The organism is Serratia sp. LACPHL-BACT-2024-00286 (assembly GCF_043109535.1).
GTDB lineage: Bacteria > Pseudomonadota > Gammaproteobacteria > Enterobacterales > Enterobacteriaceae > Serratia > Serratia sarumanii.
In genome coordinates this window covers 960,349-1,014,359 of the sequence record NZ_JBICNA010000001.1, presented here as the reverse complement: position 1 = coordinate 1,014,359, position 54,011 = coordinate 960,349, and the positions used below count along the sequence as shown (strand labels likewise).

The window sequence follows — 54,011 nt, the reverse complement described above, 5'->3', positions numbered from 1 at the left end:
CCGCTCAGCGAATTCAAAGCGGTAAAGCTGTAAGTGCATCGAGCCCCGGCGACAGCCGCCGGGGCTGAAACTTTACTTCAATCCTTCGGCGTTCAGCGCCGCATCTACCGCCGGGCGCGCCGCAACGCGATCGAACCAGGCCGCCAGATGGGCGTGCTTGCGCACGTCGAACTGCAGGGCGAACGCCCAACGCAACACGGTGAACAGGTAGGCGTCGGCTACGCTGAAACGGCTTCCCAACAGGAAGTGCTGCTTCGCCAGCACCGAATCCAGATAGCTGAACTGCTGCTCCAGCTTGGCGCGCGCGATGGTTTGGTATTCCTCGGGCGTTTTCGGGTTGAACAGCGGGCTGAACCCTTTGTGCAGTTCGGTGGCGATGTAGTTCAGCCATTCGATCGCGTGGTAGCGCGACAGGGTGCCCGCCGCCGGGATCAGGTTGCGATCGGGCACGCGGTCCGCCAGGTATTGCACGATCGCCACGCCTTCGGTCAGCAGGCTGCCGTCATCCAGCAGCAGCGCCGGTACCTGTCCCTTGGGGTTGATGGCGAGGTAATCGGCGCCGCTCTCGGTCTTCTTCTGCGCCAGATCGACCTTCTCCGCCGTAAAATCCAGCCCTGCCTCACGCAGCACGATATGCGGGGACAGCGAACAGGCGCCGGCTTTATAGAACAGTTTCATCGGAAGCTCCTTGTTGATGACGAATGACGGGCATGCTTAACCTCTCATCGTAGTCCCATAGCGCCAAAATTACAGCGGCTTAGCTAACAAATTTAACCGGTGATCGCCTCGGCGGGCTGCAGCTGCGCCAGCGTAGCGGCGATCTGCTGTTGCAACGCCTGCGGCGCTACCTGCATCGGCGAGCGCAGCTCGTTGGCGATCAGCCCCTGCTGAGCCAGCACCGTCTTGACCGGCGCCGGATTCGGGAAGCTGAACATCTGGTGGATCATCGGCAGCAGCTCATAGAAGTTGCTGCGCGCCGCGGCCAAATCGCCGGCGGCGACCTGCTGCACCAGCTGCACGAAACGTTCCGGGTGAACATGCGCGGCGGCGGAGATGGCGCCGGTGCCGCCGAGGCACAGCGTGGTGAGGATCAGATTGTCTTCCCCGGTCATCACATCGATTTCGCCGTCGGCGATCAGCGCCATGGTGGCGTCAGGATTGCCGCCGCAGTCCTTGATGGCGGTGATGCGCGGATGGCGCGCGAGCCGGCGCAATGTGGCCAGCTCCATGGCGATGCCGGTGCGCTGCGGAATGTTGTACAGGATCACCGGCACGCTGGAGGCGTCGGCCAACTGGGTGAAATAATCGATCAGGCCGCATTGCGAAGGGCGGATGTAGTAAGGCGCCGGGATCAGCACGCCGGCGATGTCGCGCAGCTGAATGGCCTGCTGCATCTGCAGCGTGGCGGCCATGTTATTGCCGGAAAGGCCCATCACCACCTGGTGTGCGGGCGCCACTTCCAGCACGGCGTCGAGCACCGCCAGCTGTTCTTCTTTGCTCAGCGCGGCGGCTTCACCGGTGGAGCCGCAGACCACCAGGCCATCGATGCCGGCGTCGAGCAGGTGCCGCGCCAGGCGTTTCACCGCCGGCAAATCGACGGCATCGTGATTGAAAGGGGTAACCATCGCCACCCAAATACCCGAAAATGAGGCCATAAAATATTCCTTCTGTGTGACCGACAGAGAAGCCAGATGAGAAAATTGAAGGCGGGGCGTTGCGCGCCATCCAGTCAGCTCATCTGACGGGACAGCTCGCCCCGGTCAAATGAGCGTCTGTTTCTTCGATTTAACCGCCGCCAAATCGCCAACGGGCAACGCAGGTGTTATCAGAAAGTCGGCGTTGCGTGGGTAGGCCATGGCGGTCTCGTGAAAAGGGGAAGTGGGGTGATAATGAATATTCTTCATCAGGCTGTCAATTTACAACAGATTGATAACATTGTTATTCATGATTCGGTAGCGAGGATGAGTTTGGCTAATAAATAAAAATCCCCGCAGCGGCGGGGAGAGTTTGGCTGGTTCAGCGCGGCGGGCGGGAGCCGATGGTGGCGGACCAACTGAAGGTGTCGCCGCTCGGCCGATAGCGGTTGGCCTTGCGTTCTGCACGCTCCGCCTTGGCGAGCTTCGCTCTGGCGGCCATGATGCGCGCCACCACTTCATCCTTGACCTTGTGCTGTTCGGCGTTGGTCAGCGGCCTGCCGTGGCTCTTGCGCGCCTTGTCCAGTTCGGTTTTCACTTCCCGCTGTTCGCTTTCCGTCATCTCTTTCAACGTCAACTTTTTCATCTGTGCCGCCCGTTCGGTGAAGTTGACCTACAGTTTAGCGGCGTTATGTGACCGAAAATGTTATGGGCATAACGAAATGCGTGGTAAGCCGGCATTACACCTCTTCCAGCAGATCGTCGACAAAGCGCCGCATGCGTTCGGTGCGCTGCTCGGCCATGTGCCGCCCGGCGGCGGTTTGGAAGCAGTCTTGCAGTTTGAACAGCTTGGTTTCGAAGTGATCCAGGCTGAAACGCTTGTCGTCGTATTGACGATGTTCGGCCCGCGGGTCGGCGGCGTCGTACAGCGCGCTGCGCATGCGGCCGCCGATATAGAAGCAGCGCGCCACGCCGATCAGGCCGATGGCGTCGAGGCGATCGGCATCCTGCAGGATCTTCGCCTCCAGCGTTTGCGGGGGGATGCCGGCGGAAAAACTGTGCGCTTCGATGGCGTGAGCCACCGCCGCGATATCCGCCGGCGCCCATTCCAGCCGGGTCAGCGTCAGCGTGGCTTGCTCCGCCGCCATGCGTGAGGCCAGATGGCGCTGCGGCGAATTCTTTTCCACCGCGACGGCGTCGTGCAGCAGCACCGCCGCACAGAGAATGCGCCGGTCGCCGCCTTCCAGCTTGCTGATCCGGCGGCAGTTCTTCCAGACCCGGTGCAGATGCGCCACGTCATGCGAACCGTCGTCCGACTCGAGGGTGAGCGGCAGCAGCGTTTGCGCCAGCGCCTGGTAGGGGGAAAAAGGTTGTAACAGCTCTTGCGTCAGCGAGGGTAAAGACACGTTCAGCTCCTGTTGGGGGAAATCGGTCAATCAGCATAGCCGCGCCGGATGCCGGGAGAATGACAGAAAAACGGCTATTGTTTACTAAAGTGCAACCCACTATTGTCATAACTGCGGTTTTTGCAGCGAAACAAGCAACCTAGAATAGCCGCATTCCGCCGTCTCCGCTTGGTGAGAGCCTGTGTCCGCGGAGATGGCCGGAATATCCTCATCAGCCATGGGAGAAGAGATATGCCAACCCCTCTTGAAATAGTGCGCGCAACCTATGAAGGCAGCTCCGAAGAAAACGGCCGTAATCTGTTGGCGGCGCTGGCCCCCGATGCCGAGTGGACCGAAGCCGCCGGTTTCCCCTACGCCGGTACCTATATCGGCCCGGAAAATATCATCAAGAACGTGCATCAGCGCCTGGGCAGCGAATGGCAAGGTTACCGCGCCGACGTCGACCACTTTTACGACGCCGGCGACAACGTGATCGCGCAAGGTTTTTATCACGGTACCTACCGGGCCACCGGCAAATCTTTCAGCGCCTCCTTTGCGCATATTTATACGCTGCGCGGCGGCAAAATCGTGAAGTTCGTGCAGATCGTCGACAGCGCCAAAGTGCTGGAAGCGATGCAGCCTTAATCGCCGCTGCGCTTGCCGAATTTGCGGTCGAACTCGCGCCGGTAACCCCGGGCCTTGTTGCGATCGCGGATCCACAGATAGCCGCACACCAGCGCAACCGCTCCCGAGAAGGTGACGTTGCGCATATCCCGGTCATACCAAAACACCAGCAGCGCATCCAGCGCCGCAATCAGCGCGATCCATTTATACATATGGGATTGACGCCGCGTGGCGGCGTTGAGTCGCTTTAACTGTCTGGCTTCGTCCAACACCGGTTTTTGCTGCATAGCGTTTCGTTATCATCAGGCTGTTCACGCTAAATTAGCAGAATTTCCCTAACCGCCGCAAAGATTAACGCGCGGTGCCATGCGGTTTTCCCCGCCGCTGGCGCGGGGCAGAAAATTTATGCCGGACGCTTGAATTGTCCATCGAGCGTGGTAGGTTATTTATTCGCTATTTTTGGGTTTTTATTCAACATTCGCCGTGTCATCAAGCTGCAGCACCGGGCGGTTAACGTGATGGGTTCGATACATGCGGCGGTTAACTTCGGCAGGAGGATGTGATGAACGATAAAACGGCACGCCCGCAGGATGTGGTTCAGCAACAGCTTGACGCCTATAACGCCCGCGACATCGACGCCTTCATGGCCTGCTGGGCGGACGACGCGCAGTATTACGAGCATCCCGACACGCTGCTGGCCAGCGGCAAGGCGGCGATCCGCGAACGCCATCTGGTGCGTTTCCAGGAGCCGAGTCTGTACGGTGAACGGATAAAACGCATGGCGGTGGGGAACATGGTGGTCGATCAGGAAGTGGTGACGCGCAACTTCCCGCAGGGGCGCGGCAAAATGGATGTCATCGCCATTTACGAAGTGGAACAGGGGCGGATCGCCAAAGCCTGGTTCAAGATCGGCCCCTGCGTGCCGGATGAGGGCGCGCTCTAGCCGCGCATTATTGCAACGCCATCACCGCTTCTATCTCTACGCACACCTGCGGTGAAAACAACGCGCTGACTGCCATCAGTGAACAGGCCGGCAGCGCGCCATCGAAATAGTCAAACAGCACCGGGCGCACGCCCGCCAGATCGGCGATGTCGGTCAGGAACACGCTGATTTTAATCAACGCTTTAAGATTAACGCCTTCGCTGGCGGCGATAGTGGCTAACTGCTCGAGGATCTCCTGCGTTTGCTCCGGCGCGCTCAAGCCTTGCGCGTCGGTGGCGAAGGCCGTCAATCCCGACACGTACAGGCGATCGCCGTGGCGCACCGCATGCACATAGGGGCCGCCCGGCGTAGGCAACTGCGGATAATTCGTGCGTTTTAATGATGTCATGATCAAACCCCGCGCAAGACCGGTTAATAAAATCGACAAACTTGGTTAGGATACTGAGGAAACGGCGGCCAGACGCCGCGCACCGATGATATTTGAGAGTATCATCCCTCTTTATTTTATACGTCGTCTTTCACCTGAATGTGACAGTGCGGCGCAGATCGGCCACAAGGACGCATGAGACGATGAACCCGCTTTTTACTCCCTACCTGCAACGCTGGCAACTGGAACAGGACGGCAAAGCCTTCGAAACCCACAGCAGTCTGCTGATGCCGGTGCGTTACCGGGGCGAGGCGGCGATGCTGAAGATCGCCCGCGAGCAGGAGGAGCGCTTCGGTGGCCAGCTGATGTGCTGGTGGCGTGGGAAAGGCGCCGCGCAGGTGCTGGCGTGGCATGACGACGGCATTCTGCTGGAGCGCGCGCAGGGTGAAGGCTCGTTGGCGCAGCTGGTGCGTGACGGCGACGATGAGCAGGCCACGCAAATCCTGTGCCGGGCGATCGCCGCCTTGCATGCGCCGCGAGCGGAACCGTTGCCCGAGCTGATCCCGCTGCAGGAGTGGTTCAGCTCACTGTGGCCGGCGGCGCAGGCGCACGGCGGCATGCTGCGTCTCTGTGCCACGGCGGCGGCGGAATTGCTGAACAGCCCGCGAGAAGAGAGCGTGCTGCACGGCGATATTCACCATGACAACGTGCTGGACTTCGGCGAACGCGGCTGGCTGGCGATCGATCCCAAGCGTTTGTATGGCGAACGGGGCTTCGACTACGCCAATATCTTCTGCAATCCCAACTATGGCATCGCCACCGATCCGGCCATTTTCCAGCGCCGCGTGGAACAGGTCTGTCGCTTGGCCGGGCTGGATCGCCGGCGCTTGCTGCAATGGATCCTGGCCTGGTCGGGGCTCTCCGCCGCCTGGTTCATGGAAGACGGGCAGGCGGCGGACATTGACTTTCGCGTCGCCGAGCTGGCGGCGCGTGCGCTGGATCTCCCGCTGCCGGGCGGCGACTCAGGGTTCATCCTGCCAGTAATCGAGCGAGGTTGAAGGGCGCTGCAGGTAGCGCACCTGCTGGCCGTCTGCGCCGCGCGCCATCGCCTGGTATTTGCCGGAATCCGGGTACATCACCAGCTCCGGCTGCTCGCGCGTGCTGACGGACAGGTACTTCAGCGGCGCATCGGAGGTGTTGATGATCTGGTGCGGGTATTCCGGGCCCGGCGGAATGAAGATGATATCCCCGCTGACGATCGGCAGCATTTCTCCGGCCACCCGCAGCGTACCGCTGCCTTCCAGAATGATGAACATTTCCTCCTGAGCGTAGTGAAAATGGTAGGGGCAGGAGCGCATACCCGGCGCGACACAATCGAAAGAGGCGCCCAGCTTGTCGGCGGCGGTGCCGGTGCCGAGGCGAGCGCCGACGCTGTCATACAGCGGCGGCCGCCGATCGTGCCGCTTATCTACTCGTTCGACATTGCGTATCAGGCGCTGAGCTAACAGCGCAGCTTTCTCAGTCATAGGCTTCCTTGGTGACGGCGTCACTTATTTTGTGAATTGATCTCAAGACGACAGAGAAAGTGAAGGCGCCATGGCGGCACTTGTCAATGTAGACCGCCCGTTATGCTTGGCTTGTTCGCTGCGGCAGCGACAGCAGCAGATGGGCGATCGCGCCGCCGACGATGCCCCAGAAGGCCGAACCGATGCCCAGTAACGTGACGCCGGAGGCGGTGATGAGGAAGGCGATCAGCGCCGCGTCGCGCTGTTTCTCATCATGCAGCGCGCGCTGCAGGCTGCCGCCGATGGTGCCGAGCAGCGCCAGCCCGGCGATGGTGTGGATCAGGGCGAGGGGCAGCGCGCTGAACAGCAGGCCGATGGCGCCGCCGAACAGCCCGGCCAACAGGTAGAAGCCGCCGGCGGCCACCGCGCCCATATAGCGGCGCTGCGGATCGGGATGCACGTCCGGGCCCATGCAGATGGCGGCGGTGATCGCGGCGATGCACACCGAGAATCCGCCGAACGGCGCCAGCAGCAGCGCGGTGAGCGCCGTCCAGGCGATCAGCGGTGACGTAGGCACGCGGTAGCCCGCCGCCTGCAGCGTGGCGATGCCGGGCGCATTCTGCGAAGCCATGGTCACCACGAAGAACGGCACGCCGATGCCCAGCAGCGTCGGCCAACTGAAGTGCGGCGCGATAAATTCCGGCATGGCAAACGCCGGCGCGTGTTGCGCCGGCTGGATATCGCCCTGTAGCGCGGCGATCGCCAGCCCGGCCGCCAGCGTCAGCACGATGGCGTAGCGCGGCAGATAACGGCGGCTGAGCAGATAGGCCAGCCCCATGCCGGCGCTCAGAGGGAAATTGAGCTGCAGCGAAGCGAAGGCGTCCAGGCCGAAACGCAGCAGGATCCCCGCCAGCATCGCGGCGGAAATCGCCTGCGGAATGTAGTCCATCAGGCGGGCGAACAGCCCGGTGACGCCGCACAGCAGGATCAGGCCGGAAGCGAAGATAAACACCCCGATCGCCTCGTTGATCGGCGTGCCGGGCAGGCTGGTGACCAGCAGCGCCGCGCCGGGCGTCGACCAGGCGGTGAGGATCGGGGTACGGTAGTAAAGCGAGAGTCCCAGCGAGGTGACGCCCATCGCGATCCCCAGCGCGCTCAGCCAGCCGCCGATCTGCGCCGGCGTGGCGCCTGCAGCGGCGGCGGCCTGGAAAATGATCGCGGCAGAGCTGGTGTAACCCACTAGAACGGCGACAAAGCCGGCCATGACGGCGGGCAGGGTCAGGTGGCGCAGGGAGAGGGCTGGGCGCATGAGTGGCTCCAATCGGTGATTGTGCGTTATAACGCACGATGAGAAATCAGCATAGCACCGTGCGCTATAGCGCACAAGCGGGTATAATCGGGCTCGACACGCAGAGGAGAACTGGATGCAGGAACTTGCCGGCCATTTGGCACACACCCTTCGCACGCTGCGCGCACAGCGCGGTTGGAGCCTGACGCAGGCGGCGGAATACACCGGCGTCAGCAAGGCGATGCTCGGGCAGATCGAACGCGGCGAGTCCAGCCCGACGGTGGCGACGCTGTGGAAGATCGCCACCGGTTTCAACGTGGCGTTCTCCGCCTTTCTCGAGGCTTCTCCCGCGCAGCAGCAGGCGACGCTGCACCGCTACGGCGATCTGCCGGTCTACGATCAGGACAACGCCGACATGCGCGTAGTGCCGCTGTTTCCCTACGATCGCCAGCTGGGTTTCGATATGTTCGTCATCGATCTTGCGCCGGGCGCGCTCAGCGAATCGTCGCCCCATGAGCCGGGCGTGATCGAGCATGTGATCGTGATCAGTGGCCGGTTGGAGTTGGCGATAGAGGGCGAATGGCACAGCCTGGCCGCCGGCGAGGCGATGCGCTTTCAGGCCGATCGGCCGCACGCTTACCGCAACGCCAGTTCACAAACGGTGCGCATCCACGATCTGATCCACTATCCTCAATCCTGACTCAACGCAGCGGCCGTGGGCTTTGACTCCGCGCCGCCAAACGCCTACCTTGTTGAAAATGACTCTTATTTCACAGGCTGTCGCCCATGACGGGGCGGCGTTGCAGCCGACTCAAAAGGAGCTTGATTTTGCCGGTCACCAATCGACGTCAGTTTATTAAACTCAGTGCGCAAACCGCAGGAGCCGTATTCGCGATGACTTCATTACCCAACAGTATCCGCCTGGCGATGGCGGCGGAAGGCGGCGCGGCCGCCGGCGATGAATTCCTGTGGCTGGAAGAGCTGCAGGGTAAAAAAGCGCTGCAATGGGTGCAGCAGGAAAATCAGCGCACCGTGGCGCGTTTCGGCCAGGGCGAAGACTTTCAGCGCATTGAGCGCGAGGTGCTGGATATCCTCAATAAAGACACCCAAATCCCGTGGGTGAGCAAGCGCGGCGAGTACTATTACAACTTCTGGCAGGATCAGGCCAATCCGCGCGGCTTGCTGCGGCGCACCACGCTGGACGAGTACCGCAAGGCCAAACCGGCCTGGGAAACGGTGCTGGATATCGACGCGTTGGGCAAGGCGGAGGGCAAGGATTGGGTCTATCAGGGCTCACAACCGCTGGCGCCGGAATACCGCTATTGCCTGATGCAGCTGTCGCCGGACGGCGGTGACGCCACCGAAATCCGCGAATTCGATCTGGTGGCCAAACGCTTCGTCAAGGACGGCTTCAACGTGCCGGTGGCGAAAAGCCGGGTTTCCTGGGTCGATCGGGACACGCTGTTCATCGCCACCGATTTCGGCCCCGGCTCGATGACCCAGTCCGGTTACGCGCGCATCGCCAAACGCTGGCGGCGCGGCACGCCGCTGAGCGCCGCCGAAACGCTGTACGAAGCGCAGCCTGAGGACATGGCGGTCTTCGCCTATCACGATCGCACGCCGGGCTTTGAGCGCGATTTCGTCGGCCGCAGCCTGGATTTCTATCGCCGCGACTACTTCTTGCTGGCTCAGGACGGCCGGCAGATCAAAATCGACATCCCGGCCGACGCCGAGCTGGATACGCACCGTGAATGGCTGCTGATTAAACCGAGCAGCGACTGGGAGGTGGGCGGCAAGCGCTATCCGTCCGGCGCGCTGCTGGCGGCCAACTTCGATGACTATCTGGCGGGCAAGCGCGAGCTGCAGCCGCTGTTTACCCCAACGGCGGAGCAGGCGCTGAGCGGCTACAGCGGCACCCGCGATCATCTGATCCTCAGCATCATGGATAACGTGGTCAACCGGCTGGAAGTGCTGACGCCGAAGGGCGGCAGCTGGCAACGTCGCCCGCTGGGCAACCCCGGCGCCATCAGCACCATTTCCGCCGGCGGCATCGACGAAGAGAGCAACGCCTATTTCTTGACCGTCAGCGGGTTCCTGCAGCCGACCTCGCTGTACATGGGCAATCTCGACGGCGGTGAGGCGACGCTGCTGAAACAGGCGCCGCAGGATTTTGACGCGTCAGGCTACCAGGTGAGCCAGCATTTTGCGCGTTCCAAGGACGGTACCCGCGTGCCGTATTTCCAGATTGCCGCCAAAGATCTCAAATCGGACGGCAGCACGCCGACGCTGCTGTATGGCTACGGCGGGTTTGAAGTGCCGCTGCTGCCGGGCTATCTCGGCGGCAAGGCGCCGGCCTGGCTGGAGCGCGGCGGGGTGTACGTGGTGGCCAACATCCGCGGCGGCGGCGAATACGGCCCGGCCTGGCACCAGGCGGCGCTCAAGCAGAATCGCCATCGCGCCTACGAGGATTTCGCCGCCGTGGCCGAAGATCTTATCGCACGCAAGGTGACCTCGGCGCCGCATCTGGGCGCGCGCGGCGGCAGCAACGGCGGCCTGTTGGTGGGCAATATGCTGACGCAGTATCCGCAGCTGTTCGGCTGCATCGTCTGCGAAGTGCCTCTGCTGGACATGCAGCGCTATACGCAGCTTTCCGCCGGCGCGTCGTGGATCGCCGAATACGGTGACCCGAGCAAGCCGGAGCAGTGGGCTTATATCAAAACCTTCTCGCCGTACCACAACATTCAGGCGAAAACGGCCTATCCGCCGGTGCTGTTCTATACCGCGACCAGCGACGATCGGGTCAACCCGGCCCACGCCCGCAAAATGGCGGCGCGCATGCAGGCGATGGGGTATCAGCAGGCTTATTTCTACGAGAATACCGAAGGCGGGCACAGCGCCGCCGCCGACAAGCAACAGGCGGCGTTCCACAGCGCATTGGTGAGCGAGTTCATGTGGGCCAACCTGAGCGGCAAACCCAAGTCAGCGTAAGCCTTTTTCTTGCAGGCATAAAAAAACACCGGGGCGTTAACTCCGGTGTTTTTATTTACGTCTCAATCTGCCGGCGATCAGCGAGCCGCGGTGGCTTCCTGCGCTTTCTGATTGGCGTCTTCGGTGGTGTCCAGCGTCATGCGATACAGCTTCGGCGCGGTCAGCATCATCAGGATAGCGATGACGGCGGTGACGATACCGATCTGCATAAACACATGGCTGTAGATGGCCAGCGAAGCGTGCGCGTCGTTGATGTCGCTCGGGACGGCGGTCAGACCGGCAACCTTACCGGCGATCAGCGCGGCGGCGGCGGTAGTCAGGAACCAGGAGCCCATGATGAAGCCCATCAGACGCTGCGGCACCAGCTGCGCCACCATCGCCAGACCCAGGCCGGAAATCATCAGCTCGCCGATGCTCTGCAGCGCGTAGCTCAGGATCAGCCAGTTGACCGACACGATGCCCTGTTCGTTGGCGAAGCTGGCGCCCCACGGCAGCACCAGGAAGGCGCAGGAACAGAGGATCATGCCGAAAGCGAACTTGTGCGGCATCGGCAGGCGATCGCCCATTTTGTTATACATCGCGGCCAGAATCGGGCTGGCGAGCATGATCCAGAACGGGTTCAACGCCTGATACTGCTCCGGCTCGAAGGCGACGCCGAAGATGCTGTGTTCCACGTTGTGGATGGCGAAGAAGTTCAGCGAGGTTGGCATCTGGCTGTACAGCACGAAGAACACCACCGCTTCCAGCATCAGCAGGAAGGCGACGATCATCTTGCGGCGAGCGGCGCCGTGCAGGGCGAAGGTTTCCTTGGCGAACACCAGAACGATGCCGGCGGAAACCAGGGCCAGCGCCCAGCGCGCGATCACCTGGTTGTGCAGCAGCCAGCTGGACACGGCGATCAACGCCACGATGCCGACCAGCACCATCAGCAGTTTCGGCAGATGCAGCGGCTTGAAGTCAGGCTTGGAACCGTTTTCCTTCACCCACTTGCGGCACATCATAAAGTTGACCAGGGTGATCAGCATGCCGACCACGCTCAGCGAGAACGCCACGCTCCAGCCGTATTTCGCCGCCAGCCACGGAGTGGCCAGCATAGAGAAGAAGGAACCGATGTTCACCGACATGTAATACATGGTGAAGGCACCGTCGAGACGCGGATCGTCTTTCTCATAGCAGGTGGACAACAGGGAGGACGGGTTGGCCTTGAACAGACCGCTGCCCACGGCGATGGTCGCCATGCCCATGTAGACCCAGAAGATGTCGTGGCCGGAGTAAGCCACCATGGCGTAACCGGCGGCCAGCACCAGCGCGCCGAGCACGATCACGCGTTTGGCGCCCAGCACTTTGTCGCCCAGCCAGCCGCCGATGGCGACGAAACCGTATACCAGGGCGCTGAAGGAAGAGAACAGGGTGATGGAGTCGGCTTCGCTCATGCCGAGCATCTTGACCAGATAAACCGCCATGATGCCCTGCAGGCCGTAGTAGCCGAAACGCTCCCACAGTTCGATCGAGAAGATCAGATAGAACGCTTTCGGTTGTTTGAACGCGTTAAGGCTAACGCTCTCCGGATGTTGGTTGTTTGCTGTTGACACTGGTACCTCTGTTTTTTCGCAGCCCGTCTTTGGAGGACGGGAAAGTACAAAAGTTGATGCGGAACGGCATCCTTTTGCGTTGTTATAGGATGGGGACGGCGGTTAATGTTCACTATCTTTGTCAACGAGGCAAGCAGTTTGTCATATTCGGTTACATTTAACGCCCACAGGATTATGCCGCGATGTTGCAAATGTTATGCAGTATTAACTTTCGGGTTTTAATGGTTTGCCGATTTTTTGTTTTGATTAAAAGCTATACGAATTTTAAACAGGGATATATTCTGCTGAATTGCTATTTTTTAGCGCATCAGTGTAGGTGAGGTTATTAATCCGTTGGAATGTTGTGTACATGGCGCGTTTTGTAAAATTATAGAAATTTGGGAAAACGGTACTGGCATTTGTGAACGCCTTGTGATCCTGAAAGCGTGACGTTCACCGCAATTTTCGACTAATTTTTCGCTTGAAAATAACACGGCACTGAGTTTTTCACTGAAAACCTCGAAATTGCCGGGGTTACTGCTGCGCGATATCACATTTCCGATAAAAAAGAGGCGCTGGCGGGGGGAGAAGTGGCGACGGGTGCGGTTTGCCGCACCCAACAGACTCAGGATTCCGGATAAACCTTTTCTTTATACTCGCACAGGTCTTCGATAATGCAGGAGCCACAGCGCGGTTTGCGCGCGATGCAGGTATAGCGGCCGTGCAGGATCAGCCAGTGGTGGCAATCGACCTTGAATTCGGCGGGCACCACCTTCAACAGCTTCTCTTCCACCTGATCGACGTTCTTGCCTGGCGCGAAGTGAGTGCGGTTGCACACCCGGAAGATGTGGGTGTCCACGGCGATGGTCGCCCAGCCGAAGGCGGTATTGAGCACCACGTTGGCGGTCTTGCGGCCGACGCCTGGCAGCGCTTCCAGCGCGGCACGATCTTCCGGCACTTCGCCGCCGTGCAGCTCCAGCAGCATGCGGCAGGTTTTGATCACGTTTTCGGCCTTGCTGTTGAACAGACCAATGGTCTTGATGTACTCCTTGACGCCATCAACCCCCAGCGCCAGCATGGCGGCGGGGGTGTTGGCGACCGGATAAAGCTTGGCGGTCGCTTTGTTGACGCTGACGTCGGTGGCCTGTGCGGACAGCAATACCGCGATCAGCAGTTCAAACGGCGTGGTGTACACCAGTTCGGTGGTCGGATGCGGGTTGTTGTCGCGCAGCCGGGTCAGAATTTCCAGTCGCTTCTGCTTGTTCATCAGGCCTTCTCAGCACGTCCTTGTTCCAGCAGCGGTTCCACCGCCACGGCGCGGGCTTTGCGCGCCTTCATTTTTTCGTCGATCAGATATTTGACCGCCAGCAGCAGCCCCAGGCCGATAAAGGCGCCCGGCGGCAACATGGCCAGCAGGAAGGGGCTGTCGAAATGCACCACTTCGATGCGCAGCGACTTGGCCCAGCCGCCCAGCAGCTGGTCGGCGCCGTCGAACAGCGTGCCGTTGCCCAACAGTTCTCGCATCGAGCCCAGCGTCACCATCACGCCGGTGGCGCCGAGGCCGATGGCCAGACCGTCCAGCGCCGAGAGGCCGACCGGTTTTCGCGCCGCCACCGCTTCGGCACGGCCGACCACGATGCAGTTGGTCACGATCAACGGAATAAAGATCCCGAGCGACTGATACAAACCGAAGGCATAGGCGTTGATCAGCATCTGCACGATGCTCACCACCGCGGCGATGATCATCACGTAGATCGGAATACGCACTTCGCTCGGCACCCAGCGGCGCACCGCGGAAATCGAGGCGTTGGTCAAGACCAAAACCAGGGTGGTGGCCAACCCCAGGCCGAGCGCGTTGGTGACGGTGGAGGTCACCGCCAGCAGCGGGCACATGCCCAGCAGCTGCACCAGGGCGGAGTTGTTCTTCCACAACCCCTGGACGATCAATTCTTTGGCTTCACTCATTCGGCGGCTCCACACGCAGGTAAGCTTTCAAGTTTAGGCGGCAGCGTTTCCATATACAACGCCGTGCGGCGCACTGCATTGACCACCGCACGCGGGGTGATGGTAGCGCCGGTGAACTGATCGAACATACCGCCGTCTTTCTTCACCGCCCAGCGCTTATCGTCCGGGCCTTCGATTTTCTTGCCGCTGAAGAAGGAAATCCAGTCGGAAATGCGCAGTTCGATTTTGTCCCCCAGCCCCGGGGTTTCGTGGTGTTCAATCACGCGGGTGCCGAGCACCGTGCCGTTGAAATCGGCGCCGACCAGCAGCTTGATGGCGCCGGAGTAGCCGTCCGGCGCGGTGGTTTCCAGCGCGGCGGCGGTCGGTTGCCCGTTTTTGCGCGCCAGGTACAAGCGGTGCGGCGCGCCGTCGCCCAGCGCCGGATCGCTGACCAGGAGGCATTCGTTCTGCATAATGTTGTCGTAGTTTTCCGGCGGCACCACCTGATCGAGCAACGCTTTTTGCTGCAGCGCCGCCTGATGGGCGATGGTGCCTTTCGTCAAGGTATAGACCACGGCGGTCAGGCCGGTGGTGACCGCCGCGAACACCGCCAGCGTGGTGCCGTGCTTTCTCATGGAATTCAGCATGGCGGCTCCTCAGCGATGGCCGTACACGCGCGGCTGCGTGTAGTGGTCGATTAACGGGACGGTGATGTTGGCGAGCAGCACCGCGAAAGCCACGCCGTCGGGGTAGCCGCCATAGACGCGGATCAGCCAGGCCAGCACGCCGATCAGTGCGCCGTAGATCAGGCGGCCCTTCGGCGTGGTGGAGGCGCTGACCGGATCGGTGGCGATAAAGAACGCGCCCAGCATGCTGGCGCCGGAGAACAGGTGAATCAGCGGCGAAGCCTGATGCGCCGGATCTATCCACCAGGCAAGGCCAGAGCAGAAGGCGATGGCGGCCAACATGCTGAAAGGGATTTGCCAATGGATCAGGCGGCGCGCCAGCATAAACAGGCCGCCGGCCAGGAAGCCGAGGTTGACCCATTGCCAGCCGATGCCGGCCAGCGCGCCGCCGAACAGCGGCTGCTGCAACACCTGTTCCACGCTGTGGCCGCTGCGCAGGCCGGTTTTGAAGCCGTCGAGCGGCGTGGCCTGGCTGATGCCGTCCACGCCCATCTGCAGTTCGTGCAGCGTCGCGCCTTGCGAGGTATGGCCGCTGAAAATGGCCAGCAGCGTGTCGTGGAGCGACAGCGCGGTGGCGCGCAGCTCATCCGGCGGCAGCCAGCTGGTCATCTGTACCGGGAAGGAGATCAGCAGCACCACGTAACCGACCATCGCCGGGTTGAACGGGTTCTGCCCGAGGCCGCCGTACAGCTGCTTGGCGATGACGATGGCGAAGAAGGTACCGATAACGATCATCCACCACGGGGCCAGCGGCGGCAGGCTGATGCCGAGCAGCAGCGCGGTCAGCAGGGCGGAGTTATCCGCCAGCCGGCTGCGCACCGGCAGCTTGCGCAGCCTGAGGATCGCGCCTTCTGCGGCCAGCGCGACGATCGCCGCCAGCGCCACCTGAATCAATACGCCGTAGCCGAAGAACCAAATCTGCGCCGCGATGCCGGGAATGCACGCCAACATCACCCACAGCATGATGCGGCTGGTGCTTTGCTGGTTGTGGGTGAACGGCGAGCTGGCGATGTGTAAGCCTTTGGCGGCTGTGGGTGATACCGGCCTGAACTTCATAGAGTAACGATACCTTCTGCGCCGCGCCTGCGGCAGTTTCGATGCGCCGAATTGCGGGCGCGGCAAAAATAATAGCCGAGCATTCTACCTGATTCGATGCGAGGGTAATACGCCTTAATGATAGGGGTATTCGGCTTTCCGCGCATCTGGCGATCGGGACGGCGCGATTTGATTTTTTTTTGGCTGGAAAATGGGCTAACGTGAGGAATTGTCAGTGGAACTTGTGCCGCCATCGACCGCAATAAATGGGTTAACCGCATGAATGAAATATCATTTTTCACCAGATTTCCGCACAAAATAACAACTTTCACATAATCCGTGTAGGTTACTATCGCGAACATTATTGAGTCAGTGAACCCATAATAATGACAAATGAAGACATTTTTTTTATTGAAGAGCTAATTGAGTGGGTGGAGATACATCTGGAGAAACGGCCAAACCTGGATGAAGTCGCGCGTATTTCGGGCTATTCCAAGTGGCATCTGCAGCGTAAATTCAAGCGTATTACCGGCATTCAACTCGCCACCTACATCCGTTCGCGTATCCTGACGCGCGCCGCGGTGGCGCTGCGCATTACTCGTCGCTCGATCATCGACATTTCCGATGAGCTGGGCTTCGACTCGCAGCAGACCTTTACCCGCATGTTCAAGCAGCGCTTCGGCACCACGCCCAATCGCTACCGTTCGATGACGCACTGGGACGTGAAAAACCTGATGCCGCGCTTTAACTTCGAAGCCAGCTACGGCGCCGGTTATTACCCGGAAGTGAAGCGGCTGACGCTGCCCGAGATGCAGTTGGTCGGTTTCACGCGCCGGCTGGATTTCGCCTCCGAACAGGAGCTGGAGTACTCTTCCTGCATGGCGATGAAGGACGAGATTTTCAACGACTTCTTCAAGGGGCTGCACGTCGACTGTCGGCGGATTTACAGCATCTACTCCCCTCATGCCGGGGAGGGCGACGAGCTCTCATCCACGCTGGTGATGGCGGTCGATCCTGAACACAAAAAGGATATTCTTTCCAACTATCAAATCGACACTTTCCATCTGCCGAGCCGCGAGTTTATCTCCATCAACCATAAGGGTTCGGCGAAAGAGTGTTTGCAGTTTTTCGGCTACCTGATGTCGCATGTAATGCCGGGGCTGAAGGATGAAGTGCGCGGCAGTATGGAAATGGAGATCATTCAAACCAAAGAGTGGAATCCGGAATCCAAACTGCGCCAGATTGATGTGGATTACACCTACCTGATCTCTATCGATTAAACGGCGCCGACGTCAGCCAGGCGCCGCTGTCATCATTTGTCTTCCGTTTCCGCCGCCAGCGATTCCCTGGCGGCTTTTTTGGCTTTGGCGCGTGCGATAGCCGCCGCGACCGCCGCCTTGCGCGGATCTTCCTCGGCGGTTACCGGCGCCGTTTCCGCCGCTGCAGGGGCGTCCGCCTGCTGCGCCGCTTTCTTGGCTTTGGCTCGGGCGATAGCCGCCGCGACCGCCGCCTTGCGCGGGTCTTCTTCGGCGGCTGCCGGCGCCGTTTCCGCCGGTGCAGGGGCATCTGCCTGCTGCGCCGCTTTCTTGGCTTTGACACGCGCCAGAGCGGCAGCAACCGCCGCCTTGCGCGGATCTTCTTCGGCGCTTGCCGGAGCCGGTTCCGCTGCGGCTGGGGTATCTGCCTGCTGCTCTGCCTTTTTGGCTTTGACGCGCGCCAGGGCGGCAGCAACGGCCGCTTTACGCGGATCGTCCTCTGTTGCCGCCGGGGCGGCGTTGTCTGCGGCCGGCGCTTCCTTGCGCGCTTTCACGCGGGCCAGCGCCGCGGCCACGGCGGCTTTGCGCGCGTCGTCGCCGGAGGCCGCCGGTGGCGCCTCTTTTTCCGCCTCGGCCGCCAACTGGGCGCGGCGTTCACGCGCCTGCGCTTTACGCGCTTCGCGGGCGGCGATCATCTCGCTGTTATCCGGCTGCTGGCCGTCGACCGGCGTGACCGCCGCTTCGGCATTTTTGCTGCGCACGCGCGCCAACGCGGCCTGCACCGCACCCTGATCGTCGTCGGTCAGTTTGACGGCGGCTTTTTTGTGCCGCTCTTCGCGCGCCAGCTTCTCGCGCTCCAGGCGGGCCAGCTTGGCTTCGTAACGCGCCTTGGCCTCGGCGGCGCGCGCCGCTTCCAGATCGATAGCCTTGATCTCGGCCTTTTCCTGACGGTAGTACTGCACCAGCGGGATGTTGCTGGGGCAGACGAACGCGCAGGCGCCGCATTCAATGCAGTCGAACAGGTTATGGTTGCGCGCCTTGTCGTGCTCCTGCCCACGGCTGAACCAGTACAGCTGCTGCGGCAGCAGCCCGGCAGGGCAAGCGTCTACGCACAGGCCGCAGCGGATGCAGGACTGCTCCGGCTCCTGCGGTGTCATTTCATCGACCGTCGGCGCCAGAATGCAGTTGCTGATCTTAACGATCGGCACGTTCAGCGCAGGCAGGGTGAAGCCCATCAGCGGGCCGCCCATGACCACCATCTGCTGCGCCTGCGGGCGGAAACCGGCGAAGTCAAGCAGGTGCTGCACCGGCGTGCCGATGCGCGCCCACAGGTTGCCCGGGCGCTCGATCGCGTCGCCGGTCAGGGTCACTACGCGCTCAATCAGCGGTTCACCGTCGACGATCGCTCGCTTGATGGCGAAGGCGGTGCCGACGTTTTGCATCAATACGCCGATGGCAGAGGAGTGCTTGCCGTGCGGCACTTCCTTGCCGGTCAGGATCTTGGTCAGCTGTTTGGCGCCGCCGGACGGGTATTTGGTGGGGATAACGCGCAGCGCAATGCCGGACTGGCCGCGCAACGCCTGCTTCAGCGCCGCGATCGCCTCCGGTTTGTTGTCTTCGATGCCGATCAGCGTGACCTTGGGTTGCAGAATATGTTGCAGGATCTGCGTGCCTTCAACGATCTGATCGGCATGTTCCTGCATCAGGCGATCGTCGGCGGTGATGTAAGGCTCGCACTCGGCGGCGTTGAGGATCAGCGTTTCCACGCCGCTCATGCCGCCCTGCAGTTTGCTGGCGGTCGGGAAACCGGCGCCGCCCAGACCGGCGATGCCGGCCTGATGAATACGTTGAATCAGATCCGCGGCGGGCGCTTGGCGGTAGTCAGCCACCGGATCGCGCTCGCACCAGCGGTCTTCGCCGTCCGCCTCGATAATCACGCACAGCTCCGTCAGCCCGGAAGGGTGCGCGGTGATGTGCGGCGTGATGGCGCTGACGGTGCCCGACGTGGGGGCGTGAACCGGCACGGTGCGGCCGCGGCCGACGGTCAGCGGCTGGCCTTTCAACACCCGATCGCCGGCATTGACGCACAGCTCGCCTTCCGGCCCCAGATGCTGCTGCAGCGGAATGATAAAGGTCTTGGGCAGGGGAGCGACACGCAGCGGCGCACCGCTGGACTGCGTTTTCATTTCCGGCGGATGGATCCCGCCGTTGAAATCCCAGATCCGGTCTTTTTTAAAGGCGGCGAACAGATTAAGCATGTTGCTCCACGTGGATCACTTGCACCGGGATCGTCTTCATGTCCCACTTCCAGTTGGCGGTGGTGGTGGCGACCGGTCTCATTTCAATACAGTCGGTAGGGCAAGGGGCGACGCACAGGTCGCAGCCGGTGCAGAGGTCGGTGATGACGGTGTGCATGGCGCGGGTGGCGCCGACGATGGCGTCCACCGGGCAGGCCTGAATGCACTTGGTGCAGCCGATGCAGTTGGCCTCGTCGATATAGGCCACTTTACGCTCCGGTTCGGCGGCGGCTTCGCTGCCCAGCGGCTGCGGCTCGACGTTGAGCAGCTCCGCCAGTTTCAACATCACCTGTTCGCCACCCGGCGCGCATTTGTTGATCATCTCGCCGTTGGCCACCGCCTCGGCGTAGGGGCGGCAACCGGGGTAGCCGCACTGGCCGCACTGGCTCTGCGGCAGGATCGCGTCGACCTGCTCGGCGACCGGATCCTCCTCCACCTCAAAACGGCGCGCGGCGTAGCCCAGCACCAGTCCGAACAGCAGCCCGAGCGCGCTTAAAGCCGCGATAGCTATCCACAACGCAGTCATTAGAATTTCACCAGCCCGGTAAAGCCCATAAAGGCCAGCGACATCAGCCCGGCGGTGATCAGCGCGATCGAGGAGCCGCGGAACGGCGCCGGCACGTCGGCGACCGCCAGACGTTCGCGAATGGCGGCAAACAGCACCATGACCAGCGAGAAACCGGCGGCGGCGCTGAAGCCGTACACGGCGGACTGCAGGAAGTTGTAGCCGAGGTTAACGTTAAGCAACGCCACGCCCAGCACCGCGCAGTTGGTGGTGATCAGCGGCAGGAAGATGCCCAGCAGGCGGTAGAGCGCCGGGCTGGTCTTGCGCACCACCATCTCGGTGAACTGCACGACGACGGCGATCACCAGAATGAAGGAGAGCGTGCGCAGGTACACCAGATCCAGCGGAACCAGAATAAAGGTGTTGATCACCCAGGCGCTGACGGAGGCCAGCGTCATGACGAAGGTGGTGGCCATTCCCATGCCGATGGCGCTTTCCAGCTTCTTGGAAACGCCGAGGAACGGGCACAGGCCAAGAAACTTCACCAGAACGAAGTTGTTCACCAGTACGGTGCCGACAAACAGGAGCAGGTATTCGGTCATTGCGATGCCTAAAAAAATAAAAGCCGCCTATTATCGGGAATCGGCGGCCGGACGACAACATATGAATCGCAGGGGTATTGCCTTTTTTGGCGAAAATTTACACAAAACACCCGATAAAACGTGCTGCAACCGCCCTTAACGTTCGGTAAAGGTGCCTTTGACCCGCTGCGAGCGCTTGATGTAAGGCACCAGCAGCGCCGCCATCAGCAGCGGCCAGCCGAGGCTGCGCACTGCCACTTCATCCGGCACCGGCGCGAAGGCGAAGGCTTTCACCGCCAGGAGCACCGTGATCAGCAGCCACAGCAAGAACAGTTTGGGAAAGCGCTGCGAGCGCTGGCAAAACAGCCACAGCAGCCACAGGGTGAAGCACCACATCAAGAGCGTGGTCAGCACCGAAAAGTACCATTGCAGGGTAAACGCCTGGGCGTTGGTCAGCAGATAGTCGCGCGATTCGGGCATGAAGATCGCCATGGCGTACAGGAGCAGCATCAGGCTGGCGCTGAGCAGGGTGACGATCAGATAGGCCATCGGGGCCAGCAACCAACCGCCGATACGAGAGTATTCAGCTTGAGACATAAAGGCTTCCTGATTGAAACGGGGATCACAGGCGGCATAGCTTAGCGGGTAATACCGGCTTCGTCATCTCAATCAACCGGATAGCTCGGCATCGCGGCGGGTGGCAGCACGTTTGGCTACTCGACGCCGTATTAAGCCCGCCTCAAATTAACATCTCATTTACTTCTTGTTCCATCCGGCCGCATGGTGTCAAATCGAAAGGTCTGTCGTGAGCCTGCAAGAGGAAATCCCATGGCTGAGAAAATTCGTGTCGGGCTGGTCGGTTACGGCTACGCCGGCAAAACCTTTCATGCGCCGCTGATCGCCGGTACGCCGGGGCTGGAGCTGGCTGCCGTCTCCAGCAGCGATGCCGGCAAAGTGCACGCCGACTGGCCGTCGATGGCGGTGGTGGGCGATGCGCAGGCGCTGTTCGCCGATCCCACCCTCGATCTGATCGTGATTCCCACTCCCAACGACACCCACTTCCCGCTGGCGCAGCAGGCGCTGGCCGCCGGCAAGCACGTGGTGGTGGATAAACCGTTTACCGTGACATTGTCACAAGCGCAGGCACTGCAACAGCAGGCGCAGCAGAGCGGTTTGCTGCTGTCGGTATTTCACAACCGCCGCTGGGACAGCGACTTCCTTACCTTGAAAGCGCTGCTGAATGAGGGCGCGCTGGGCGAGGTGGTGTATTTCGAGTCGCATTTCGATCGCTACCGGCCGCAGGTGCGCCAGCGCTGGCGTGAACAGGGCGGCGTCGGCAGCGGCATCTGGTACGATTTGGCGCCGCACTTGCTCGATCAGGCGCTGCAACTCTTCGGCAAGCCCGACCGGCTGTTCGTCGATCTGGGGGAATTGCGGCCGGGGGCGCAGGCGGTGGACTATTTCCACGCCTTGCTGAGCTATGGCGATCGCCGCGTGGTGCTGCACGCCAGCATGCTGGCGGCGGCGGAGAGCCCGCGTTACGTGGTGCACGGCACCCGCGGCAGCTATATCAAATACGGCCTCGATCCGCAGGAAGACCGGCTGAAGGCCGGCGAGCGCCTGCCGCAGGCCGACTGGGGCTATGACATGCGCGACGGCGTGGTGACGCTGTCACGTGGCGATCTGCTGGCGGAGCAGCCGCTGCTCAACATTCCCGGCAACTACCCGGCCTATTACGCCGCGGTGCGCGACGCGATCGCCGGCATCGGCGAAAACCCGGTGCCGGCCGCCGACGCCATCGCGGTGATGGCATTGATCGAACTGGGGCTGGAATCGGCCCGGCTGCAGCAGGCGCTGCCGGTGGTCTGAGCCCGTCCATTTCTCTGTGGCCCGGCGCAACGTCGGGCCTTTTTACGACTTTACGTGCAAGGAAATCCGTTTCATGTCCTGGTTGCAGCGTTTGCGCATTGATAAATTTTTGCTGGTTCTGATTTTGGTGGTGATCGTCGCCTCGCTGTTCCCTTGCGAAGGCATCTGGAAAACCTTCTTTGAACACCTGACCACCGCCGCCATCGCGCTGCTGTTCTTTATGCACGGCGCCAAGCTGTCGCGCGAGGCGATCGTCGCCGGCATGAGCCACTGGAAGCTGCATCTGCTGGTGTTCCTCAGCACCTTTGCGCTGTTCCCGCTGCTTGGGCTGGCGATGAATCTGCTGGTGCCGGGCATCATGACGCCGACGGTCTATCTCGGCTTCCTCTACCTGTGCGCGCTGCCGGCCACGGTGCAATCGGCCATCGCCTTTACCTCGGCGGCGGGCGGCAACGTGGCGGCGGCGATCTGCAGCGCCTCGGCGTCGAGCATTCTCGGTGTGTTCCTGTCGCCGCTGCTGGTGGGGGCGTTGATGCATACCCAGGGCGGCAATACCGACGTGCTGCACGCCATCGGTTCAATCATTCTGCAATTGATGGTGCCGTTCGTGGTCGGTCACCTGGCGCGGCCGCTGATCGGCAAGTGGGTCGATCGCCATCGCAAGCTGATCAACCTGACCGACCGTTCGTCGATCCTGCTGGTGGTATATACCGCGTTCAGCGCGGCGGTGGTGGAAGGGATTTGGCATCGCATCGACGGCTGGTCGCTGCTGACCATCCTGGTGATGTCGCTGGTGCTGCTGACGGTGGTGTTGGTGATCAACACCTATGCGGCGCGTTGGCTGGGCTTCAACACCGCCGATGAAATCACCATCGTCTTCTGCGGCTCGAAAAAGAGCCTGGCGAACGGCATCCCGATGGCCAACGTGCTGTTCCCGGCCGCGGCGGTAGGCGCCATGGTGCTGCCGCTGATGATTTTCCACCAGGTGCAGCTGATGGTGTGCGCGGTGCTGGCGCAGCGCTATGCGCGTAAAACCGCCAAACAACGGGCCGAGGCGGAGGCGCTGGCGGCCAAATAGAACGCAGGCCGCTAACGGCAGCCCAGCGCGTCGAGCAGAAAGTCGGCGCGCTCGTCGGGTGAGGCGCGCGGCAGCTCCTGCAGCCGATAGCACGATCGACGGTAGACGGCCAGCATCGCTCGATAGGTCTGCTCGGCTTCGGCGAAAGATTGTTTTCTCTCGCTGTCCTGCGCGTAGATCGCTCGCCATGGCGGGGCGATGAACACCGTATCGGCATAGCGAAAAGCGCCGATCGCCGCGGTTAAGGGAGCGGGGATCGGCAACCCGCACAGCGTCAGGTAACCGGCGATATCCGGCAGGCCGCGATCGAAGAACCAGCATGTTGCGCCCGTCGCTTCCCGCCATGAGCGCAGTTCCCAATCCAGCATCCGCTCGGCGAAAGCCTGGCGATCGCCCCACGGCAGCGCATTGCCGCCAATACTCACCTGCTCCTGAATAATCGCCCGGCCCGCCTCCTGCGAATGCGGGTAGCCACGGCGATGAAGAACCTCGATGAGCGTGCTTTTGCCCGAACCCGGGCCGCCGGTCAGCACGATGCGGCGTAGTTTGTCAGACATAAGAAACTCCTCTAGTGCGGCAGAGTTATGGGTGAAAACAGCGATAAAGACGAGCAGGCAGAAGAAAACGGGGGATGAGAAGAAGGCGCCGTGTGGCGCCTTGGGGGAATTTAACCTTGCACTTTGGCGCGCAGCGCCTGTTTTTCCTGCTCGCTGAGGAAGGCCAGCTTCAGGCCGTTTTCCTGCGCGGTGCGGATTTCCTCCGGCGTCAGCCCGGCCTGCGGCGCGGCGACGCGGTATTCGTGCTCGATCTCGATGCCCTGAACCGCCGGATCGTCGGTGTTGATCGATGCCAGCACGCCGTGGCGCAGGAAGGTGGCCAGCGGATGCTGCGCCAGCGAAGGCACGGTGCTGGTCTGGATGTTGGAGGTCAGGCAGGACTCGATGCCGATGCCGTGTTCCGCCAGGAAATCCATCAGCGCCGGATCTTCAACCGCTTTCACCCCGTGGCCGATACGCTCGGCGCCCAGCTCGCGGATCGCCTGCCAGATACTTTCCGGGCCGGCGGCTTCGCCCGCATGCACGGTGATGCGCAGGCCGGCGTCGCGCGCGCGGTTGAAGTGGTTGAGGAACAGGCTGCCGGGGAAGCCCAGCTCATCACCCGCCAAATCCAGCGCGGTAATGCCGTCGCGGTGCGCCAGCAACCCTTCCAATTCCTGCAGACAGGCGGCCTCGCCAAAGGTGCGGCTCATGATGCCGATCAGGCGAATGTCGATGTCGCGATCGCGGCAGCCCGAACGGATCCCGTCGATCACCGCTTCCACCACGCCGGCGACCGGCAGCTGGTGCTTCATCGCCATGTAGTAAGGGGAGAAACGCAGCTCGGCGTAGTGCAGGCCGGCGTTGGCGGCGTCTTCGACGTTTTCGTAGGCCACCCGGCGGCAGGCGTCCAGATCGCCCAGCACCGCCACGCCCCAGTCCAGTTTCTGCAGGAAGCTGACCAGATCCGGTTCGGCGTGGGTGATCTGCACGTGCGGGCGCAGGCTCTCCAAATCGTTGGCCGGCAGGGCGAGATTGAACTGGCGACCGAGGTCGAGAATGGTCTGCGCGCGGATGTTGCCGTCAAGATGGCGGTGAATGTCGGTAAGCGGTAGGCGGGGATCGATCATGCTGGGCACTCGCTAGTTTATCGTAGGTAAAGTGCAGAACAGTATAAAAACAAATGAATGAAACTTGCCATCTCGTTGCATAAAAAAGTGACTTGAATCACAAATAATGCGAGATCTATCGCATTATCGTCGTGAATCAGGCTTTCAACACGCTGACGCCCGCCTGCTGCAACGGCGCGATCAATGCGTCGTCGGTGGCGCGTTCAACGATGATGGTATGCGCCAGCGTAATATCGCCGATCGCATACTGCGAGGCGGCGTTAAGCTTGGCGGCGGAGGCCAGCACCACGGTTTCCGCCGCGCGGGCCGCCAGCGCCCGCTTGATGTAGGCCTCTTCCAGATCGCCGGTGCTCAGCCCCGCGGTGGGGTGCACGCCGGTCACGCCCATAAAATAGATATCGGCGCGAATATGCGACATCGCTTCCACCGCGGCGGCGCCAACGCTGACGATCGAATGCTTGTACAGCCGGCCGCCGATCAGGATCACCTCCACCGTGGGGTGATCGACCAGGCCCACGGCAACGCTGGGGCTGTGGGTGACGATGGTGGCGTTCAGGTTGGGCGGCAGCTGCCTGACCACCTCGGCGGAGGTGGTGCCGCCATCGATAATCACTACCTGGCCGGGGGCGATCAGCGCCGCCGCCGCTTTGGCGATCGCGCGTTTGGCGCCGGATTCCAACTGATTGCGCTCGGCGAAGCTGGCAATGGCAGAGGAAACCGGCAGGGCGCCGCCATGTACCCGTTGCAGCAACCCCTCGGCGTCCAGTTCGCGCAGATCGCGCCGGACAGTGTCTTCCGACAGCCCGAACATTTCGCTGAGCTGCTTGGCCAACACCTGGCCATCCTGGGCCAGTTTTTCCAGGATGATTTTCTTGCGCTGGCTGGTCAACATGGCCATTTTCCTCTCAAATTTGCTTTGCACGAAATATCTTGATCATACACGAAATTGCACGATAGTATCAATTTCCTTCCTCTGGCGGAGTAAACCGATGATAGCCACCAAAGACAGGGTTCGCATTGTCGAAACCCGGGTGTTGTCCGATGACTGGTACCTGCTGAAAAAAACCACCTTTGATTTTCTGCGGCGCGATGGCGTTTGGCAGCGGCAAAGTCGCGAGACCTACGATCGCGGCGACGGCGCGGTGATTTTGCTGTTCAACCGGCGGGCGCAAACGGTGATCCTGACGCGCCAGTTCCGCTTTCCGGTGTTCGTCAACGGCCATGACGGCATGTTGATTGAGGCCGCCGCCGGGCTGCTGGACAACGCGTCGCCGGAGGCGCGCATCCGCGCCGAAGCGGAAGAGGAAACCGGCTATTTCGTGCAGAACGTGGAGAAGGTGTTCGAAGCCTACATGAGCCCCGGCTCGGTCACCGAGAAGCTGCACTTTTTCGTCGGCGAATATCAGGCGGGCGACCGCGTCAACGAGGGCGGCGGGGTGGTGGCGGAGGGGGAAGATCTGGAGGTGCTCGAGCTGCCGCTGGCGCAAGCCCTGCAGGCGGTTCGCCAGGGCACGATCGTTGACGCCAAGACCATCATGCTGCTGCAGTTTGTCGCCTTGAATCGGACATTGGAGGAAGAACGATGAAAGCGCAACAAATCCTGATCGCCGGCCCCTATCGCAGCGGCACCGATGGCGATCCGCAGCGTATTGCCGCTAATCTGGCGCGCCTGGAACAGGCGGCGCTGGCGGTTTACCAGCGGGGGCACGTGCCGGTGATCGGTGAGTGGCTGGCGCTGCCTTTGGCGGCCGCGGCGGGTTCCACGCAGGTTGGCGATGCGGTGAGCGAGGCGTTTCTTTACCCGGTGGCCCATCGGCTGATTGCGCAGTGTCAGGCGGTGTATCGCATCGAAGGGGCCTCTGCGGGGGCCGATAACGACGTGCGGCTGGCCAACGAGTGGGGCCTGACGGTCTATCGCCGCCTGGAGGAGATCCCGCCTGTTCAGGGGTAACGAAGGGGCGGGCAGAGGCTCGCCCCCTCGCGCTATTGCTCGTCCAGCACCAACCTCAATCCGGCGATCAGCTTGTCCATGCCGGCCTCCAGCTTGCTGCGCGGGCAGCCGACGTTGAGGCGCAGGAACCCGCGGCCTTCCTCGCCGTAGGTAAAGCCCGGCATGATCGCCACCTTTTCGCGCTCGATCAGCACCTGCTGCAGCGCTCGATCGTCTACGGCCAGCGGCCGCAGATCGATCCAGGCCAGGTAGGTGGCCTGCGGCGGACGCCAGCCCAGCGCCGGAAACGCCTGCTCCAGCCGCTCGGCGACGTAGGTCAGATTATCCTGCAGGTAGTCGCGCAGGGCATCCAGCCAGGGTTCGCCGTGCCGATAGGCGGCCACGTGCGCGGCCACCGCCAGCACCGCCGGCGAAGAAAGGCCGTCGCGGGCTTTGAGCTGCTGGAAGTAGGCTTCGCGGCTGGCGGCGTCGCTGATGAAGCCGTAGGCGCCGGTCAGCGCCGGAATGTTGAAACTCTTGGAACCTGAGGTCAGCAGGGCCCAGGCGCCGCTCGCCACCTGGCTCCACGGCGTATGGCGGTGTTCCCCCCACACCATGTCCATATGGATCTCGTCGCTGATGACGCGCACGTCGTGGCGTTCACACAGTTCGGCCATCTGCTGCAGCTCGTCGCGGCGCCACACTTTGCCGGTGGGGTTATGCGGGCTGCACAGCAGCAGGATCTTGGTCTGCGGCCGCGCCAGCAACGCTTCGAGGTGCGCCATATCGCAGCGCCAGTCGTCGCCGGCTTTTTGCAGCGGGCAGGCCAACAGCTGGCGCTGGTTGGCGAGGATCACCTTGTAGAAAGCGTCGTAGGCCGGGGTATGGGTCACCACGTAATCGCCCGGCACCGACCACTGGCGGATCAGCTGCGCCGCCATGTAGATAACGGAAGGGCCGTACACCGCCGTCGCGGTGTCGATGGCGACGTTGAAACGTTGCTGATACCAGTGGCGCAGCGCGCCGAGAAAATCCTCGTGCTGCCAGCGGCTGTAGCCCAGCACGCCGTGCTGCAGGCGCCGCTGCAATGCGTCGAGAATGCACGGCGCGGTGGCGAAATCCATATCGGAGATGGTGAACGGCAGCAGGTCGTCGCTGCCGAAACGATCGGCGATATAGTCCCACTGGGTGCACCAGGTGCCGTGGCGGTCGATCGGGGTGGAGAAATCAAACATGGGTGGCTCCCTGCAGGGCCGCGGCAGGTTGCGCCGTGGCTATCAGTGAGTCTAATTCATCCTTCACCGATTGCACCTGCGGGCCGATCACCACCTGCAGATTATGGTCGTTGAGATGCACCACGCCGATGGCGCGGTTGGCCTTCAGCGCCGCGTCGTCCACCCGGCTCATGTCGTTGACCGACAGGCGCAGGCGGGTGATGCAGTTGTCCAGCGTGATGATGTTATTCGGGCCGCCGAGCGCCGCCAAAATCGCCGGCACGTTGTAGCCGGATTTGCCCACCGCGCCGCTCGGCGCGCTTTGGCTGACGGCGCCGTCGCTTTCGCGACCCGGCGTTTTGATGTTAAAGCGCTGGATGGCGAAGCGGAAAATGGCGTAATAGCCGACGAACCAGACGGCGGCCACCACCGGCACCAGATACCACTTGGTGGCGGTGCCGTGCAGAATGCCGAACACCACGAAGTCGATGATATTGCCGTCGGTATTGCCGATGGTCACGCCCAGCAGCGCCATCACGGTAAAGCCCAGCCCGGTGAGCAGCGCGTGGATCAGGTAGAGGAACGGCGCGACGAACAGGAACAGGAACTCGATCGGCTCGGTGGTGCCGCCGACCACGCAGGCTACCACGCCGGAAATCAACAGCCCTTTGATTTTATGACGGTTCTCCGGTTTGGCGCAGTGGTACATCGCCAGCGCCGCGCCCGGCAGGCCGCCGAGGAACGCCGGCATTTTACCCTGCGACAGGAAGCGGGTAGCGCTTTCGGCGAAGCCGGTGGTGGTTGGGCAGGAAAGCTGCGCCTGGAAGATGGTCAGGGCGCCGCTGACGCTGTGGCCGCACACTTCCATGGTGCCGCCCGCCTCGGTAAAGCGGATCAGCGCCACCAGAATGTGCTGCAGGCCGAACGGCAGCAGCAGGCGTTCGCCGGTGCCGAACAGCATCGGGCCAAAGGCGCCGGCGCTGTTGATCACCCAACCCAGCCCGGTGATGCCGGCGGCGAACCACGGCCAGATCAGCGGGATCACCAGGCCGCACAGGCCCAGCACCGCGGTGGTGACGATCGGCACGAAGCGCGTGCCGCCGAAGAACGCCAGCGCGTCCGGCAGGCGGATGGTGTGGAAGCGTTCATGCAGGCGATAGACGATGATGCCGACGATCACCGCGCCGAGGATGCCGGTATCGATCGACTGAATGCCGAGGATGTTCTGGATATTGTTGGCTTTCAGCACCAGCGGATCGCCGGTGGGCAGCACGCCGGCGGCGGTCAGGTAGAAATTGGTGCCCAGATTCAGCACGGCGAAGCCGACGAAGCCGGAGAAGGCGGCGACGCCCTTGTTCTCGCGCGCCATACCCAGCGGAATGGCGATGGCGAACATCACCGGCAGGAAGCTGAAGGCGAAGGAGCCTACCTTGCTCATCCAGGTAAAGATCAGCTGGAAGATCGGGTGGCCGATAAACGGCATCAGGGTGATCACGTCGCGGCTGCTCAGCGAGCTGCCGATCCCCAGCATGATGCCGCAGAAAGAGAGCAAGGCGACGGGCAACATGAAGGTTTTGCCCAGGCTCTGGAAGAACTCCCAGAGGGTGATTTTTGGTTTGTTGGTTGCTGACATAACCGACTTCTCCTGGCGAAAAGACGAGCAAAAAGAGGACTGCAGATTAGGTAAAAAGAAGATAAAACGTTTTACCTAGCAAAAATGCGCCGCCAATCACAAATCTGTCGCCCAGTTTTTGGCGACAATGCGGCAGGCAGTAAAACGTTTTACTGAGATAACGGATTCGGTATACCCTTGATCATTACGGCGCGGGTTGCCCAGGAACGGGTTCGCAGAGACTATGAGCATCAAAAAGATCACCATCACCGATGTGGCGCAACAGGCGGGTGTGTCGGTCACCACGGTTTCCCTGGTGTTGAGCGGCAAGGGGCGCATTTCGCCGACCACCGTCGAGAAGGTCAATCAGGCGATAGAGCAGCTGGGCTACGTGCGCAATCGCCAGGCGGCGACGCTGCGCGGCGGGAAGTCCGGGGTGATCGGCCTTATTCTGCGCGACATCTGCGAACCCTTCTATGCCGAAATGACCGCCGGGCTGAGCGAAGCGCTGGAGGCGCACGACAAGCTGCTGTTTTTGACGCAGAGCGGGCGCGACGGCCAGGGCTTGCAGCGGGCGTTTGACGCGCTGCTGGCGCAGGGCGTCGACGGCATCGTGCTGGCGGGCGGCATTCGCGCGGCGGCGGGCCTGAAGGAGAAGGCGGCCGAGCAGGGCGTGCCGCTGGTCTGCGTGGCGCGCTCCAGCGGCCTCGATGGCGTGGACGTGGTGCGGCCGGACAACATGCAGGCCGCCAAGCTGGCCACCGAATTTCTGATCTCGCGGGGCCACAGCCAAATCGCCTACCTCGGCGGGCAGAGCGACTCGTTGACGCGCGCCGAGCGGCTGGGCGGCTTTTGCGCCACGCTGGTGCAGTACGGCCTGCCGTTTCGCAGCGAATGGATCGTCGAGTGCGATTGCCGGCAGCGCCAGGCGGCGGAAGCGGCGGAGCAACTGCTGCGCCACTACCCGAACATTACCGCCATCGTCTGCCACAAGGCGTCGGTGGCGCTCGGCGCCTATTTTGGCCTGGCGCGCAGCGGCCGCAGCATCGGTTCGGACGGGGTCGACGCCTACTACGGGCGGCAGGTGGCGCTGATCGGCTTTGGCGACGTGCCGGAGGCCGAACTGACCGAGCCGCCGCTGACCTTCGTCTCCAGTTCGGCGCGGGAAGTGGGGCGCAGCGCCGCCGCGCGCCTGCTGCAGCGCATCGGTGACGCCGAGCTGCCGGCACAGAACGTCATTCTGCCGCCGACGCTGATCCGGCGCGGCTCCGCCTAGCCCTGCTGCTGTTCCTCCTCCGCCTCACGGCGGATCCAGCCGATAAAGGTTTTCATCGCCGGCGTCAGATCTCGCGATTTCAAATGGGTCAGCCAATAGGCGCCGAGCGCGGCCTCGGCGGCGAACGGCCGCTGCAGCGCGCCGGCGGCCAGTTCGCGGCGGAACATGCTGACCGGCGCCAGCGCCACGCCATCGCACTGGATCGCGCCTTCCACCATCAGCCTTGACGAGTCGAACACCGGGCCGTTGATCCGCCACGGCGTCACCTGTGCCGCCGCGAACCAGTGCTCCCACTCGTCCTTGCGGTAGGTGCGCATCAGCTGCTCGTGCTGCAGATCCTGCGGCGTGCGCAGGCGCGCGGCGACCGCCGGCGGGCAGAGCACCGTCAGCGGCGCGTCGAACAGCTTGATATTGCAGGTGGCGGGCCAGAGGCCTTCGCCGAAGCGGATGGCGAAATCCATGCCGTCGGCCGACAGATTGACCAGGTTGTTGTGGGTCAGCACCCGTAGATCGATAAACGGGTGCGCCGTGCGGAATGCCGCCAGCCGCGGCATCAGCCAGCCGACGGCGAAGGTGCCGACCACCGCCACCGTCAGCACCTCGTGGAAATGCCTGCCTTCGAACTGCTGCAGCACCGCCTCGATGCGGTCGAAGGCGTCGCTCAATATCGGCAGCAGCGCCTGGCCCTCTTCGGTCAGATCCAGCCCGCGCGGCAGGCGGCGGAACAGCTGAATGCCCAGCTGTTCTTCCAGCATGCGCACCTGCTGGCTGACGGCGGCCTGGGTGACGCGCAGCTCCAGACCGGCGCGGGTGAAGTTCAGGTGGCGAGCGGAGGATTCGAACGCCCGCAGGGCGTTGAGGGGAAGTCGATTGCGCATTGTCGATAGCCATAAGTTTTTCTTTATGCTGGCTGAAATTATTATCGCTTGTCAACCCGGCGGCAAAATCCGATATTTGGCGCGGCTGCTGTGAGCGTCGCCGCAGCCGTAAAGGAATGACATCATCAATCAGGGAAAGCGCCGTGCATAACGCCAATAAAAACTTTTGGCCGCGGCTGATACCCTGCAACCTAAGAGCTTCTATCATGACGAAAATGAACCGCCTGGCGGCCGCGCTGATCGCCGCACTGATCTTGCCGACCGCGCAGGCCGCGCAGCAGCAGGATATCGACGCCGTTATTCAGCCGCTGATGAAAAAATATGGCGTACCGGGCATGGCGATCGCCGTGTCGGTCGACGGCAAACAGCAGATTTACCCGTATGGCGTCGCCTCGAAGCAGACCGGCAAACCGATCACCGAGCAGACGCTGTTCGAAGTGGGCTCGCTGAGCAAAACCTTTACCGCGACGCTGGCGGTCTATGCGCAGCAGCAGGGCAAGCTGTCGTTCAACGATCCGGCCAGCCGCTATCTGCCCGAGCTGCGCGGCAGCGCCTTCGACGGCGTCAGCCTGCTGAATCTGGCGACGCATACCTCCGGCCTGCCGCTGTTCGTGCCGGACGACGTCACCAACGACGCCCAACTGATGGCCTACTACCGGGCCTGGCAGCCGAAACACCCGGCGGGCAGCTACCGCGTCTATTCCAACCTCGGCATCGGCATGCTGGGCATGATCGCCGCCAAGAGCCTCGACCAGCCGTTTATCCAGGCGATGGAACAGGGGATGCTGCCGGCGCTGGGCATGAGCCACACCTACGTTCAGGTGCCGGCGGCGCAGATGGCTAACTATGCGCAGGGTTACAGCAAGGACGATAAGCCGGTGCGGGTCAACCCCGGCCCGCTGGATGCCGAGTCTTACGGCATCAAGTCCAACGCTCGCGATCTGATTCGCTATCTGGACGCCAACCTGCAGCAGGTGAAGGTGGCGCAGCCATGGCGCGACGCGCTGGCCGCGACGCACGTCGGGTATTACAAGGCGGGCGCGTTCACGCAGGATCTGATGTGGGAGAACTACCCGTATCCAGTGAAACTGTCGCGTTTGATTGAAGGCAACAACGCCGGGATGATCATGAACGGCACGCCGGCCACCGCCATCACGCCGCCGCAGCCGGAATTGCGCGCCGGCTGGTATAACAAAACCGGCTCCACCGGCGGCTTCTCCACCTACGCGGTATTTATCCCGGCGAAAAATATCGCCGTGGTGATGCTGGCCAACAAGTGGTTCCCGAACGACGATCGCGTCGAGGCGGCTTACCACATCGTCCAGGCGCTGGAGAAGCGCTGACGGCCAGGGGCGCCGACGAGGTGCCCCTACCAGCGATGCTGCCGTTCACGTTGCTCGCGCATGAAATCGATAAAGGCGCGCAGCTTGAGCGGCAGATGCCGGCCGGCGGGAAAGTAGATGAAAAACCCCGACGCTTCGCTGGCGTAATCCGGCAGCACTTCCACCAGTTGCCCCTGCGCCAGCTCCTGCAACACCGTGCCCTGAAAACGCTGTGCGATACCCAGGCTCGCCAACGCCGCATCCTTGATCAGCCGATCTTCGTTAAAAATCAAACTGCCGCTGACGTCCAGCGCGCGTTCATCGTCGCCCAGGCTGAAATACCAGGGTTCCAGTTTGCCGCTGCCGGGGAAGCGGTAGCGCAGGCAGTGGTGAACGGGCAGATCGTCCGGCGTGGCCGGTACGCCGCAGCGCGCCAGATAGTCGGGCGAGGCGACCAGCACCCGGCGCTGGCCGTTGTCGATCGGCACGGCGATCATGTCCTTTTGCAGCATGGCATGCATGCGAATGCCGGCATCGAAACTGCCCAGCACCAGATCGGAAAAGCGGTCTTCGGTAAACAGCTCCAGCTGCACCTCGGGATAGCGCCGCTGAAACGCCGCCAGATGCGGCATTACCAGCAGCGAAGCGGCCAGCTGCGGCAGCGTAATGCGCAGCAGGCCCGCCGGCTGCGCGCCCAGAGCGCGCACGTCGTCCGCTGCCACGTCGATCTGGCTCATCGCCGGCGATACCTTCTGATAGAACAACCGGCCCTCGTCGCTGAGGCGCACCGAGCGGCTGGTGCGGTGAAATAACCGCACTCCCAGCTGATTCTCCAGCGCCTGAATGTTTTGCGACACCGCCGGCGGCGTGACGCCGAGTTGGCTGGCCGCGCGGGTAAAGTTGCCCAGGCGCGCGACGGCTTCGAAATAGGGCAACAGCTGCAGGAGTGAACTCATCTATCAATAACCTGTGCTTAATGATTCATTAAATTATGCCTTATTTTAATTTATAACGAAGGTTTTAGACTGATTTTACTTTCCATCAGAGAGATGAAAATCATGTCGGCAGAACAACGGGCGTTAACAGAACGGATCGCGGCGATCGATCAACAGGCGATGGCCGAAGGGCGCATCGTGGGTAGCGTAGTGCTGGTGGCGCGGCGGGGCGAGATTTGCTACGCCGGGGCGGCCGGCTATGCCGATCGCGAAGCGCGGCGGCCGATGCGACGAGAAACGCAGTTTCGACTGTCGTCGGTCTCCAAACCCTATACCACGCTGGCGGTGCTGCGCCTGATTGAGCAGGGCAAGCTGAGCCTGGACGACGCGGTCAGCGACTGGCTGCCGTGGTTCACTCCGGCGTTGGCGGACGGCCGGCGCCCGGCGATCAAGATTCGTCATTTGCTGAGCCACACCGCCGGGCTGGACTATCGGCTGAACCAGCCGCCGGCGGGCGTTTATCATCAGCTGGGGATCCAGGACGGCGTGGAGCTGTCGACGCTGACGCTGGAGCAAAACCTGCGGCTGTTGGCACAGGCGCCGTTGCTGTCGGCGCCGGGGGAGCGCTTCAATTATTCGCTGGCGATCGACGTGCTTGGCGCGGTGCTGGAACGGGTGACGGGCATGCCGCTGCCACAGCTGTTTGTCGAATGGGTGGCGCGGCCGCTGGGGCTCGGCAATACCGCGTTTTATGCGACGGACGCCGCGAATCTGGCGACACCGTATTACAACACGCCGCAAGGGCCGCAGCGCATGCATGAAGGCCTGCGGCTGGCGCTGCCGGAGGAGATGGCGGGGGGCGAGGTACTGTTTTCACCCGCGCGGGCGCTTAACGCCGGGGCCTATCCTTCCGGCGGCGCGGGCATGGTCGGCGATGCCGACGATGTGCTGCGGCTGGTGGAGGCGCTGCGCAGCGGCGGGCAGGGCATGTTGCGGCCGGACACGGTGGCGTTGCTGCGCAGCCCGCACGTGGGGGCGCAGGCGCAAACGCAAGGGCCGGGCTGGGGATTCGGTTTCGGCGGGGCGCTGCTGGTGGACACAGATGCCGCGCAGACGCCGCAGCATGCCGGCACGCTGACCTGGGGCGGCGTTTACGGCCACAGCTGGTTCTTTGATCCACAGGCGCAGCTGAGCGTGGTGATACTGACCAACACCGCGTTTGAAGGCATGTGCGGCCGCTATCCGCAGCAGATCCGCGATGCGGTTTACGCCGCGGAAATGGGGTAAATAAAAAGGGCCCCGCAGGGGGCCCTTGATCAGGCTGTCAGGCGATTACTGCGCCGGTGCCGGAGCGGGTTCCGCTTCCTGCGCCGGTTCAGCGTCTTCCGCCGGGGCGCCCAGCATGGCGAACTGGCCGATGAACTCTTGCAGCGACATCTTGTTGCCGTTGAGGTCAACCTGGTTGTCGGCATAGTGGAACGTGCTCGCGATCACGCCGTCTTTCTGGGTGGTCAGCTTGAACATCTGGCCCATGGCCGCCAGGCCCTGCACCTGCTGCTGCGCCAGTTTCTGCGCGTCTTCCGCATTGTAACCCTGCAACAGCGCGGTTTTCGCGGTCACTTCGGTGGCCATCGCTTCCGGAATGGTCAGGTTGATATCCAGCTTTTTAACCGCCTGCGCGATCAGCTGATCCGGCGATTGCGCCGGGGAGGCGGCCTTGCTCGGATCGGTCAGCGCCAGATCCAGCGTGAAGGTGCTCTCGCCCTTGCTGTTTTTCCAGCTCAGCGGCGCGATGCTGAGGCTCGGGTTGCCTTTCAGCAGCAGCGGCAGGTTCTTTTGCAACAGCTCGGCGTTTTGCTGCTCATACACGGCCGGATCCAGGTTCTCGCCCTGTTGCAGCAGCGCCATGGTCTGGCGGTTGTAGCTGTCGGCGAAGTCTTTCAGCGCCTTGCCGTCGACGTTGTCGATTTTCAGCGCCAGCTTGCCGGCGCCGAAATCGTTGCCCTGCACCTTGAGCGCGTCCATGGTGTAGTCGATCTGGCCGCCGATGTTGCTGCTGCCTTGCTCGCCGAACTTGCTCACCAGGTTGAAACCGTCCAGCGCCACGGTATCTTTACCGTCGATCGTCAGTTTGAACTGCTTCAGTGTCATCGTCTGATCGCCGAGCTTCACGCCGAACTTGCTCTCGTTGCTGTTGCCTTTCAGGTTGAAGCCCTGGAAGGTGATCTGCTCGTTTTGACCGAATTCGTTCGGGCTGGCGAACACGATATTGTCGCTATTGGCGTCCAGCACGAATTTTTTCAGATCGCTGGACACATCGGCGTTAATGGTGGCGCCGCTGAATTTCAGCGAAGACTTATCCTTCTGGTAGTCCAGCGGGATGATGTCGATGGCGGACGAGGTGTCCCCGCTGTAAGAGATGCGCGAATCGGCGGTAAACAGCGATTTGCCTTTGGTGGTGTCAAACAGGCCTTTCACCGCCGGGGTATTTTCCAGCTCGGTATGCACCGACGCCATGCTCGGCAGCAGATTGAATTTTTTCAGCTGGGCGAAGGGGAACGGGCCGTGATCGATGGTTTCCAGGAACGCCACTTCTTCACCGGCTTTCAGCGCCGCGTCTTCACTGGTATCCGTGCCGTCGGAGCGCAGCACATAACGCACTTTACTGCTGAACAGGCCGCGCTGGTAATTTTCATAGCTCAGCTTAACCCCGGCTTTCGGCAGGTAAGCTTTCAGCTGGCCGTTGGCGTTGTCGACGACTTCGCCCATGTGCTGCTCGATCAGTTTCCCGGTGTACCAGGATGCCCCGGTCCATGCTGCGCCAAGAACCACAATGACGCTGACAGCGACTAACGATTTTTTCATAGCTCTGTTTCATCCTTTTTTCTTATCACCCTCCGTTGCGCGGGAGGGGCAAATAGGGGCCGAAAATAAACGCCCGCAGGCGTTTAATTGTGGGGGTAGCTCTCGCTTTCAGCAAGCAATTTGCTGAAATTTATCAACGGTTAGGCCAGTTGGTTATAAACCCTGGCGATGCGGCCGCTGCCGCTGACGTTGACCGGGGATTCGAAAGCCCCGATAAAGCAGGATTCGCCCGGCTTGAGCGTCAGGCGTTGCCCGGATTTTTCCAGCGTCGCTTCGCCGGTGACGCAGAACACGATGGCGGCGCTTTGCTGCGCCAGCGCCTGCGGGGCGGCGGTCAAATCGTGCAGCGAGAAGGCGAAATCCTCCACCGGAATCGGGAAGAACAGCTCGTTGCCGCGTGGCTCCGGCTGGGTCAGCAGGCCGGAAGCCGGCTGCGGGCGGAACTGCAGATTGGCCAGCAGCTCGGGCACGTCGATGAATTTCGGCGTCAGGCCCGCGCGCAGCACGTTGTCCGAGTTGGCCATCACCTCCAGCGCCACGCCTTTCAGGTAGGCGTGCGGCGTTTCGGCATACAGGAACATCGCTTCGCCCGGCGCGAGCTGCACCACGTTCAGCAGCAGCGGTGAGAACAGGCCGCTGTCGTCCGGATAGAAGCCGGCGATAAAGCGTACGGTATCCCAGGGTTCCCCCTGCTGGTTATTGAGCGCGGCTTTCAATACGCCGAGCGCCAGCGACTTTTGCTCGCCGCTCATCGTCAGCAGGCTGGCGAACAGGGTTGCGAGATGCGCGGTGTCCGGCTGTTGCAGGAAGGCGGCGATGTCGTGGTGTGCGCCGGCGATCGGTTGCAGCAGGGAAACGATATCGGCCAGTTCGCGAAAGCCGTTCATCGCCAGGAACGGCGTGAGGGCGAACACCAGCTCGGGCTTGTGGTTGGGATCTTTATAGTTGCGTTCGGCGGCGCTCAGGGGGATGCCGGCGGCATTCTCTTTCGCGAAGCCGATTTCGGCCGCCGCTTTGCTCGGGTGGACCTGGATCGACAGTGGCTGATCGGCACAGAGTACTTTAAACAGGAACGGCAACTCGCCAAAGCGGCTGGCGACGTTGGCGCCCAGCTGTTTTGGCTGGTCTTCATCGATAAGAAAGCGCAGCGAACGCAGCTCGCCGTCGGCGCCCGGCACGCGGGAAGGGCTCTTGGGATGGGCGCCCATCCACAGTTCGGCCATCGGCTGATTATCAGGGTTGGCGATGCCGTAAAGACGGGTCAGCGCATCGTGGCTGCCCCAGGCGTAATTCTGTACCGCGTTGGTCATTTTTTGCATGTCGATAAACGTCCTTAGCGTCATTGCCGTACCGGATGGCAATAACTTACTGATTTTATACGGTTAGTTAAATCTGTGCCGACAACCATCATACGCCCGCGTCGGCAGGAAAAATCATGGGCGCGATCAAAACAACGCCGAATAACGTCGCGCCCGGCAACGGGGCCAAAGTATAGCGTGATAACGATCGGCGCCTCAATTGGCGCGCAGGCCTCAAGGCGGCCCGGAAAACCCGCCGTTCGATTATTTTTTGAACCGGCGGGATTATTGCCGATAGTCCGCTCATCCTGCCGCATTATTTATTATTCAGCATGTCAAAATATGACTGCTGAATTTATTTTTTACCGTCTGAGCCATTCCCTTATTATTATTTTCGCGCTGCGCTGGGCGATCACACGCCGAGCTTAAACCTGCGCGTCAGACCCCTTTACCGTAACGGCTAACGAGTCGATTTAACAAAACCAGAGGTCTGTTGCATGAAAAAACTGTTGTTGCTGTTGGGGCTTTGCGCCGGCGCAGCCCAGGCGGCGGTGATCGTCACCTATCCCTACGCGGCGCAGCGCGCCGTGGCGATCGCGCCGGCGCCGATCGTCGTTGCACCCGCGCCGGTCGCGGTTCCCGCCGCGATCGTGCCCGTGGCGCACCCGTTGGCGCTCACCGCCGGCGCGGTGGCGACCGGGGCCTATCGGCATCATGAACGGCAGGACGCCTACGACGAGATCAATCATCTGCAGCAACAACGTATCGATGAGCTCAATCATTTACAGGCGCAGCGCATCAATAATTTTAATTCGCGTCATCCGCGTTAATGAGTAGCCACACTTTTATTCTCCTGGCTCATTCCCGGCCGTTTATTTCGCCGCGGGTTAACCGATGGAAAATAACCGCGTCGTTAATGGGTAAAAAAGATGAAACGTGCTGTGAGATAACTCTCTTAATGCGAATAGTTATTATGTCACTATACTGGGAGTGCATGCCGACGGGGGGTAGCGCGTCGGCCTAACCCTACGATTTTAGGAATTATGCTAAGGAGATAATGATGGCAGGCGTTCGTATCGAAAAAGACTCTATGGGCCCCATCGAAGTACCGGCCGACAAGCTGTGGGGCGCGCAAACCCAGCGTTCGTTGGCGCATTTCCGCATTTCCTCCGAAAAGATGCCGACCGCGCTGATCCACGCGCTGGCGTTGACCAAGCGCGCCGCCGCGCAGGTGAACGTGGATCTGGGGCTGCTGCCGGCCGAACGGGGCGCCGCCATTATCAGCGCCGCCGACGAAGTGCTGGCGGACAGCCATGCCGACCAGTTCCCGCTGTCGATCTGGCAAACCGGTTCCGGCACCCAGACCAACATGAACATGAACGAAGTGTTGGCCAACCGCGCCAGCGAGCTGCTGGGCGGCGTGCGCGGTGAAGAGCGCAAGGTGCACCCGAACGACGACGTCAATAAAAGCCAAAGCTCCAACGACGTGTTTCCCACCGCGATGCACGTGGCGGCGGTGATTGCGCTGCGCGAACATCTGATCCCCGAGCTGAAAGTGCTGCACAAGACGCTGAGCGACAAGGCTGAAGCCTACCGCGACATCGTCAAAATCGGCCGCACCCATCTGCAGGACGCCACGCCGCTGACACTGGGGCAGGAGATCTCCGGTTGGGCGGCGATGCTGGCGCACAATCTGAAACACATCGAGGACAGTATCCCGCACATCGCCGAGCTGGCGCTGGGGGGCACGGCGGTCGGCACCGGCCTGAACACCCATCCGGAGTACGCGGTGCGCGTGGCTAAAGCGCTGGCGGAGTTGACCCATCAGCCGTTCGTCACCGCCCCGAACAAGTTCGAAGCGCTGGCGACCTGCGACGCGCTGGTGCAAGGGCATGGCGCGCTGAAAGGGCTGGCGGCCTCGCTGATGAAGATCGCCAACGACGTGCGCTGGCTGGCTTCCGGCCCGCGCTGCGGCATCGGCGAGATTTCGATCCCGGAGAACGAACCGGGCAGTTCCATCATGCCGGGCAAGGTCAACCCGACCCAGTGCGAGGCGATGACCATGCTGTGCGCCCAGGTGCTGGGCAACGACGTGGCGGTAAACATCGGCGGCGCTTCCGGCAACTTCGAGCTGAACGTGTTCCGCCCGATGGTGATCCACAACTACCTGCAGTCGATTCGCCTGCTGGCCGACAGCATGCAGGGCTTCAACGAGCACTGCGCGGTGGGCATCGAACCGAACCGCGATCGCATCACCCAGTTGCTGAACGAATCGCTGATGCTGGTGACGGCGCTCAACACCCACATCGGCTACGACAAGGCGGCGGAAATCGCCAAGAAAGCGCACAAGGAAGGGCTGACGCTGAAAGCCGCGGCGCTGAAGCTCGGCTACCTGACCGAAGCGCAGTTCGACGAGTGGGTGCGGCCGGAAGCGATGGTCGGCAGCATGCAGAAATGATTGATCTGTGAGGCAACCGGGGGCTTACTGAGGTAAGCCCTTTTTTTGTGGAGAAATCAAGATGTCGCGCGCACAACGTTTACTCGATCTGATGCAGCTGCTGCGCAGCCACCGTTATCCGGTGGCGGGCCATGCGCTGGCGCAGACGCTGGGCATCAGCATGCGCACGCTGTACCGCGATATCGCTACGCTGCAGCAGCAGGGGGCGGAGATCGCCGGCGAGGCGGGCGTCGGCTATGTGCTGCGCCCCGGCTTTATGCTGCCGCCGCTGATGTTCTCGCAGGCGGAGACAGAAGCGTTGGTGCTGGGCATGCGCTGGGTCAGCCGCCGCGGCGACAGCCAGCTGGCGAGCGCGGCGGGCCAGGCGCTGGCCAAGATCGCCGCCGTGCTGCCGCCGGCGCTGCGGGAGGAGCTGGAGGCCAACACGCTATTGATCGCGCCGGTTCAGGCACCGCCGGTGGCAGATGAGCTGCGGGTGCTGATCCGTGACACCATCCGCCGCGAGCGCAAGCTGCATATCGACTATCTCGATCTGGCGGGGCAGCGCAGCGAACGCCTGCTGTGGCCCTTTGCGCTGGGCTTTTTCGACCAGCTCCAGGTGCTGGTCGCCTGGTGCGAGCTGCGCCAGGCGTTTCGCCATTTTCGCCTCGATCGCATTCAGGCCGCTACGCCGTTGGAACAGCGCTATCCGCGCGGCCGGCGGCGGCTGCTGAAAGAGTGGCGCCTCAGCGAGGGCATTGCGGAGCAATAGCGGCACGCTGCTGCCATAAACTGTCAGCCGCGCGCTTTAGTCTGTGCCTATCGGGAACCGGCCGGTTCCCATCACCCAGAGGACAGACCGATGACTCTTCCCAGCATGACCCTGCTTTACGTCGACAACCCGCTGAACAGCGCCGCCTTTTATCAACGCTTACTGGGACAGGCGCCGGTGGAACTTTCTCCCGGCTTCGCCCTGTTCGTGCTCAACAACGGCTTTAAGCTGGGGATGTGGGCCAAACAGGGGGTAAAACCTGCGGCGACCCTGACCGGCGGCGGCGGTGAACTGGGCTTTTTGTGCCAGGATCCGCAAGAGGTCGAGGCGCGCTATAACCAGTGGCGCGAACTCGGGCTGCCGATTGAGCAAACGCCGACCGAGATGGCGTTCGGTTACACCTTCGTGGCGCAGGATCCGGACGGCCATCGCCTGCGGGTGTATGCCCTCAGCGAGTAGCGTCGTCGGTATACAGGTACAGGCGTGGTACCAGCAGCCGCAGCGGCCGGGCGTCGGGTTTGTAACGGTGTTTCACTGCGTCGACGTCGTAGTTGAGCAGCTCGCCAATCTTCGGCACCGCGGCGCCGTTTTCAACCTGACACAGGGCGATCAGCGGCAGCGGGCAGGGGTGTTGCACCTGTTTTTGCTGCTGCTGATACCACACCCGGGCGATCGGCTGCACTTTGACCGGCCGCTTGATTTTCAGCGTCGCGTGCTGCGGCAGGCGGCTGACGTCGTCTATCTCGCGGCTGACCAGGGCAGCCCACTGTTCACGGCTGTGCGGCGGCACCGCGCGGCCGGCTTTCAGGCTTTTCTCCAGCTGCGCCAGGATGTCGTCCCGCTTGACGTTTTTGATGATGTGCTTGTTGGCCCAGCCGAAGCGCACGGAGTCGGGATTGGTCAGGGCGGTGAGGGTGCGATAGGCGCTGAGGGTAATCAGCCCGTGCAGATGGGTGTGCACGAACTCGAAACGCTGCTCCGGCGCCAGGCCGGAATCGACGGTGATAATCTGTTCCAGCTCGCCCTTCAGGCGATTGATCAGCGCCAGCTGCGTTTGCAGCGCCTGATACTCCGGCTGCTCCACCGCCAGACAGATGACGCCGGGCAGGCGAACGGCGGCCTTGCTGCTGACATTCTCCCGGTTATGGTGGATAAACAGCCGCTGATAGTGCTCCAGCGCCAGATCGCGCGCCGCTTGCCCCACATGCTGTTCGACCGCGATATGTGAGATGGCCTGATGTTCCTGGCCTTTTTCAACCTCCGGCAGGCTGAACACCCGCGCCGCCAGCAACCGCAGCGGGGCGATCTGCTGCTGCAGCGCGCCGAGCGCCTGCTCCAGTTCGCTAAAGCAGGCGTTCATCCGGCCAATCACATCGTATCTGCTCATCGCACCCTCCTATTTTAGTTACAACATACTATAGAAGAGTAGCAGACTGGGGGCAACATAGGCTACCGGGGAAAAGGCGGCTTCATTGGCCACCCGGCTTATCAGCGGAAAATACGCCATAACGGTCTTTGGCGGCAGGGCACGCAATACACTCTGTATACGTAGTGTTTTGATTCATTTATGGATTTTATCCTGTTCGTTTGTGTTTTGTTTAATCCATTTTCCGCACGCCGTTGTCCAAACGCTGGAACAAACGGAATGGCAGGACGCGATGAGCCCTTGGGGTTATCTTTTCTTCTGTCATTAACGGGCGCTTTAAACGGAGGTTCACTGTGGATATTAAACAGAAAGTCAAAAACATGACGCTGGAAGAGAAAATCGGGCAAAAAATCATGCTGGATTTTCGCTACTGGGATCGGAGCGGTAGCAGCAATCAGGATATGACCGTTCCCGATGAAGCCATTGGCAAGCTGATCGCCGATAACCACGTGGGTGGGGTGATCCTGTTTGCCAATAATCTGAAAGACAAGCAGCAGATCAACACGTTGACGGCCTGGTATGCCGCGATGAAAACCCACGCGGGCATTCGTTTGTTTATTGGCACCGACAACGAAGGCGGTAACGTTTTCCGGCTGCCGCGCGGCGACTATGCCTCATTTCCCGGCAATATGGCGCTCGCAGCGGCGATTGAGGGCGGTGCGGATAAACATCTCGCCGTTGAACAAGGCAAACTGATGGCCCAGGATATGCGCGCGTTGCATATCAATACCAACTTTGCCCCGGTCGTGGACGTCAACACCAACCCGTTCAATCCGGTGATTAACGTTCGCGCCTTCAGCGATGATAAGAACACCGTTTCCCGTCTGGCAGAGAAAATGGTGGCGGGCATGAAACAGCAGGGGCTGATCACCGCTTACAAGCACTTCCCCGGCCATGGCAGCACCTCGACCGACTCGCATACCGGTTTGCCGCGCGTCGATCGCACGCAGGAAGAGGCTTTTGCCATCGATATCGCCCCTTACAAGCAGGCCATCGATCGCTGCGCGGCGCCGGACATGGTCATGACCGCCCATATTCAGTATCCGGCACTGGATAACCGCCAGATAGACACCCGCAGCGGTGAAAAAATCACGGTGCCGGCCACCATGTCGCATGAAATTCAGACCCAGATCCTGCGCAATGAGTTGGGGTATGCCGGCGTAACGATTTCAGACGCGCTGGATATGGGCGCGATTGCAGAGCATTTCAGCCAGCAAGCGGCCGCTGAAAACGTCTTTGCCGCCGGGGTGGATATTGCCCTGATGCCTGTCAGCATCGCTTCGCCGGCCCAGGCGCGCTTGCTGCCGGATCTGATCCGTTACCTTGCGGACAGGGTGAAAACGGGCCATCTCAACGAAGCCGATATCGATGCCTCGGTCGAGCGAATTTTGCGCCTCAAATTACGCCATAACCTGATGGGGCATCGCGATCATCCCTGTTCCAACGACGCTTCGTCCTCAGCGCACAAGCTGGAAAAACGCATCGCCGATCGCTCCATTACCGTGGTGATCAATCGCCACAGCCTGTTGCCGTTGAAGGACAAAACGCTGCGCTACTTTATTTTGACCCCGTGGGGCGAGCAGGCCAACGGCATTGCGCGCGTGATGGCGCAGGAGGGGTATCAGAACGTCGTTGCCGCGAAGGAAACGGAACTGAGCGATGCCCAGATCAGAGAGCATATTGCCGGCTGCGACGTGTTCCTGCTCGGAACGCTGTCAACCCGCTTTACGCCTGCCGAGCAGGATGGGGTGGTGACTTCCGCAACCGGAGCGGGCAATGACGGCAGCCCTTATCCGGGCTGGTTGAAATACGCTGCCGAGCAGGGGAAAAAACGCGTTCACCTCTCACTGCGTGCCCCTTACGATATCGTGAACTATGCCGCAGAGGTGGAGGCGGCCGTCGCCACCTACGCCTACTACGGTTATGACAGCGGCGTGTGGCGCGGCCCTTCGATGGTCTCTTTGGCGCAGGTGCTGACGGGTAAAATCAAACCGCAGGGCAAATTGCCGGTCAACACCTGGCATGACTACGATGCAGAAACCAATACGGGCAAGGTGGCGTTCCCTCGCGGCACGGGGCTGAGCTGGTGATGGGATAAGGACACCGGCGTCGTCTGAAAAAGGCGACGCCGGCAGCTTGATAGCGGGCAGTTTCTTGCTCTGCACGCAACGACATGGGATAACCGTCACTCACGGAAGGAGAATCAGGATGCCGACAGGCGCAACAAAATTAGGCGGATGGCTGTTGATGGCCGCCATGCTGGGCGTGAGCGGTTGCGCCAAGCCACCCGAACCGGAGAAGCCCCCGCGGCCGACACCGCCGATAACACCGATGCGGGGCATCTGGCTGGCCACGGTCATTGGCCTGGACTGGCCGCCGGCGGCCTCCCTGAAGGCGGAAACCGCGCAAGAGCGGGTTTGCCAGCAGAAACAGGGGGTGAGGGACGCGCTGGACGAGATGGTGAAAACCGGGATTAACACGGTCTATTTTCAGGTTAAACCGGACGGCACGGCCCTGTGGCGCTCAAACATCTTGCCCTGGTCTGAGGTGTTGACCGGCACCGTTGGCCAGGATCCCGGCTATGATCCGCTGGCCTTTATGCTGCAAGAAGCGCACCGGCGCGGCATTAAGGTGCATGCCTGGCTGAACCCTTATCGGGTTTCCATGAATACCCGCCCACAGACGATTGAGGCACTCAATCATACGCTGCAGTCGCCGCCGGCCAGCGTCTATGCGCTGCATCCCGACTGGATACGCACCGCCAACGAGCGCTTCGTGCTCGATCCCGGCCTGCCCGACGTGCGCAACTGGATCACCGGCGTGGTGGCTGAAATAGTCAAAAACTACGATGTCGACGGCATTCAGTTTGACGATTATTTCTATTACGAAACGCCGCAATCGCCGCTGGATGATGAACGAACGTATCGCGCATACGGCAAAGGATTTGCAGACAAAGCCGCCTGGCGCAGAGACAACACGCTGCAATTGATAAAACAGGTGTCAGCCGCCGTCAAAGCATTGAAGCCCGAGGTTGCGTTTGGCGTCAGCCCGGCGGGCGTATGGCGAAACAAAGCGGACGATCCTGACGGTTCGGCGACGCGGGCAGGCGCGCCATCGTATGATACGGCCTATGCCGATACGCGCCAGTGGGTAAAACTGGGGCTGCTCGATTACCTCGCACCGCAGCTGTATTGGCCTTTTGATCGTGAAATTGTCCGCTACGACGTGCTGGCCAACTGGTGGGCCGAGGTGGTGAAAGGCACGTCGGTTCGGCTCTATGCCGGGGTGGCGCTGTATAAAGTAGGCACGCCTGCCGCCGGCGAGCCGGCCTGGGCCGTCGAGGGCGGCGTTCCCGAACTGAAAAGGCAGCTCGATCTCAACGAAAGCCTGCCGGGAATGGGGGGAACCATCCTGTTCCGGCAGCGCTATCTGACTGAGCCGCAAACGGATAAGGCGGTGGAGTACCTGCGCACCCGCTGGAAAACCGGTCAATAATCACAGGCACTGGCATGACAAGCCGCGGCAAACCACCGCGGCTTTTTCTCTTCAAAGGCGCGCCGCTTCCGGCAGGCGTTTCAGGTAATGCACCACCAGCAGCGCCAGCAGCAGCATCAGGCTGATGAACGCCGCCACGCCATTCCAGCCGAAACTGTGCCAGAACACGCCGCCGAGGGTGCCGGCCACGCTCGAGCCGACGTAATAGCAGAACAGATATAGCGACGACGCCTGGCCTTTGGCGCGGCGCGCGCGGCGGCCGATCCAGCTGCTGGCCACCGAGTGGGCGGCGAAAAAGCCGGCGGTGAACAGCATCATGCCGATAAAGATCGCCGGCACCTGCGGCAGCGCGGTAATCAGAATCCCGATCAGCATAATTACGATCGAGGCCAGCAGCACCGGGCCGCGCCCGAAGCGCGAGGTGAGCGCGCCGGCCTTGGGAGAGCTGTAGGAGCCGGTGAGGTACACCACCGACAGCAGGCCGACGATCGCCTGGCTCAGGTGGTAAGGATCCGCCAGCAGGCGATAGCCGATGTAGTTGAACAGGGTGACGAAGCTGCCCATCAGAAGGAAACCTTCCGCGAACAGCAGCGGCAGGCCTTTATCGTGCCAATGCAGTTTGAAATTGATCAGCAGGGTGCGCGGGCGCAGCGAGCTGGCGCGAAAATGCCGCGAGGCGGGCAGGATGCGCCAGAACATGCAGGCGGCGGCGAGGGCGAACAGGCCGATGACCCCGAGCGACACGCGCCAGGAGAAGAAGTCGGTCAACACCCCGGTCACCAGGCGGCCGCTCATGCCGCCGATCGAGTTGCCGCTGATATACAGCCCCATCGAGAAGGCGACGAAGCTGGGATGGATCTCTTCGCTGAGATAGGTCATGCCGACCGCCGCCACGCCGCTCAGCGACAGGCCGATCAGCGCACGCATCAGCAAGATGCCGTGCCAGCTGGTCATAAAGGCGCAGATCAGCGTGCAGACCGCCGCCAGCAGCAACGCCACCACCATCACCGATTTGCGGCCGATGGCGTCGGACAGCGGCCCGGTGAACATCAGGCCGATCGCCAGCAGGCCGGTGGAGACCGAGAGCGACAGGCTGCTTTCCGCCGGCGAGACGCCGAAATCTTGCGACAGCACCGGCAGGATCGGCTGCACGCAGTAGAGCAGCGCGAAGGTCGCCAGCCCGGCGGAAAACAGCGCCAGCGTTACGCGCATAAACTGCGGCGTGCCGCGTTCGATGTAGGGGAGTTTGTTGTTGAGGGTGGAGCGTTTTACTTTTGGCGCAGCGGCCGCGTCATCGTTGGCGGCCAGCGTCGACGGCATCGCGGCCGCAGAACGCACAGGGGTTGTCACAGCGTTTCCTTACCGAACGTCGGGGAGATAAACAGACACTTTGCAGATAACAAAATGATAGGGAGCGGCGATTTTTTTGTCTAATATATTAATAATTAAAATTAAGACGTTTTAAATATGAATATCGAATTGAGGCACCTGCGTTACTTTATCGCCGTGGCGGAAGAGCTGCATTTTGGCCGCGCCGCCGAACGGCTGCGCATCTCCCAGCCGCCGCTCAGCCAGCAAATCCAGGCGCTGGAGGAGATGGTCGGCGCGCGGCTGCTGGCGCGCAACAACCGCAACGTCAGTTTGACCCAGGCCGGGGAGATGTTCCTCAAAGAAGCCTATCAGGTGCTCGATCAGGTCGGGCGCGCGGCGGAAAAGGCGGCGCGTCTGGATCGCGGTGAACTGGGGGAAATGACCATCGGCTTTACCTCTTCCGCGCCCTTTATCGGCGTGGTGTCGCGCAGCCTGCGCGCCTTTCGTCAGCACTCGCCGCAGGTGCATATCAAAATGCGCGAAATCAACACCAAACAGCAGATCGAACCGCTGCTGAACGGTGAGCTGGATCTGGGGGTGATGCGCAACACGCGGCTGCCGGAGGCGCTTCACTATCAGCTGCTGCTGCGCGAACCGCTGGTGGCGGTGGTGCCGCAAGGGCATCCGCTGGCGGAAACGCCCGGCGGCGCGCTGCGGTTTCAACATTTGGCGCAGGAGCCGTTCGTGTTCTTCTCGCGCGAAGTGGGCACCGCGCTGTACGACGAAATTCTGCTGCTGCTCGGCAAGGCCGGCATAACTCCGTACATCACCCAGGAAGTGGGCGAAGCGATGACCATTATCGGGCTGGTTTCCGCCGGGTTGGGGGTGTCGATTCTGCCGGCCTCTTTCGCCCGGGTGCGGGTGGACGGCGTGCGCTATCTGCCGCTGGCGGAACCCGATGCCACCACCGAAGTGTGGCTGGTGCATCACCGCCGGCGGCCGCTGACCGCTGCGGCGCAGGCGTTGATGGCGTTGATGCTCAAATGACGCCGAAACCGGGTAAATAAAACTCGATTCACGCTGAAATTGCGAGGAATTTGTGCAGCAAATCACATAACGAATCAAATAGTTGACGCTGTATGACAAAAGCCCCACCATAACCCCTAGTCTTTATTTAGAAGCGCGAAAAATAGTAGGAGCAGGTTTGTGATTGCGGTTGGGCAGCCTGGGCATATCGATCAAATCAAGCAGACTAATGCGGGGGCGGTTTATCGGCTAATCGATCAACTGGGCCCGATTTCGCGCATCGAACTGTCAAAACGCGCGCAGCTGGCGCCCGCCAGCATCACCAAGATCGTGCGCGAACTGCTGGAAGCCCACCTGGTCAAGGAAACCGAGTACCAGGAAATCGGCAGCCGGGGCCGCCCGGCGGTGGGCCTGGTGCTGGACACCGAAGCCTGGCATTACCTGTCCGCCCGCATCAGCCGCGGCAGCATCACGCTGGCGCTGCGCGATCTCAGCAGCAAACTGGTGGTGGAGGAACAGCTGCCGCTGGCGGCCGAACACCCCGAACCGCTGTTGAAACGCATCCTGACCGAAGTCGATCAGTTCTTTATCCGCCACCAAAGCAAGCTGGAGCGGCTGACGGCGATCGCCATCACGCTGCCGGGCATGATCGACGTGCAGTCCGGCGTGGTGCATCGCATGCCGTTTTACGACGTGCTGGAGATGCCGCTCGGCCCGGCGCTGGAAACCCGCACCGGCCTGCCGGTTTACCTGCAGCACGACATCAGCGCCTGGACCATGGCCGAGGCGCTGTACGGCGCCTCGCGCGGCAGCCAGAACGTCATTCAGGTGGTGATCGACCACAACGTCGGCGCCGGGGTGATCACCGGCGGCCATGTGCTGCACGCCGGCAGCCACAGCGTGGTGGAGATCGGCCACACCCAGGTCGATCCTTACGGCAAACGCTGCTACTGCGGCAACCACGGCTGTCTCGAGACCGTGGCCAGCATCGAGAACATGCTGGAGATCGCCCAGCAGCGGCTGAGCGGCTCGATGAGCTCCAGCCTGCACGGCGCGCCGCTGACCGTCGAATCACTGTGCGACGCCGCGCTGGCGGGCGATCAGCTGGCGCGGGACATCATCCTCGGCGTCGGCCACAGCGTGGGGCGCATTCTGGCTATCATGGTCAACCTGTTCAATCCGGAGAAGATCCTGGTGGGCTCGCCGCTCAACCGCGCGGCGGAGATCCTGCATCCGGCCATCGCCTCCTGCATTCGCCAGCAGGCGCTGCCGGCCTACAGCGAGCAGGTCAAGGTCGAATCCACGCAGTTCTTCAATCAGGGCACCATGCCCGGCGCGGCGCTGGTGAAAGAGGCGCTGTACAACGGTTCATTGCTGGTGCAGCTGCTGCAGGGCTAACATCAGAACTTCTTATTAATCCCGCAAAAGATTGAGCTACCTCAAGCCCCTATGAGGGCGCATCCCCTAGAATTTTTCCGCAAGACTTCTTCGCCGCCGGTGCGGCGACACATTGTTAACGGGGCATTCTGGGGCATTTTATTCATGTTGAAGCGTTTATTTGTGACAGGCACGGATACCGACGTCGGTAAAACCGTGGTTTCCCGCGGGTTGATGCAGGCGCTGGCCGCCGATGGCCGTTCGGTGGCCGGCTACAAGCCGATCGCCGCACGCTGCCAGGAAACCAGTGAGGGCATCCGCAATAAAGACGCTTTGGTGTTGCAGGCCACCTCAACCCTGCCGCTGTCCTACGAGGAGATCAATCCCATCACCTGCCTGGATGAGGTGTTTCACGCGCATGCAACCGAGGACATCAACTATGGCGTGATGAGCAGCGGTCTGCGCGATCTGTCCGCCAAAGCCGACACGGTGGTGGTGGAAGGCAGCGGCGGTTGGCGGGTGCTGATGAACGATCTGCGGCCTTACGCCGAGTGGGTGGTGCAGGAACAGCTGCCGGTGGTGCTGGTGGTGGGCATCAAACTGGGCTGCGTCAGCCACGCGCTGCTGACCGCGCAGTCGATCATCAACGACGGTCTGCCGCTGCTGGGCTGGGTCGCCAACCGCATCAACCCGGGGTTGGCGCACTATGCCGAAACCATCACGGCGCTGCAGCAGCGCATTCCCGCGCCGCTGCTGGGTGAAATTCCGTATCTGCCGCGCGCGGAGCAGCGCGAACTGGCGCACTACCTCGATATTTCCACGCTGCTGTAAGCTCGCTCAGACGCAGAGCGTCGCCAACAGCCGGGCGGCGATCAGCAGGCCCAGCCCATATACCGTGTGGGTGAGCAGGCTGAGGAGCCGCGCTTTTCGCGGGTAGGCGGTTTTCGCCGCCGCCACGCCAAAGCCCAGCGCGGGCTGCATCACCAGAAACGGCGCCGCCAGGCTCAGCCAGCCGCTCAACAGCGCGATGAGCGGCTCCGGCGTCGCATACCACTCGCTGCCCGCCAACCCGAGCGGGATAAAGGCAAACGCGATGCCGATGGCGTAATGCAATATCCAGCCGATTTCTCTCTCCCCCCGGCGCGGCGGCGCCGTAACGATGGTGGCGTGAAACCAGCGGCCGTCGAACATGCCGAGAAACCAACGGCCCACCAGCGCATAATCGAGAGAAGGGATGTCGAAGCGCCGCTTCAGCAGCAGCGCCCACAGATCCATACAGAGGGTGGCGCCGGCGCCGGTTAACAGGATGCGCACTAGCAGATCGGGGGTCATAGGGTGTCCTTGGCTCAGTGACGTGATAATGTGCGCACAGTGTGCAACTTAAAGTCGGCTTCAAGTCAATGGCAAAAGAACTGGATATCGGCGCGGTGGCGCGCCTGAGCGGAGTCGCGCCTTCCGCGCTGCGGCATTACGAGAAGAAAGGGCTGATCGCGTCGACGGGCCGCCACGGTTTGCGCCGCCAATACGCCGCCGGCGTGCTTGACCAACTGCGGCTGATCGCGCTGGCGCGCCTGGCCGGTTTTACGCTGGACGAGATGAGCGCCTTGTTTGACGAACGGGGCAAGATAGCGCTCGATCGCGGGCTGCTGGCGGCGCGGGCGGATGAACTGGATCGCCATATCCAACGCCTGATGCAGGTGCGCGACGGGCTGCGCCACATGGTCGATTGCCCTGAACCCGAGCACCTGCAGTGCCCGCAGTTCAGGAAAATCCTGCAGCAGGGCGAGTTCTAAGCCTCGCGTTTGGGCGGCGGCGCCGAGTGATACACCGACACCGGCCGCAGACCGCGCGACACGGTGGTGGCGATCACGCACGAGAGCAGAATGCCGGGCAGCAGCGCGTATTCGCCGGTCATTTCAAACACCATCAGCGCCGCCATGATTGGCGCATGGGTGGTGGCGGCCAGCAGGGTGGCCATGCCGGTCAGCGCCAGCAGCAGCGGCACCGCCGCATCCATGCCCGGCCACAGGCCAAACAGCTGACCGATGATCGAACCGAGCGCGGCGCCGACGAACAGCGTCGGGGTGAAGACCCCGCCCGGCGCGCCCGACCCGCTGCTGGCGAGGATCGCCAACAGTTTGCACACCAGGATCGCCCCCAGCAGCAATACCCCCGGCGGCGCGATCAGCAGCGCCTGTACCACGCTGTAACCATTGCCCCACACCTGCGGGAACAGCAGAGAAAGCAGCCCGACGATCAGGCCGCCCAGCGCCAGCTGCAACGGCGGCTTCAACCGCAGCGAACGGAACGCGCGGCCGGTGGCGGTCATCAGCCATAAAAACAGCGGCCCGCCGGCGCCGGCCACCACGCCGACCAGCGCCATCAGCAGGTATTGCGTCGGCAAGGGGGCGGCGAGCGGCGTCACCAGATAGAGCGGCGCCTGGCCGCCGTTGAGCAGGTTGGTCATCAGCAGGGCGCTGACCGCGGCGATCACCACCGGGCCGAGCGAGGCCAGCATCAGGGTGCCGAACAGGATCTCGGCGATAAACAGGCTGCCCGCCAGCGGCGCATGATAGGCGCTGGCCATCCCGGCGGCGGCGGCGCAGGCCACCCACAGTTTCCACTCTTTCTCGTGCGTAAAGCGCTGGGCGAACAGCGAGCCCACCAGCGCCGCCAGCAGGATCATCGCGCCTTCGCGGCCGATGGCGCTGCCGCTCGACACCACCAGCAGCGACGCCAGGCACTTCACCAGGCTGGCGCCGGTGTCCAGCTTGCCGTTGCCGGTCTCGATCGCTTCCATATAGTCGGTGGGCGCCGCCGGGCGCTGGTGGCGGTAGCGCTGATGCATATACAGCAGCAGGCCCGCCGCCAGCCCGCCCAGCGCCGGAGTGAGGGCGCGCCGCCAGCCGGGCAGCGCGGCGGCGGCGGCCACCAGGCTGCCGTCGGCATTGCCGAGCAGCAGCCACTCGAGGCCAATCATCGAACGGTGGAACAGCCACACCGCCAGAGCGGCGGCGACGCCGATGAACACGGCGATAAACAGGCTGCGCAACAGGGCGCGATAGTGGTGCAGGTGGACCAATCTTTTCATGCGTGGGCGGCGTCGTGAGAAAAATCAAAGGGTCATCAGCGCATTGTGCTTGGCGCTCCGGCCGATGACCAGTGAATCTTTAGCAAACTGCGGCGTGGGCGGGGCGGCGAGCGCCCCGGCGTGGGTTATTGCGGCGTCAGCACCCGGCGCGTGCGGCCGGAGCTGAGGTAGTCGGCGATATAATCCTGCGAGATTTCGCCGCTGTAGCGGCCGTCTTCATCGACGATCGGCATCCAGGAGGTGTTGTGCTCGTACAGCTTCGACAGCACCACGCGCAGGTTCTCCTCCGCACGGGCGGTGACGCGGAAATGGTGCAGGCTGTCGGCGCAGACGCCCGGCGCGCCGCGCGCCTCGCGGCGCTTGACGTACCCTAGCGGCTTGCCGTCGGCGTCCACCACCGTCACCGAGCGGGCGTCGATATCGTCCATCAGCCCGAACGCTTCCACTAGCGGCGTCTCCCGCCGCACCGTCACCGTTTCCTGTTGATCGGCCACGTCGCCGGCCTGCACCAGCAGCAGGCGCTT

At 62.0% G+C, this 54,011-nt stretch carries 56 protein-coding genes (2 of these 56 only partly in view); 24 read left to right on the top strand and 32 right to left on the bottom strand.

What is annotated here, in order from left to right; all coding sequences use genetic code 11:
• Positions 1-33: the 3' portion of a pyridoxal kinase PdxY gene (gene pdxY / locus ACF8MC_RS04760; protein WP_033638395.1), read on the top strand. It extends 828 nt beyond the left edge of the window; 33 of the gene's 861 nt are visible here — the last part of the coding sequence; the start codon falls outside the window, past its left edge; its stop codon occupies positions 31-33.
• Positions 34-72: 39 nt separating this feature from the next.
• Here the strand turns inward: pdxY and gstA are convergent, their stop codons facing one another.
• From gstA to ACF8MC_RS04740, 4 genes are all read right to left on the bottom strand, one after another.
• Positions 73-678, bottom strand: a complete 606-nt coding sequence (gstA, locus tag ACF8MC_RS04755) for a glutathione transferase GstA (RefSeq protein ID WP_033638396.1) — start codon at positions 676-678, stop codon at positions 73-75.
• Positions 679-770: 92 nt separating this feature from the next.
• Positions 771-1,655, bottom strand: a complete 885-nt coding sequence (dapA, locus tag ACF8MC_RS04750) for a 4-hydroxy-tetrahydrodipicolinate synthase (protein WP_164105118.1) — start codon at positions 1,653-1,655, stop codon at positions 771-773.
• Positions 1,656-2,016: 361 nt separating this feature from the next.
• Positions 2,017-2,280, bottom strand: coding sequence for a DUF3811 domain-containing protein (locus ACF8MC_RS04745; protein ID WP_004938373.1), 264 nt, complete (start codon positions 2,278-2,280; stop codon positions 2,017-2,019).
• A gap of 94 nt (positions 2,281-2,374) precedes the next feature.
• Positions 2,375-3,070: an HD domain-containing protein gene (locus ACF8MC_RS04740; protein ID WP_080431128.1), complete on the bottom strand. Its 696-nt coding sequence runs from the start codon at positions 3,068-3,070 to the stop codon at positions 2,375-2,377.
• Between the two features lie 201 nt (positions 3,071-3,271).
• On the opposite strand from ACF8MC_RS04740, the gene ACF8MC_RS04735 reads away from it, so the two are divergent.
• The gene (locus tag ACF8MC_RS04735) at positions 3,272-3,664 is read left to right on the top strand and encodes a nuclear transport factor 2 family protein (RefSeq protein WP_033638399.1); all 393 of its coding nucleotides are present in this window, start codon (positions 3,272-3,274) and stop codon (positions 3,662-3,664) included.
• On the opposite strand, the gene ACF8MC_RS04730 is transcribed toward ACF8MC_RS04735, so the two are convergent.
• Positions 3,661-3,930, bottom strand: a complete 270-nt coding sequence (locus ACF8MC_RS04730; RefSeq protein ID WP_004938382.1) for a hypothetical protein — start codon at positions 3,928-3,930, stop codon at positions 3,661-3,663. The two genes, ACF8MC_RS04735 and ACF8MC_RS04730, sit on opposite strands and share 4 nt — an antisense overlap.
• Before the next feature lie 275 nt (positions 3,931-4,205).
• On the opposite strand from ACF8MC_RS04730, the gene ACF8MC_RS04725 reads away from it, so the two are divergent.
• Positions 4,206-4,586: a nuclear transport factor 2 family protein gene (locus ACF8MC_RS04725; RefSeq protein ID WP_033638401.1), complete on the top strand. Its 381-nt coding sequence runs from the start codon at positions 4,206-4,208 to the stop codon at positions 4,584-4,586.
• Between the two features lie 7 nt (positions 4,587-4,593).
• Here the strand turns inward: ACF8MC_RS04725 and ACF8MC_RS04720 are convergent, their stop codons facing one another.
• On the bottom strand, positions 4,594-4,974 hold the full coding sequence (locus ACF8MC_RS04720; protein ID WP_041037983.1) for a RidA family protein: 381 nt from the start codon (positions 4,972-4,974) through the stop codon (positions 4,594-4,596).
• A 182-nt stretch (positions 4,975-5,156) separates the two neighbouring features.
• On the opposite strand from ACF8MC_RS04720, the gene ACF8MC_RS04715 reads away from it, so the two are divergent.
• Complete coding sequence (locus ACF8MC_RS04715) at positions 5,157-6,011, top strand: aminoglycoside phosphotransferase family protein (protein ID WP_079656472.1); 855 nt, start codon at positions 5,157-5,159, stop codon at positions 6,009-6,011.
• On the opposite strand, the gene ACF8MC_RS04710 is transcribed toward ACF8MC_RS04715, so the two are convergent.
• Together ACF8MC_RS04710 and ACF8MC_RS04705 are read right to left on the bottom strand one after the other, a co-directional pair.
• Positions 5,976-6,479 carry a cupin domain-containing protein gene (locus ACF8MC_RS04710; RefSeq protein ID WP_041034924.1) on the bottom strand — a complete coding sequence of 168 codons (504 nt, stop codon included), beginning with the start codon at positions 6,477-6,479 and terminating at the stop codon, positions 5,976-5,978. The genes ACF8MC_RS04715 and ACF8MC_RS04710 overlap by 36 nt on opposite strands.
• Positions 6,480-6,579: 100 nt before the next feature.
• Positions 6,580-7,767, bottom strand: coding sequence for a benzoate/H(+) symporter BenE family transporter (locus ACF8MC_RS04705; RefSeq protein WP_060438727.1), 1,188 nt, complete (start codon positions 7,765-7,767; stop codon positions 6,580-6,582).
• 115 nt (positions 7,768-7,882) lie between these two features.
• Between ACF8MC_RS04705 and ACF8MC_RS04700 the strand changes: the two genes are divergently transcribed.
• Both ACF8MC_RS04700 and ACF8MC_RS04695 read left to right on the top strand, forming a co-directional pair.
• Positions 7,883-8,446, top strand: coding sequence for a helix-turn-helix domain-containing protein (locus ACF8MC_RS04700; protein WP_033648200.1), 564 nt, complete (start codon positions 7,883-7,885; stop codon positions 8,444-8,446).
• A 194-nt stretch (positions 8,447-8,640) separates the two neighbouring features.
• Positions 8,641-10,734 carry a prolyl oligopeptidase family protein gene (locus tag ACF8MC_RS04695; protein ID WP_047567694.1) on the top strand — a complete coding sequence of 698 codons (2,094 nt, stop codon included), beginning with the start codon at positions 8,641-8,643 and terminating at the stop codon, positions 10,732-10,734.
• A 77-nt stretch (positions 10,735-10,811) separates the two neighbouring features.
• Here the strand turns inward: ACF8MC_RS04695 and dtpA are convergent, their stop codons facing one another.
• The 6 genes from dtpA to ACF8MC_RS04665 form a co-directional block, all read right to left on the bottom strand.
• On the bottom strand, positions 10,812-12,326 hold the full coding sequence (gene dtpA, locus ACF8MC_RS04690; protein ID WP_060430115.1) for a dipeptide/tripeptide permease DtpA: 1,515 nt from the start codon (positions 12,324-12,326) through the stop codon (positions 10,812-10,814).
• Between the two features lie 604 nt (positions 12,327-12,930).
• Positions 12,931-13,572 carry an endonuclease III gene (gene nth, locus ACF8MC_RS04685; protein WP_019455952.1) on the bottom strand — a complete coding sequence of 214 codons (642 nt, stop codon included), beginning with the start codon at positions 13,570-13,572 and terminating at the stop codon, positions 12,931-12,933.
• A complete protein-coding gene (locus ACF8MC_RS04680; RefSeq protein ID WP_033638408.1) occupies positions 13,572-14,270 on the bottom strand; it encodes an electron transport complex subunit E in 699 nt (232 codons plus the stop codon). Before ACF8MC_RS04680 ends, nth begins: the two co-directional genes overlap by 1 nt.
• Entirely contained in the window at positions 14,267-14,896 is a 630-nt protein-coding gene (rsxG, locus tag ACF8MC_RS04675; RefSeq protein WP_033654762.1) for an electron transport complex subunit RsxG, read from the bottom strand. Before rsxG ends, ACF8MC_RS04680 begins: the two co-directional genes overlap by 4 nt.
• A 9-nt stretch (positions 14,897-14,905) precedes the next feature.
• Positions 14,906-15,991, bottom strand: a complete 1,086-nt coding sequence (rsxD, locus tag ACF8MC_RS04670) for an electron transport complex subunit RsxD (protein WP_033648202.1) — start codon at positions 15,989-15,991, stop codon at positions 14,906-14,908.
• On the bottom strand, positions 15,988-16,332 hold the full coding sequence (locus ACF8MC_RS04665) for a hypothetical protein (RefSeq protein WP_154640954.1): 345 nt from the start codon (positions 16,330-16,332) through the stop codon (positions 15,988-15,990). The genes rsxD and ACF8MC_RS04665 overlap by 4 nt, the downstream gene beginning before the upstream one ends.
• Positions 16,333-16,356: 24 nt before the next feature.
• Between ACF8MC_RS04665 and ACF8MC_RS04660 the strand changes: the two genes are divergently transcribed.
• Positions 16,357-17,250 (top strand): helix-turn-helix domain-containing protein, encoded by an 894-nt coding sequence (locus tag ACF8MC_RS04660; protein WP_033654761.1) that lies wholly within the window; start codon positions 16,357-16,359, stop codon positions 17,248-17,250.
• A gap of 32 nt (positions 17,251-17,282) precedes the next feature.
• On the opposite strand, the gene rsxC is transcribed toward ACF8MC_RS04660, so the two are convergent.
• The 4 genes from rsxC to ACF8MC_RS04640 all read right to left on the bottom strand — a co-directional run bounded on the left by rsxC (position 17,283) and on the right by ACF8MC_RS04640 (position 21,206).
• Positions 17,283-19,484: an electron transport complex subunit RsxC gene (rsxC, locus tag ACF8MC_RS04655; protein ID WP_342175749.1), complete on the bottom strand. Its 2,202-nt coding sequence runs from the start codon at positions 19,482-19,484 to the stop codon at positions 17,283-17,285.
• Complete coding sequence (gene rsxB / locus ACF8MC_RS04650) at positions 19,477-20,049, bottom strand: electron transport complex subunit RsxB (protein ID WP_004938428.1); 573 nt, start codon at positions 20,047-20,049, stop codon at positions 19,477-19,479. Before rsxB ends, rsxC begins: the two co-directional genes overlap by 8 nt.
• Positions 20,049-20,630 carry an electron transport complex subunit RsxA gene (gene rsxA, locus ACF8MC_RS04645; protein ID WP_004938443.1) on the bottom strand — a complete coding sequence of 194 codons (582 nt, stop codon included), beginning with the start codon at positions 20,628-20,630 and terminating at the stop codon, positions 20,049-20,051. The genes rsxB and rsxA overlap by 1 nt, the downstream gene beginning before the upstream one ends.
• 135 nt (positions 20,631-20,765) lie before the next feature.
• Positions 20,766-21,206, bottom strand: coding sequence for a DUF2569 domain-containing protein (locus ACF8MC_RS04640; protein WP_019455945.1), 441 nt, complete (start codon positions 21,204-21,206; stop codon positions 20,766-20,768).
• A 231-nt stretch (positions 21,207-21,437) separates the two neighbouring features.
• Here ACF8MC_RS04640 and ACF8MC_RS04635 point away from each other — a divergent pair, with 231 nt between their 5' ends.
• Positions 21,438-22,478: an oxidoreductase gene (locus ACF8MC_RS04635; protein WP_049212107.1), complete on the top strand. Its 1,041-nt coding sequence runs from the start codon at positions 21,438-21,440 to the stop codon at positions 22,476-22,478.
• 73 nt (positions 22,479-22,551) lie between these two features.
• On the top strand, positions 22,552-23,556 hold the full coding sequence (locus ACF8MC_RS04630; protein ID WP_033648207.1) for a bile acid:sodium symporter family protein: 1,005 nt from the start codon (positions 22,552-22,554) through the stop codon (positions 23,554-23,556).
• A gap of 11 nt (positions 23,557-23,567) precedes the next feature.
• Here ACF8MC_RS04630 and ACF8MC_RS04625 read toward each other — a convergent pair whose 3' ends face one another.
• The 3 genes from ACF8MC_RS04625 to ACF8MC_RS04615 all read right to left on the bottom strand — a co-directional run bounded on the left by ACF8MC_RS04625 (position 23,568) and on the right by ACF8MC_RS04615 (position 26,114).
• Positions 23,568-24,113 carry an AAA family ATPase gene (locus tag ACF8MC_RS04625; protein WP_049196850.1) on the bottom strand — a complete coding sequence of 182 codons (546 nt, stop codon included), beginning with the start codon at positions 24,111-24,113 and terminating at the stop codon, positions 23,568-23,570.
• 110 nt (positions 24,114-24,223) lie between these two features.
• Entirely contained in the window at positions 24,224-25,222 is a 999-nt protein-coding gene (add, locus tag ACF8MC_RS04620; RefSeq protein WP_019455941.1) for an adenosine deaminase, read from the bottom strand.
• 136 nt (positions 25,223-25,358) lie between these two features.
• Positions 25,359-26,114 (bottom strand): DeoR/GlpR family DNA-binding transcription regulator, encoded by a 756-nt coding sequence (locus ACF8MC_RS04615; RefSeq protein ID WP_049196848.1) that lies wholly within the window; start codon positions 26,112-26,114, stop codon positions 25,359-25,361.
• A 97-nt stretch (positions 26,115-26,211) separates the two neighbouring features.
• Here ACF8MC_RS04615 and ACF8MC_RS04610 point away from each other — a divergent pair, with 97 nt between their 5' ends.
• Positions 26,212-26,808: an NUDIX domain-containing protein gene (locus ACF8MC_RS04610; RefSeq protein WP_049196846.1), complete on the top strand. Its 597-nt coding sequence runs from the start codon at positions 26,212-26,214 to the stop codon at positions 26,806-26,808.
• Positions 26,805-27,173 (top strand): hypothetical protein, encoded by a 369-nt coding sequence (locus ACF8MC_RS04605; RefSeq protein WP_033638420.1) that lies wholly within the window; start codon positions 26,805-26,807, stop codon positions 27,171-27,173. Before ACF8MC_RS04610 ends, ACF8MC_RS04605 begins: the two co-directional genes overlap by 4 nt.
• A 32-nt stretch (positions 27,174-27,205) precedes the next feature.
• Here ACF8MC_RS04605 and ACF8MC_RS04600 read toward each other — a convergent pair whose 3' ends face one another.
• Positions 27,206-28,387 carry a MalY/PatB family protein gene (locus tag ACF8MC_RS04600; protein WP_049212105.1) on the bottom strand — a complete coding sequence of 394 codons (1,182 nt, stop codon included), beginning with the start codon at positions 28,385-28,387 and terminating at the stop codon, positions 27,206-27,208.
• The gene (malX, locus tag ACF8MC_RS04595) at positions 28,380-29,999 is read right to left on the bottom strand and encodes a maltose/glucose-specific PTS transporter subunit IIBC (protein WP_049212102.1); all 1,620 of its coding nucleotides are present in this window, start codon (positions 29,997-29,999) and stop codon (positions 28,380-28,382) included. The genes ACF8MC_RS04600 and malX overlap by 8 nt, the downstream gene beginning before the upstream one ends.
• Before the next feature lie 223 nt (positions 30,000-30,222).
• Between malX and ACF8MC_RS04590 the strand changes: the two genes are divergently transcribed.
• The gene (locus ACF8MC_RS04590; RefSeq protein ID WP_164105120.1) at positions 30,223-31,254 is read left to right on the top strand and encodes a Mal regulon transcriptional regulator MalI; all 1,032 of its coding nucleotides are present in this window, start codon (positions 30,223-30,225) and stop codon (positions 31,252-31,254) included.
• Here the strand turns inward: ACF8MC_RS04590 and ACF8MC_RS04585 are convergent.
• Positions 31,251-32,132 carry a LysR family transcriptional regulator gene (locus tag ACF8MC_RS04585; protein WP_164105121.1) on the bottom strand — a complete coding sequence of 294 codons (882 nt, stop codon included), beginning with the start codon at positions 32,130-32,132 and terminating at the stop codon, positions 31,251-31,253. The genes ACF8MC_RS04590 and ACF8MC_RS04585 overlap by 4 nt on opposite strands.
• A gap of 206 nt (positions 32,133-32,338) precedes the next feature.
• Between ACF8MC_RS04585 and blaSRT the strand changes: the two genes are divergently transcribed.
• A complete protein-coding gene (blaSRT, locus tag ACF8MC_RS04580) occupies positions 32,339-33,475 on the top strand; it encodes an SRT/SST family class C beta-lactamase (RefSeq protein ID WP_033648215.1) in 1,137 nt (378 codons plus the stop codon).
• A 26-nt stretch (positions 33,476-33,501) separates the two neighbouring features.
• Here the strand turns inward: blaSRT and ACF8MC_RS04575 are convergent, their stop codons facing one another.
• Positions 33,502-34,410 (bottom strand): LysR family transcriptional regulator, encoded by a 909-nt coding sequence (locus ACF8MC_RS04575; RefSeq protein ID WP_164105122.1) that lies wholly within the window; start codon positions 34,408-34,410, stop codon positions 33,502-33,504.
• A gap of 102 nt (positions 34,411-34,512) precedes the next feature.
• On the opposite strand from ACF8MC_RS04575, the gene ACF8MC_RS04570 reads away from it, so the two are divergent.
• Positions 34,513-35,676 carry a serine hydrolase gene (locus tag ACF8MC_RS04570; protein ID WP_049234490.1) on the top strand — a complete coding sequence of 388 codons (1,164 nt, stop codon included), beginning with the start codon at positions 34,513-34,515 and terminating at the stop codon, positions 35,674-35,676.
• 45 nt (positions 35,677-35,721) lie between these two features.
• On the opposite strand, the gene ACF8MC_RS04565 is transcribed toward ACF8MC_RS04570, so the two are convergent.
• Together ACF8MC_RS04565 and manA are read right to left on the bottom strand one after the other, a co-directional pair.
• Positions 35,722-37,254 (bottom strand): YdgA family protein, encoded by a 1,533-nt coding sequence (locus tag ACF8MC_RS04565; protein WP_041034957.1) that lies wholly within the window; start codon positions 37,252-37,254, stop codon positions 35,722-35,724.
• Between the two features lie 140 nt (positions 37,255-37,394).
• Positions 37,395-38,573, bottom strand: a complete 1,179-nt coding sequence (gene manA, locus ACF8MC_RS04560; protein WP_164105123.1) for a mannose-6-phosphate isomerase — start codon at positions 38,571-38,573, stop codon at positions 37,395-37,397.
• A gap of 476 nt (positions 38,574-39,049) precedes the next feature.
• Between manA and ACF8MC_RS04555 the strand changes: the two genes are divergently transcribed.
• From ACF8MC_RS04555 to ACF8MC_RS04540, 4 genes are all read left to right on the top strand, one after another.
• The gene (locus ACF8MC_RS04555) at positions 39,050-39,382 is read left to right on the top strand and encodes a hypothetical protein (protein ID WP_164105124.1); all 333 of its coding nucleotides are present in this window, start codon (positions 39,050-39,052) and stop codon (positions 39,380-39,382) included.
• 230 nt (positions 39,383-39,612) lie between these two features.
• Entirely contained in the window at positions 39,613-41,010 is a 1,398-nt protein-coding gene (gene fumC / locus ACF8MC_RS04550) for a class II fumarate hydratase (RefSeq protein ID WP_164105125.1), read from the top strand.
• 61 nt (positions 41,011-41,071) lie between these two features.
• On the top strand, positions 41,072-41,761 hold the full coding sequence (locus tag ACF8MC_RS04545) for a YafY family protein (RefSeq protein WP_049234461.1): 690 nt from the start codon (positions 41,072-41,074) through the stop codon (positions 41,759-41,761).
• Between the two features lie 90 nt (positions 41,762-41,851).
• Complete coding sequence (locus tag ACF8MC_RS04540) at positions 41,852-42,220, top strand: VOC family protein (protein ID WP_101426865.1); 369 nt, start codon at positions 41,852-41,854, stop codon at positions 42,218-42,220.
• On the opposite strand, the gene tus is transcribed toward ACF8MC_RS04540, so the two are convergent.
• Entirely contained in the window at positions 42,210-43,148 is a 939-nt protein-coding gene (gene tus, locus ACF8MC_RS04535; RefSeq protein ID WP_164105126.1) for a DNA replication terminus site-binding protein, read from the bottom strand. The two genes, ACF8MC_RS04540 and tus, sit on opposite strands and share 11 nt — an antisense overlap.
• A 332-nt stretch (positions 43,149-43,480) precedes the next feature.
• Between tus and ACF8MC_RS04530 the strand changes: the two genes are divergently transcribed.
• Together ACF8MC_RS04530 and ACF8MC_RS04525 are read left to right on the top strand one after the other, a co-directional pair.
• A complete protein-coding gene (locus tag ACF8MC_RS04530) occupies positions 43,481-45,277 on the top strand; it encodes a glycoside hydrolase family 3 protein (RefSeq protein ID WP_049196818.1) in 1,797 nt (598 codons plus the stop codon).
• A 118-nt stretch (positions 45,278-45,395) separates the two neighbouring features.
• Positions 45,396-46,682, top strand: coding sequence for a glycoside hydrolase family 10 protein (locus ACF8MC_RS04525; RefSeq protein WP_164105132.1), 1,287 nt, complete (start codon positions 45,396-45,398; stop codon positions 46,680-46,682).
• A 51-nt stretch (positions 46,683-46,733) separates the two neighbouring features.
• Here ACF8MC_RS04525 and ACF8MC_RS04520 read toward each other — a convergent pair whose 3' ends face one another.
• Positions 46,734-48,002: an MFS transporter gene (locus tag ACF8MC_RS04520; RefSeq protein ID WP_031300458.1), complete on the bottom strand. Its 1,269-nt coding sequence runs from the start codon at positions 48,000-48,002 to the stop codon at positions 46,734-46,736.
• A 147-nt stretch (positions 48,003-48,149) separates the two neighbouring features.
• Between ACF8MC_RS04520 and ACF8MC_RS04515 the strand changes: the two genes are divergently transcribed.
• The 3 genes from ACF8MC_RS04515 (at position 48,150) to bioD (ending at position 51,227) form a co-directional block, all read left to right on the top strand.
• On the top strand, positions 48,150-49,040 hold the full coding sequence (locus ACF8MC_RS04515) for a LysR substrate-binding domain-containing protein (RefSeq protein ID WP_033638441.1): 891 nt from the start codon (positions 48,150-48,152) through the stop codon (positions 49,038-49,040).
• 159 nt (positions 49,041-49,199) lie between these two features.
• Positions 49,200-50,417, top strand: coding sequence for an ROK family transcriptional regulator (locus ACF8MC_RS04510; RefSeq protein WP_004938526.1), 1,218 nt, complete (start codon positions 49,200-49,202; stop codon positions 50,415-50,417).
• 144 nt (positions 50,418-50,561) lie between these two features.
• Positions 50,562-51,227: a dethiobiotin synthase gene (bioD, locus tag ACF8MC_RS04505; protein ID WP_033648223.1), complete on the top strand. Its 666-nt coding sequence runs from the start codon at positions 50,562-50,564 to the stop codon at positions 51,225-51,227.
• Positions 51,228-51,233: 6 nt separating this feature from the next.
• Here bioD and ACF8MC_RS04500 read toward each other — a convergent pair whose 3' ends face one another.
• Positions 51,234-51,728, bottom strand: coding sequence for a DUF2938 family protein (locus tag ACF8MC_RS04500; protein WP_126171199.1), 495 nt, complete (start codon positions 51,726-51,728; stop codon positions 51,234-51,236).
• Between the two features lie 68 nt (positions 51,729-51,796).
• Between ACF8MC_RS04500 and ACF8MC_RS04495 the strand changes: the two genes are divergently transcribed.
• Positions 51,797-52,189: a helix-turn-helix domain-containing protein gene (locus tag ACF8MC_RS04495; RefSeq protein ID WP_033648225.1), complete on the top strand. Its 393-nt coding sequence runs from the start codon at positions 51,797-51,799 to the stop codon at positions 52,187-52,189.
• Here ACF8MC_RS04495 and clcB read toward each other — a convergent pair.
• Positions 52,186-53,487, bottom strand: coding sequence for a voltage-gated ClC-type chloride channel ClcB (gene clcB, locus ACF8MC_RS04490; protein ID WP_060430135.1), 1,302 nt, complete (start codon positions 53,485-53,487; stop codon positions 52,186-52,188). The genes ACF8MC_RS04495 and clcB overlap by 4 nt on opposite strands.
• Before the next feature lie 125 nt (positions 53,488-53,612).
• Positions 53,613-54,011, bottom strand: partial view of an osmoprotectant ABC transporter ATP-binding protein OsmV gene (gene osmV / locus ACF8MC_RS04485; RefSeq protein ID WP_033638454.1) — the final stretch only. It continues 741 nt past the right edge of the window; only the last 399 of its 1,140 coding nucleotides appear in the window; its start codon lies beyond the right edge, outside the window; the stop codon is at positions 53,613-53,615.

What these genes read in the sequence shown, in the direction of transcription:
- ACF8MC_RS04635 (WP_049212107.1), top strand. Translation starts at nt 21,438, where the DNA reads ATGGCTGAGAAAATTCGTGTCGGGCTGGTCGGTTACGGCTACGCCGGC.
- clcB (WP_060430135.1), bottom strand. Translation starts at nt 53,487, where the DNA reads ATGAAAAGATTGGTCCACCTGCACCACTATCGCGCCCTGTTGCGCAGC.
- rsxC (WP_342175749.1), bottom strand. Translation starts at nt 19,484, where the DNA reads ATGCTTAATCTGTTCGCCGCCTTTAAAAAAGACCGGATCTGGGATTTC.
- ACF8MC_RS04640 (WP_019455945.1), bottom strand. Translation starts at nt 21,206, where the DNA reads ATGTCTCAAGCTGAATACTCTCGTATCGGCGGTTGGTTGCTGGCCCCG.
- dapA (WP_164105118.1), bottom strand. Translation starts at nt 1,655, where the DNA reads ATGGCCTCATTTTCGGGTATTTGGGTGGCGATGGTTACCCCTTTCAAT.
- ACF8MC_RS04720 (WP_041037983.1), bottom strand. Translation starts at nt 4,974, where the DNA reads ATGACATCATTAAAACGCACGAATTATCCGCAGTTGCCTACGCCGGGC.
- ACF8MC_RS04540 (WP_101426865.1), top strand. Translation starts at nt 41,852, where the DNA reads ATGACTCTTCCCAGCATGACCCTGCTTTACGTCGACAACCCGCTGAAC.
- malX (WP_049212102.1), bottom strand. Translation starts at nt 29,999, where the DNA reads ATGTCAGCAACCAACAAACCAAAAATCACCCTCTGGGAGTTCTTCCAG.
- ACF8MC_RS04665 (WP_154640954.1), bottom strand. Translation starts at nt 16,332, where the DNA reads ATGTTCGCGATAGTAACCTACACGGATTATGTGAAAGTTGTTATTTTG.
- ACF8MC_RS04610 (WP_049196846.1), top strand. Translation starts at nt 26,212, where the DNA reads ATGATAGCCACCAAAGACAGGGTTCGCATTGTCGAAACCCGGGTGTTG.
- ACF8MC_RS04585 (WP_164105121.1), bottom strand. Translation starts at nt 32,132, where the DNA reads ATGCGCAATCGACTTCCCCTCAACGCCCTGCGGGCGTTCGAATCCTCC.
- ACF8MC_RS04705 (WP_060438727.1), bottom strand. Translation starts at nt 7,767, where the DNA reads ATGCGCCCAGCCCTCTCCCTGCGCCACCTGACCCTGCCCGCCGTCATG.
- ACF8MC_RS04730 (WP_004938382.1), bottom strand. Translation starts at nt 3,930, where the DNA reads ATGCAGCAAAAACCGGTGTTGGACGAAGCCAGACAGTTAAAGCGACTC.
- ACF8MC_RS04570 (WP_049234490.1), top strand. Translation starts at nt 34,513, where the DNA reads ATGTCGGCAGAACAACGGGCGTTAACAGAACGGATCGCGGCGATCGAT.
- ACF8MC_RS04735 (WP_033638399.1), top strand. Translation starts at nt 3,272, where the DNA reads ATGCCAACCCCTCTTGAAATAGTGCGCGCAACCTATGAAGGCAGCTCC.
- ACF8MC_RS04495 (WP_033648225.1), top strand. Translation starts at nt 51,797, where the DNA reads ATGGCAAAAGAACTGGATATCGGCGCGGTGGCGCGCCTGAGCGGAGTC.
- ACF8MC_RS04565 (WP_041034957.1), bottom strand. Translation starts at nt 37,254, where the DNA reads ATGAAAAAATCGTTAGTCGCTGTCAGCGTCATTGTGGTTCTTGGCGCA.
- ACF8MC_RS04725 (WP_033638401.1), top strand. Translation starts at nt 4,206, where the DNA reads ATGAACGATAAAACGGCACGCCCGCAGGATGTGGTTCAGCAACAGCTT.
- rsxD (WP_033648202.1), bottom strand. Translation starts at nt 15,991, where the DNA reads ATGAAGTTCAGGCCGGTATCACCCACAGCCGCCAAAGGCTTACACATC.
- ACF8MC_RS04715 (WP_079656472.1), top strand. Translation starts at nt 5,157, where the DNA reads ATGAACCCGCTTTTTACTCCCTACCTGCAACGCTGGCAACTGGAACAG.
- ACF8MC_RS04520 (WP_031300458.1), bottom strand. Translation starts at nt 48,002, where the DNA reads ATGCCGTCGACGCTGGCCGCCAACGATGACGCGGCCGCTGCGCCAAAA.
- add (WP_019455941.1), bottom strand. Translation starts at nt 25,222, where the DNA reads ATGATCGATCCCCGCCTACCGCTTACCGACATTCACCGCCATCTTGAC.
- ACF8MC_RS04630 (WP_033648207.1), top strand. Translation starts at nt 22,552, where the DNA reads ATGTCCTGGTTGCAGCGTTTGCGCATTGATAAATTTTTGCTGGTTCTG.
- ACF8MC_RS04525 (WP_164105132.1), top strand. Translation starts at nt 45,396, where the DNA reads ATGCCGACAGGCGCAACAAAATTAGGCGGATGGCTGTTGATGGCCGCC.
- ACF8MC_RS04575 (WP_164105122.1), bottom strand. Translation starts at nt 34,410, where the DNA reads ATGAGTTCACTCCTGCAGCTGTTGCCCTATTTCGAAGCCGTCGCGCGC.
- ACF8MC_RS04615 (WP_049196848.1), bottom strand. Translation starts at nt 26,114, where the DNA reads ATGTTGACCAGCCAGCGCAAGAAAATCATCCTGGAAAAACTGGCCCAG.
- ACF8MC_RS04745 (WP_004938373.1), bottom strand. Translation starts at nt 2,280, where the DNA reads ATGAAAAAGTTGACGTTGAAAGAGATGACGGAAAGCGAACAGCGGGAA.
- ACF8MC_RS04500 (WP_126171199.1), bottom strand. Translation starts at nt 51,728, where the DNA reads ATGACCCCCGATCTGCTAGTGCGCATCCTGTTAACCGGCGCCGGCGCC.
- rsxA (WP_004938443.1), bottom strand. Translation starts at nt 20,630, where the DNA reads ATGACCGAATACCTGCTCCTGTTTGTCGGCACCGTACTGGTGAACAAC.
- ACF8MC_RS04660 (WP_033654761.1), top strand. Translation starts at nt 16,357, where the DNA reads ATGACAAATGAAGACATTTTTTTTATTGAAGAGCTAATTGAGTGGGTG.
- ACF8MC_RS04680 (WP_033638408.1), bottom strand. Translation starts at nt 14,270, where the DNA reads ATGAGTGAAGCCAAAGAATTGATCGTCCAGGGGTTGTGGAAGAACAAC.
- ACF8MC_RS04695 (WP_047567694.1), top strand. Translation starts at nt 8,641, where the DNA reads ATGACTTCATTACCCAACAGTATCCGCCTGGCGATGGCGGCGGAAGGC.
- ACF8MC_RS04700 (WP_033648200.1), top strand. Translation starts at nt 7,883, where the DNA reads ATGCAGGAACTTGCCGGCCATTTGGCACACACCCTTCGCACGCTGCGC.
- fumC (WP_164105125.1), top strand. Translation starts at nt 39,613, where the DNA reads ATGGCAGGCGTTCGTATCGAAAAAGACTCTATGGGCCCCATCGAAGTA.
- ACF8MC_RS04590 (WP_164105120.1), top strand. Translation starts at nt 30,223, where the DNA reads ATGAGCATCAAAAAGATCACCATCACCGATGTGGCGCAACAGGCGGGT.
- ACF8MC_RS04605 (WP_033638420.1), top strand. Translation starts at nt 26,805, where the DNA reads ATGAAAGCGCAACAAATCCTGATCGCCGGCCCCTATCGCAGCGGCACC.
- nth (WP_019455952.1), bottom strand. Translation starts at nt 13,572, where the DNA reads ATGAACAAGCAGAAGCGACTGGAAATTCTGACCCGGCTGCGCGACAAC.
- ACF8MC_RS04555 (WP_164105124.1), top strand. Translation starts at nt 39,050, where the DNA reads ATGAAAAAACTGTTGTTGCTGTTGGGGCTTTGCGCCGGCGCAGCCCAG.
- manA (WP_164105123.1), bottom strand. Translation starts at nt 38,573, where the DNA reads ATGCAAAAAATGACCAACGCGGTACAGAATTACGCCTGGGGCAGCCAC.
- ACF8MC_RS04545 (WP_049234461.1), top strand. Translation starts at nt 41,072, where the DNA reads ATGTCGCGCGCACAACGTTTACTCGATCTGATGCAGCTGCTGCGCAGC.
- rsxG (WP_033654762.1), bottom strand. Translation starts at nt 14,896, where the DNA reads ATGCTGAATTCCATGAGAAAGCACGGCACCACGCTGGCGGTGTTCGCG.
- tus (WP_164105126.1), bottom strand. Translation starts at nt 43,148, where the DNA reads ATGAGCAGATACGATGTGATTGGCCGGATGAACGCCTGCTTTAGCGAA.
- ACF8MC_RS04710 (WP_041034924.1), bottom strand. Translation starts at nt 6,479, where the DNA reads ATGACTGAGAAAGCTGCGCTGTTAGCTCAGCGCCTGATACGCAATGTC.
- blaSRT (WP_033648215.1), top strand. Translation starts at nt 32,339, where the DNA reads ATGACGAAAATGAACCGCCTGGCGGCCGCGCTGATCGCCGCACTGATC.
- ACF8MC_RS04515 (WP_033638441.1), top strand. Translation starts at nt 48,150, where the DNA reads ATGAATATCGAATTGAGGCACCTGCGTTACTTTATCGCCGTGGCGGAA.
- gstA (WP_033638396.1), bottom strand. Translation starts at nt 678, where the DNA reads ATGAAACTGTTCTATAAAGCCGGCGCCTGTTCGCTGTCCCCGCATATC.
- bioD (WP_033648223.1), top strand. Translation starts at nt 50,562, where the DNA reads ATGTTGAAGCGTTTATTTGTGACAGGCACGGATACCGACGTCGGTAAA.
- rsxB (WP_004938428.1), bottom strand. Translation starts at nt 20,049, where the DNA reads ATGACTGCGTTGTGGATAGCTATCGCGGCTTTAAGCGCGCTCGGGCTG.
- ACF8MC_RS04625 (WP_049196850.1), bottom strand. Translation starts at nt 24,113, where the DNA reads ATGTCTGACAAACTACGCCGCATCGTGCTGACCGGCGGCCCGGGTTCG.
- ACF8MC_RS04600 (WP_049212105.1), bottom strand. Translation starts at nt 28,387, where the DNA reads ATGTTTGATTTCTCCACCCCGATCGACCGCCACGGCACCTGGTGCACC.